Below are 52,572 nucleotides of genomic sequence, written 5' to 3'. Positions count from 1 at the left end.
CAGGTCGGTGACGACGGTGGCGTTCTCGGTGGCACCTTCGACCAGCGCGAGCGGGTGCTTGTGCCCGTCGAGGTCGATCCCGAGGGCCACGATGCCGTGATTGCGCAGATCGTATGCAAGCACGTTGTAGCCCGCATCGTGAAGCGCCTTGTACTGCGGCAGGAAACTGACCTCGAACCCGCCGAAGTTCTTCCACGGCTCCAGGTGGCCGGGGTAACCGTAGCGATTTCCCGGCATGAAGTGGTTGCAGATCACCAGCCGGTCGGAGTCGGCTGGAATGAACCAGCCCTCGAGTGGAACACCGTCGAGCGACGGGAAAAAGACGTCCTCGTAGTTCAGCCCGACCTCGTCGGGGCGCCGAAAGATCGGCGTTCGGTACGACGTGGCGAAGAAGTCGGCCAGGCCGTCGATCACTTCGTTCGATTTGGTGTCCTCGGTCACGGAAATTCACTCCTATGTTGCCGGGATGGTCGCTTGTCGTGGCACCCGCTCCGGCGTCGCTGATTCAGGTGTTTTGTATGTCTCGCGGAGCGCGAGACGCCAGGCATCGGTTGACTGCCTGACCGTTTCTCATTTCTCCATCGAGCCGGCGTCGACCGGCAGCGCCACCCCGGTGATGTACCGCGACTCGTCCGAAGCCAGAAAGAGCAGCGCATTCGAGACGTCGTCGAGTTCCACCCACGGCACGGGGATTAGGTTCTGGAGGGCGAACCCGGCCCGCGCATCCTCCACCGTCGGCCGGGGGAGGTCGGGTCGGAACAGTTCCAAGACAGCATCGCTCAATCCCATTCCCGTCGGGACGACGGTGGTGTGGATGGTGTTCACCCGGATGAAATCAGGGGCAAGTTCTCTTGCGAGGGTGCGCATCAATCCCACGACGCCGTGCTTGGCCGCCGAATAGTGGGCCAAATTGGGGGTGCCACGTAGACCGGAGCACGAACTGGTGAGCACGATGGACCCGCCCTTGCCGGCGATCAGATGGGGTACCGCGGCGGCGCAGGTGTTGTAGACACCGACCAGATTGACATCGAGCAGGTCCTGCCACATTTCCGAGGTCAACTCGAGCGTTTTGGCCGGTGACATGACACCCGCGTTGGCGCTCACGATGTCCAGGGCACCGAACCGTGCCACGCCTGCATCCACGACGGCCGTGATCTCCTCGCGATCCCGCACATCCGCGGCTCGTGCAAAGATTTGGCCACCTCGCTCTTCCACCAATGAGATGGTCTCGTCGAGGTCAGTCGCGGAGCCGAGCGAGTACGGGATCGTGTCGATGTCCCGGCAAATGTCGAGCGCGATGATGCGCGCGCCCTCATCCGCCAACCGAAGGCAATGGTTACGGCCTTGCCCCCGCGCCGCTCCGGTCACGAGGGCTACTTTGTCGGCAACTCGGCCGTGCTCAGAAATCACTCGTCGTCCTCTCTTCGGAAGCTATCGTCAGCAAGTGCTGTATGGGAGGGTTCGTTCCTCATTCAGGTCCCACACCACGGCCTTCGATCGCGTATAGAGATCGATCGCGTCGAATCCGTTCTCGCGGCCGTATCCGCTTTCCTTCATCCCACCGAATGGAATGGTCGGATGGATGGCTCGATAGGTGTTCACCCACACGGTGCCAGCTTCCAGATTCCGGGCAAGATACTGGATGGCGCGCGCATTATTGCCCCAGATCTGGGCCGTCAGACCCATCCGTGCACCGTTTGCCCGGGCAAGGACCTCATCGATGTCGGAGTACCGCAACACACTGGCGACCGGACCGAAAACCTCTGTGCTGGCGACGATGTTGTCATCGGCGACGTCGATGAGGACCGTGGGCCGATAGAAGTAGCCCTCACCCAGAGCGCCCTCGTCCGCTCGGTAGCCGCCCGCAAGCCGGGTCGCGCCCTGGCCGACAGCGGACGTGACAATCGAGTCCACCCGCTCGAGTTGCCGATGGCTGATCAAGGCACCCATCTCCGACGCCGGATCGCGTGGATGACCTACCCGGATCGACCGGGCAAGCGACTCGATCCGACCCGCCACCTCGTCATACAACGTGTCGGGCACGAAAATGCGCGATCCCGCGGCGCAACTCTGTCCGCTCTTGACGAAGTTCGAATGCAGGATCGACGGAATCGCCGTGTCGAGATCGGCATCCTCGAGCAGGATCACGGCACTCTTACCGCCGAGTTCGAGGCTCAGCGGCGTGATGGTCGCGGCAGATTGCGCGATGACCGCCCGGGATGCCTCTGGGCTACCGGTGAACACGAGCATTCCGATCTCCGGATGCTCGGTCAGCGCGCGACCGGTCACCTCCCCCCGCCCGGTGACCACATTGACCACGCCCGGCGGAATCCCTGCCTCGAGCGCGAGTTCCGCCATCCGGAATGACGACAGCGGCGCAACTTCCGGCGCCTTGAGTACGAAGCAGTTTCCTGCAATCAACGCCGGTCCGGCCTTCCAGCCGAACATCATCGGGTTGCCGTTGAACGGGTTCACCCCGGCCACGACGCCGTACGGTTCCCGCGCCTGGTACGCGACCCGGTCCGGATACTGCGCGAACGATCGTCCCTCGATCTTGTCGGCCATTCCCGCGTAGTACGTCAGCCAGCGGGCTCCGCCGTCGACGTCGCCGAGTGCCTCTCGTCGCAGGTGTCCGACATCATCGCACTCGAGGTCTGCGAGTTCGTCACGCCGTTCGGCGATCAGCTCGGCCCAGCGGCGGACGAGCCGGCCCCGCTCGTCGGGGGCCATGTCCCGCCACGTTTCGCGAAAGACCTGCCCGGCGGCCGTGACGACCTCGTCGACGTGGCCGGCCGATGACTCGAACGCCTCCGCCCAGACCTGACCTGTTGCCGGGTTCTCGATCGGGAGGTACTCGCCTGACTCCGGAGCGACGGAACCTCGGGCCCCGACAATTCCCACTCGCGGCATGTGCGCGACCGTGGCCATCTCTACCTTCTCTCTGTGGATGTCAATACGTATTGGCCGCGCGTTCCCGGTCTCGCGGCGGCGCGGTGTGCCTCTGCCGCTTCCTCGAACGGAATCGCCCCCGCGACGCGTAGAGCGATTTCGTCGCGCTCGGCCATCCGGACCAGCTCCGCTGTCTGATCGGTATTCGGTATTCGGGTGGGCGTTCAGGAACCGCCAGTCGAGCTCGCTGTTGGCCGGACGGTCCCCGACCGCGCTCACAGCCGCACCTCCGGGCTCGATACCACCGAGACTTCCTGCAGCGCCCAGGATTGCAAGTGTGTCGTCTCGCTGTAGCCCCAGCAGTTCCAGAGCCTGGAATGCTGTGTTCCCGTTGAGCGGCAGGGTCGTCCACTCGGTGAGTGATAGCGATGACGGGCAGGATGTTGCCGATTCGATCGGTACGACGATGAAGTTCGCCTGCGTTCCCTCGCGTGTGTCGAACCAGCACCGCCAGCCGGTTACGGTGGTGCCGACGAGACTCGAATCGACGTGGCGTCCTACTGCATCGATGCGACCGGCATAGTCCCAGCCCAACACCAATCGTCTACCCGGCTCCGGATTCTCGCTGTAGTGTCCGGCCCTGGTCTCGAGATCGACCGGGTGCACGCTGGCCGCCTCCACCCTGACCCGCGCCTCGCCGGGTCCGGGCTCGGGTATCGGAATTTCCACTACTTCGATGACTTCCGGCCCACCGAAACGGCTGACCGTCACTGCTCGGTTCATGACTACCTCGCTGCCCAGCTCCGCCGTCCATGATTCTGTATCGGTTGTCGGGTGTCGAGGGCCCTGGACGCAGCCATGCTCAGTCCGACACAAGCGCCGAGTCCACCCGCTCCGCGGCGCCTGGACGGTCCGCACGGGGAGACGGTCCGACGGAGATCATCAGGATCGCCGCCATCCCGATTACTGCGAAGACCGAGAACGCGTAGAAGTTCCATTGGTAGCCGAGCGTGGACGCCGCGATCCACCCGCCGATGATCGGACCGACGACTGCGCCCGCGCGACCGATTCCGATAGTAAGTCCGATTGCGGGAGCCCTCAGGGTTCCCCTGAAAACCGTGCCCACGGATCCCATGATCAGGATCTGGGTGCCGATCGTCCCCAGGCCGGCGATTGCCACGAAGACGTACAGCATCGGTAGCGGCATCCGGAAGCTGAGCATCAAGATCGATACCGCCGCGAGCAGAAGCACCGTTGCCGTGACCTTTCGCGAGCCCAGTCGATCGGCGAGGGTCGAGGCGATGAGGACCCCGATCATTGCGCCCGCGTTGAGCACGAGGAGGAACATCAGTGAGCTTCCGAGCGAGTAGCCGGCTTGCTTCATGATTTGGGGCAGCCATGTGCTGATGCCGTAGGTCATGAGCAGACCGCAGAAGGCTGCGACCGTGAACAGGGTGGCTGCACGCCGGTGCGTCGGCTTCAGGAGATCGCGCATCGACGCGGAGTCGGACCCGGATGACTCGCTCGACGCCGGACCGGTCCGCTCGACACCGAAGTCGTGGGCGACCGCAATGGCGTCCTTCACCCGTCCTCGGCTCTCGAGATACGACGGCGACTCCGGCAGATAACGCAAAGCCAGAGGCAAGACCGTGACCAGCGGGAGGAGGCATAGTGCGTACATCCACCGGAACCCGAGGTCCGGCAGTAGGACGATCCCCGCGACCGCGGCGGCGATCCCGCCGAGGCAGTATCCGCAACAGGACAGCGCGTTGTTGAGCTGGCGCCGGCTAGGAGGTGAGAACTCAATGATCAGCGCGACGGACACCGGGACGAATCCGCCCAGACCGAGGCCCCCGATGAATCGGAAGATCCCGAACACCTCGGGGCTGGGCGCGAGGGCGCACAATCCCATCGCAGTCGCGAACCAGACCATCGATCCGAGAAAGAGCCGTCGCGGTCCGAACCGTCCTGAGGCCGCCCCAGACGCGAGCGCGCCGATGAGCATTCCCACGAGGGTGAAACTGCCGATGGCACCGGCCTCCATCGCGGTGAGACCCCACCGTTCGTACCCCAGCAACGATGGCACCGTTGCGCCGTAGACGACCAAGTCGTACCCGTCGCAGATCAGCGCGGCGAAGCAGAGGGCCACGATGACATTCGGACTTCGGCGGGTACCTGTAGAGCTGATTCCGAGTGCGCCGGTCGCGCCCTCGCCGTCACGCGATACCGTCATGATCTTCCTTTATCGTGTCGATTTTTCGCTGTCTTGAGTGCTGGCGTGCGGCCGGGCGGGACGAGACCGTCCCACCCGGCGGCACATGTCAATCGCGAGTCGCGGGAATCATGGTGGCGACGAATGTGACGGAGCGGTCGGTCCGATTGCTCCATGTGTGTTTGGTCCCGCGCTGGACAAACGTGTCCCCGGGTCGCAGGAGCGTTTCCGAGTCCTCGAGCACGGCATACACCTCGCCGGACACGATGGTGACGATGTCGATGGTCTCGGTGACGTGCAGTCCGCTGATGGCGTCGTCGGCGGTGTAGGCGTCGCCAGCTTTCAGGTCACCGAGGGCGCTCTCGTAACCCGCAGCGGCATCCCACTCGCTGTCCGGCGGGAACGTTGCGAGGCGCACGACGACACCGGCGGCCGGAGGTGCCAGAGCGACGGTGCCGTCGAGGGTGTCCTTCGCATCTACCGGCGCCGGAATGGTGTCGGCCTGCCAGACGTCGGCGACGGTGAATCCGTCTGTGACGGCACGGGTGGCGGTGTTCTCGTCCAGCACGATCGTGGACTTTCCGTCGCCGTTGACGCCGGACACGACGCGCCGCGCCTGGAACTGCTTGTGGTCGGAAGGCATGGGTGTTCCTTTTCTCGAATTGTGGTTGTGAGGAAATCTCCGGTAGGGCAATAACGTTCGGTTCTATTGGTCGTGGAGGATGACGCCGCGTATCAGCTTGCCGTCCTTCAGGTCCCGGAATCCCTGGTTGATGTCTTCGAGGCGGTAGTTCTTGGTGGCGAGTTCGTCGAGTTTCAGGTCGCCCTTGTCGTAGAGGCGGAGTAGCCGGACGATGTCATAGTGCGGGTTACCGGAGCCGAACATGGTCCCCTTGATGGTCTTTTCGAACTTCGTCAGCACGGCACCCGACACGTGAACGGTGAGCTTTTCCGGTGCCGCCAGGCCGGTGACCACGACGACGCCGCCCCTGCCGACGGCGTCGAACGCGTTCTGCACGACCTCTTCGTCGACGACACCCACGGTGACCAGAGCCTGATCGGCGCCCTGACCCCAGGTGATCTCGTTGATCTTCTCGGCGGCGTCGGCCGCCGACGCGAACGCGTGGGTGGCGCCGAACTTCAGGGCGGTCTCGCGCTTGAACGCCACGGGATCGACGGCGACCACGTACTTCGCGCCGGCACTGACCGCGCCCTGGACGGCGTTGATGCCGATCCCACCGATTCCGTAGATGACCGTGGTGTCCCCGGCGCGCACGCCACCTGCGTAGACCGCGGTGCCCCAGCCGGTCGGCACACCACACCCGACGAGGACTGCTGTCTCGAGCGGCAGCCAGTCGTCGACTTTGACGACGGAGTGCTGTGAGAGCGTTGCACGTTCGGAGAAGGTGCCGAGCATGCAGAGGCTGCCGAAGTCGAGGCCATCTCCGTGGTAGCGGGTCCCGCCATCAGGGAAGGTGCCGAGGACGGCGTTGGCACCGAGGTCGCACAGGCTCTGTCGGCCGGTGGAGCAGTAGCGACATGTTCCGCAGGACGGGATGAAACTACATACGACGTGATCACCGGGGACGACCTTCGTCACGCCCGGCCCCACCTTTTCGATGATGCCGGAACCCTCGTGACCTGGAACGATCGGATATCTGGGGGTGAGATCGCCGTCGAGCAGGTGCAAGTCGGAGTGGCAGAGTCCGGAAGCGACAAATTTGATCTGCACCTCGCCGACTCCGGGTTCGTCGATGTCGAGTTCGCGGATCTCGAATTCGGTGCTGTTTTCGAGCAGCACCGCGGCCTTGGTCTTCATGGCTATCTCCGTATCGAAAGGGTGAGTGGTGGAGTGAGTTTCAGAGCTTCATCAGGACGGTTCGTTCTTCGGTGTGTTCGGCGACGGCTTGGAATCCGTACTTGGCGCCGTATCCGCTCTGCTTCTGTCCAGAATGTGGGAGCGAGGTGGCCCAAGCGCCGTAGCAGTTGACCCACAACATCCCAGCTCGGACATGGCGCGTGAATCGGTGTGCGCGGCTGAGATTCTGCGTCCAGAGCCCGCCGGCCAGGCCGAATTCAGTACCGTTGGCCAGCGCGAGCGCCTCCTCCTCGTCGCCGAACCGGACTACGTTCACTACGGGCCCGAATACCTCTTCGCGCGCAATGCGCATCTCCGGCGTGACGTCGGCGATGATCGTCGGCTGATAGAAGTTCTCGTTGACGTTCCAGTCCGCATCCGCCGGCCTGCCTCCGAGGACAACAGTGGCACCGTCCTCGATGGCTCCGTCGACGTGTCCCTGGACGCGCAGGCGCTGGCTCGTCGAGATCAGGGGTCCGATGTCGCTGGCCGACTCGAACCCCGGCCCGACGGTGAACCGAAGCGCCTCCTGCTGCAACCGATCTACCACCTCGTCGTAGCATCCGGCCTGAACAAACAAGCGTGAACCGGCGACACAGACCTGACCGGCGTTCATGAAAATGCCGGCCGCCGCACCCGGGACCGCGGCCGACAGGTCCGCATCGTCGAAGATGATGTGGGGGGACTTTCCGCCCAGCTCCAACGTCATCCGCTTCATGTTGGTGGCCGAGGCTTCGACGATGCGGCGCCCGGTGGCGGTGGAACCGGTGAAATTGATGCGCGCGATCCCGTCGTGGCGGGCGAGATGCTCGCCGGCCACCGAGCCGACACCGGGAACGACATTCAGGACCCCGGGCGGCAAACCGGCCTCTGCGGCCAGTTCCGCAACGCGCAAGGCGGTGAACGGGGTCAGTTCCGAGGGTTTCCCGACAACCGTGCAACCGGCAGTGAGGGCCGGTGTGATCTGGCGCAGGAAACCGGCGGCGGGGGCGTTCCACGGGCAGATGGTGCCGACCACCCCGACGGGAACCCGCAGTGTATGCGCAAAGAGGCCGGGGCCCTGATCGCTGGTCAGACCGGTGAGTTTGGTTGCCCACCCCGATGTTTCACGAATGGTGTCTGCGGCCCAGCGCACGTAGGCAAGCGATTGTCGCGCCGGCATCCCATTCTCGAGCACGTCGAGTGCCGCGAGTTCGTACGCGTGCCGCTCGATCAGCACGGCCCACGCCCACAGCAGACGCGCACGTTCACGGCCAGGGGTCTCGCTCCAGGATTCGAACGCCCGTGCCGCGGCGGCCACGGCAACATCGACGTCCTCCTCGTCCGCGAGATGGACGATGCCCAGTTCCCGGTCAGTGGCGGGATCCAGGACGGGCAGTAGTTTCCGACCAGCGCGGGCAGTGACACGCCCATCGATCCACGGCAACCATTCTCCGCGGACCAACGCGGAGTCGGCGTCACCGGGCCGAACAGGACAGGGAGTTTGTGGCGTCAAGGAGGTACCTCCGACCGGACGGGGGCTCATGCGTTCGCAGTACACCCACCGCATCATGGATAAAATATGATGCGGCAAAACTAACAAGCCGCCGACGGTGTGTCAACCGTCACAACGAACAGGCGGGACCGGGCACGGCGTAGCCGTTGAGCACGGCGTTCGAGCTGCACAGGCAAAATTCTTGGCGGATATGACGAGGCTTCGCGCGGCGCCGAGCGCCCCAGGCTGTAGCGCCCTGCCCAATGCCCTGCCCAATACCGGGACCGAAGTTGAGAAGAATGCAGAAACGAGGGTTGCCGTTCGCACGCGCAAAATGGCAGCGCGATCGCGCGGATAACTTAACTCCCACAGTGGGATTACGGCCGCGCTCGCTGAACGGCGCGACCGGGGATCGACCGTCATCTCTGCGGCGGCACCATCACGGCGTTGGGGTGACGAATGTACGGAGATTCCCGGTTATTCTTCGCTATCTACGGACGCGGCGTGTGCCTCCTCGCCCGACGCCCGTCGGCCGTCGGCGATCGCGACACCGAGTACCACGGCCAGGGCGGCACACCCCGCCAGATAGGGCGGTGCGGGCAGGGTCGCCACTGCCAGCACGACCAGTGCGACCAGGGCTGTCGGACGCGACATCGGCACCTCGCGCATCACCGACCGCATGTACCAGGTCTGCGCGGCGAAGAAGAGGAAGGGGCCGCCGAAGAGAAACACATTGGTCACGGCATCGGTGTGCCCAGTCGGATGCGCGATCACCAATTCATCCCCGACCGCGATCGCGAGCAGTCCGGCGACCATCACCAAGAGAGTGTTGATCGCGTAGCGGCTGGTCCTCACCGGGTCCCGGCCGGCAATGACCTGACTCACCGCGCGGGGTTCGGAACGGCGAAAGTACACCCACCACACGGCGATGGTGCCGATCACTGCGACCGCACCGGTGAACAGAGTCATCGGTTCCAGCGGTGCACTGGCAACGGCGGATCCGGTCGTCAGCACCGTCTCCCCGAGCGCGATGATGAAGAAGAGCCGGGCTCGCTCGAATTGATGTTCGGCCGCGAAGTCGATGCGTTCGGAGTGGAATCGCTTTCCCGGCAGCGGGTGTGCGGACAGGAGGCCGAGGAGGTCGATCACCGTCGCGATACCCCACAGAATCAATCGTGCGGGACCGTCGACCACCGCACCTGTGATCCACAGCGGTGCGGTGGCCACGAGCCACACCAATGCACGCTGGAAGTGCCGGCGCATGACGTCGTCGAGCCCGATGGTCAGCAGCCAGAGCGTTCGTCCGATCTGGATCGTGAGGTACGTCGCGACGAACAACCACCCGGCCTCGCCGAATGCCTCCGGCACCGCGACGTTCATGAACAGTCCGAGCACCATGATCACCAGCAGCATCATGCGAACCGGTGACTGATCGGGGTCGGTCAGGGAACCGGCCCACGACGTGTAGGACCACGCGAGGAACACCGCAACGTACAGCACCAGCGTCTGCGCCAGTCCCGTCCAGGTGAGATGCTCGACCAGGTGGTGCACCAGCTGCCCGATCCCGAAAACGTAGACGACGTCGAAGAACAATTCGAGGGGACTGACGTGCCGATCGTGCGGATCACGTTGCAGGGGTCGCGGCTTCGATGTCCTCATCGTTTGCACCCTCCCTTGAATCCGGTCGCAACCGTCAGGTCTCTAGGGTTATCATCTTCGCCTGCGAACTGTCCGGCCGACGCGATCAACCAAGATCGGTGGTCGCCGCGACGGTGATTGTCACCGCGTAGTCCGTTCTAACCCACCGACTGTGCCCCGCGCCGCATCCCGTCTGTGGAGATACGGACGCGTCCTGGTTCACCAACCACCGAAGGACAGTCCCCCGTTCACGGAGAGTGTCTGTCCCGTGATCTGGCCGGCCGCGTCGGAAGCGAGGAATGTGACTGCGTCGGCAACTTCCTCGACCGCCGGCGGGCGACCTGCCGGGAATCGCTTCAATGCCTTGTCGAAGAGCTTCTGCTGGAAGCTCTCGGTGGCGAAGATCCGGTCCCAGGACGGCGTACCCGAGGTAATCGTCATGGCAACGCCGTTGACTCGAATCTGCCAGCGCGAGAATTCCTTCGCGAGTGTCTTCGTCAGGAGGATCACCCCAGCGCCCGCGGCGCCCATGATGGATTCACCGGAGGTCGGGGTCCGTGCCGCATCTGTCGTCAACATGACCACGGCGCCACCACGGACGCGCAGGCCTGGCACCGCAGCGTGTACGGGGTAGATCCGCGGGAAGAAGCGCGACGCGAAGGCCCGCTGGAGCTGGTCGCCGGTCATCTCGGCGAACGGCGTAGGCCCGAACTCCCCCTGCGCCCCGGCGCTGACCACGATGTCGATGGCCCCGAAGTCACGCACCACCCGGCCGGCTACCTCGGCGATGCTGTCGTAGTCACTGCAGTCACCCGCCTCGAATCGCACCTGATCGGAGACCTCGCGCAACCGATCCATCGCATCCTTGCCACGCTCAGCCGACCGACCATTCACCACCACTGTCGCACCGCGCTTGGCCAGCCGCACGGCGGTCTCGAGCCCCACGCCGCTGGTGGCTCCGGTGATCAGCGCAACCTTGCCATCCATATCGGCCTCTGAACCGGCAACCATCTCACTACCTCCAGTGCTCTTGTCGCGGATTGCGAACCGCAACCACCCTAACATGGATGATATATGATGCGTAGTCTGGGCCGAGTTTCCGCGCTACTTCATGCGCCATCGATACCGGCCTATCGTGAGCAACTATCCAGACAAGGACGACCCATTCATGCCCGATTTTTCGATCTCCGAGTTCCTCCGTCCCGGCGACCTCGTCGCCATCGGAGAGGCCACTGCCGAGCCACGCACCCTCGTCGCGCACTTCCTCGATGCCGCCCGCGACATCGACGACGTCACGGCGCTGTGCGGATACACTCTCGACGACATCTGGCACAGCGTGCCTGACGGGCACCCCACGGTGATGTCCTACGCCGCACACGGGTCCCTGCGGAAGCTGGCGGCCACCGGCCAACTCCAGATCCTGCCGTGCCATCTCTCGAGCGTGGTCCGGTTCATCCGCAACGGCACCCTTCCGGTCGACGTGGTCCTCATCCAGTTGCCGCCCGCGGACGCGGACGGCTTCCACAGCCCGGGAGGGACTGTGGGCTACCTCGTCGACGCACTCGACTCGGCACGCGTGGTTCTCGCCGAGATCAACCCGAACATGCCCCGAACCAACAGTTCCCGACGCATCCACCAGTCACAGATCACCGCGACCGTCACGTCCGACAACCCGCTGCCCGGTTCCCCGACCAGACCGGCCACCGACGTCGACCGGACCATCGCGGCAAATGTGGCAACCCTGATTCCTGACGGTGCCAGTCTGCAGCTGGGCGTCGGTGCGATCCCCGCCGAGATCACCAAGGTGATTCGCACCCGTTCGGGACTGCGGGTCCGGTCCAACCTGATCGGCGACTGGATTTTCGATCTGGTGGACTCCGGTGCCGTCGACATCAGCGTCGCCGGGTCGTGCACCACCGGCATGGCACTCGGGAGCCGGCGACTGTATGACTTCGTCGACGGCAACACCGGCATCGACTTCGTACACCTGGACGAACTTCTGGCGCCCGCCACACTCGCAACCTGCGACCCGTTCATCGTCGTCAACTCCGCTCTGCAGGTCGACCTACTCGGGCAGGTGAACGCGGAATCGCTCGGTGGACTCTATGTCGGCGCAGTCGGCGGGCAGGTCGACTCCTTCCGCGCCACCCGGATGGCGAAATCCGGTCTGTCGGTCATCGCGCTACCGGCCACCAATCCGGCCGGTGACAAGAGCTCCATCGTCGCGCAGCTCAATGGGCCGACGACGTCACTGCAAAGCGACGTCGACATCATCGCCACGGAGTACGGGGTCGCGGATCTGCGCGCGACCACGGCAGCCCAGCGCGCGGAGCGACTCATCGCCGTCGCAGCACCGGCGCACCGCGACAAGCTGCGTACCGAACTGACCGGCGGACACCGAACCGAGCGGTGACCCCGACACGATACGAACCACAGACGCAGGAGCGGTCGCGTCGGCGGCGAGTCCTTACCGCGTTGATGCTCGGTAATGCTCTCGTCGCCTTGGACACGACGGTCATCGCGACCGCGGTCTCCGCGATAATCGAGGACCTCGGAGGTTTCGAGCACTTTCCCTGGTTGTTCTCCGCGTACCTGCTGTCCCACGCCGTCACGACACCGATCTTCGGCAAACTGTCCGACACCGTGGGCCGCAAGCCGGTCATGCTGCTCGGGATCGGTGTCTTCTTCCTCGGTTCGATGCTGTGCGGGTTCGCCCAGTCCATGACCGGGCTGATCGCGTTCCGTGCCCTCCAGGGCCTCGGTGCGGGGGCAGTCCAGCCCACGGTCCTGACGATCGCCGGCGACATCTACACCTTGCGCGAGCGGCCACGAGCGCAGGGATACATCGCCAGTGTGTGGGCCGCCGCATCCGTCCTGGGTCCGGCCGTCGGGGGATTGTTCGCAGAGTACGGCTCCTGGCGTGGGATCTTCTTCGTCAACGTTCCGATCTGCGCGGCGGCGGCGCTGCTGCTCATCCGGAACTTCCACGAGGAGGATACGGACCCACGGAAGAGGCACGGGCGACCCGACGTGCTGGGTGCAGTGCTGTTGACCCTCGGTGCCGGGCTTCTGGTGCTGGGACTCCTGGAGGGCGGCCGGAGCTGGGCGTGGGGGTCTACGACGTGGATCGCGATCGTCACGATCGGAGCGGTCTGCCTTCTGCTGTTCGGGGTCGTCGAGTGGCGGGTATGCAACCCGATCATGCCGCCCTGGATTCTCGGCCGGCGGACCCTTCTGGGCACGGTTCTCACCTCGGCGATCATCGGTGCGGTCGTCACAGGGCTCACTTCCTACGTCCCGCTGTTCTCACAGAGTGTTCTCGCAACGACCGCCGTCACCGGCGGCTTCCTCCTCACCCCGCTGACGTTGGCGTGGCCGCTGGCCTCGAGCCAGTCCGGGCGGCTCTATCTGCGAATCGGATTCCGCCGCACAGCGTTGGCGGGAACGGCGATCACAATCGTCGGCGCCGGTCTGACGGTCCTGTTCGGTGAGAGCACGGCCGAATGGCAGATCGCCGCAGCGTGCTTCGTCATCGGCGCCGGACTCGGATTCATCACCAGCCCCACCATCATCGCCGCGCAAGCGAGCGTCGAACGGCACGAACGTGGAGTTGTCACGTCCTGCACCACTTTCGCCCGCTCGATCGGTGGAGCTGTCGGCGCAGCCGGGTTCGGCGCCCTTGTCGCAGCACACGGCGGTAACCCGCAATCACCGGCCCAGCTGGACGCCGCCCTGCACCCGGTGTTCATCTGCATCGCACTTGCCGCATCCGGATTGATCGTCACCGTATCGATACTGCCGCGGCACGTGCAGCTCACACCTCAACCGCACGAGGCCGCCGACGAAGAATGCGATCGCACCGGGCGAAAGGTGTCAGGCAAATAGGTCGTTCGTGCCGCGGGGCCGCCCGAGATCCGATGTCTAGGACGCAGCTCATCGCCCGACGGCGAAACCACGGATCGGACGGTGCAAGCTGCGACGCGGCCAGAATCACCCGTGATTCACTTGCGACAGCCCGGCCTCGCACCGAGCAAGTTCCCACCAATCTCGAGAACCGAATTCCGGGTGCCACGTCGCCGTCTGCGGGACACCGACAACCGTTCGATTGCGATCGCCGCTGTCCCGGTCGACGAGATTCATACACCCTCGACACATTCGTGTGCAGCGTCATTGCCCGCTGCTGACCGGGTCGGGTCCGCAGCGGACAATGGGGGCGTAGCGCCCGGTTTGCTTGTTACGGCTACTGCCTGGGCTCTGCCTTGCAAGCAGCGCGGGCGTCGCCTCAGGGGGTGGTCGCGTGCTGTCGTTGCTGTGGATCGTCGATGCTGTCACCGTGGGTGGCGACATTGCGGTACTGGTCACCGAGAGCAGAGCCGGCAATGAAGAGGGCGCCCGCGACGAAGATGATGGAAACTCCCCACGTGGAATGGGTAGGCGAGAGGGTGACCATTGTCAGCGCCGCAAGCGGAGCGAGGCCGCCGGCGAAGGCGCCGCTGACTTCCCGCCCGGCGCCTAGACCAGACGTGCGGACATCAGCCGGGAACTGCTGGGCAAGAAAGGAACCGGACGCTGCCAGCAGCGTGGGTTGGACGATGCCGACAGTCAAGATCAGCGCCGCCCAGATGTAGATCGGGCGATCGGTGTCGAGGAGCCAGAAGAACGGGAACGCGAGGACTGCGATGCCACCGGCGCCGATCAACATGACCCGGCGGGCACCAGCGGCGTCACAGAACCGTCCCGCCAACGGGACGGTGACGATCGCGACGGCGCTGGCCAGACTGATGCCGAACGCTCCGACATTGGCGGCGACATCGCGGAACTCGGCGAGATACGACAGCGAGAACGTCTTGAAGATGTAGCTGATGCTGTTGAGCCCGATGGTGGAAACCGCGACGACAGTCAGCCCGCGCCAATGATTTTTGAGCAGGTTGCGGAGTGGTTGCACCTTCTTCCGCGTCTGGGCCTCGGCTGCAAGCTGTTCGAACTCGGGGGTCTCGGGCAGGTTTCGACGCATCCAGTAGCCCAGGCCGACCAGGATGAAGCTGAACAGGAACGGCACTCGCCACCCCCAACTGTGCAGAGCCTCGTCGCTGAGGCTCGTCACGGCCGTCACTGCCAGGGAGGAAGCCAACAGCCCGATGTTGACCCCCAGCGCCGGCCATGCTCCCTGCCGACCGCGCGACTTGCTGTCGGCGTGCTCGTAGGACATGGCGACTGCACTACCGAACTCGGCACCTGCACCGAATCCCTGAAGGAGACGGAACACGATCAGGAGGATGGGTGCAGCGATTCCGATCGTTTCGTACGACGGGATCAGCCCAATGAGGCCGGTCGCCACGCCCATGAGCAGAAGGGTGAAGGTCAGCACCGCCTTCCGCCCGATCTTGTCGCCGAGGATTCCGAACACGATGCCACCGAGGGGGCGAACCAGGAATCCCACCGCGAACGTGGAGAACGCGGCGAGGGTGCTCACCGCTGAACTCTCCGAGGGGAAGAAGATCGGCCCGAACACCAATGCGGCCATCGACGCGTAGAGGTAGAAGTCGAAAAATTCGAGAGCGGTGCCGACCACCACGGCGGGGCCGACGGACTTCGGCTTCCGGCCTGGCGGAGTACCGGCAGCGGTGGGTGGTTTTGGTGACTGGGTCACGTCGAGCCTCTTCTCTTCCATGCAACGTGTGAGTCACAGCACTATGCGTTATATATGATGCGGTGTCAATGGTCGTTAGCCTGCCTTCGCATCACTTGACCGGACAGCGATATGGAGTCGAAAGAAGTTGGCTTGCACTATTTTTGACTTGCTCACCAAAGGCGTCAATGTTGGCTACACCGACCTCCCGCCATGGCAATGAAGAGCCTCGCAGGATCCAAGTTCGAGATCTCGCCGCCCAAAGCCAAGGACCGCTGACGCCCGTCAGGGCGACGACTTCCAGGGCCCCCGCAGCATGCGGAGGCCCTCGAAGCAGAGGTATTGGAAAACGCCACGATTGCCCCAAGATGGGAAACTTCCTGGCTCAAATATCACACGACTCAGGTCAGTCGGTCACGCGGCTCAGGCTGTGTGCGTAGGCGAGTATCTCGTGGGCGGTTTTGATGTGGGCGTAGTCGACGTGCATGTCCTCGTACCGGACGGCGGCCAGCCCTTGGGCTTCGGCGTCCTCGAAGGCTTCGATCATGCCCGAGTAGAAAGCGATTTCGGTGTCGGACGGGCTGAACACCTCGTTGGCGAGGGCGATGTGCGAGGGATGGATCAACACCTGACCGCGGAAACCGAGTTCGCGGTTGCGTTCGGAGAAATTCCGGGCCCCGTCGTGGTCGGTGAGGTCCTGCCACACCCCGACCAACGGGAACTCGAGACCGTTCGCGCGGGCCGCGAGCAGCGCCCGGCTGCGCAGATACAGCGTCTCCTGACCGGACGGGGTGAACTGGAACCCCACCGACCGGGACACGTCCGCGTCGCGCGCGGTCCCGGCGAACAGGGTCGCCACCCGAGGGGACGCGACGGCGATCTTCTCACAGCTCGCATACGCCTCGGCGGTCTCGAGGCAGCAGATGAACTCCAACTTCCCGGCGTCGACGCCGTTGGCCCGCTCGAAATGGGTCACCAGGGCATCGAACCGCACGATGTCATCGGGACCGAAGGTTTTCGGCAACACGAACCCGTCCAGGCCCGGCACGGCGACCGCGGCGATGTCGTCACCCGAGATCCCGGTGTCCAGTGCGTTCAGCCGCACATAGAGTCCGACATCCGCCCCGGCCGCCCGCAGCCGCACGATGGTCCGCGCGGCCGTGGCACGTCCCTGGTCCTTCAGGTGCTCCGGCACGGAGTCCTCGAGGTCGAGAATCAGGCCGTCGGCGCCGGCGGCGATGGCCTTCTCGGCCCACCCCTCCCGATGCCCGGGCACGAACAACAACGAACGAAGCGGTCTCATGGTTTTCTCCCAACGTGTGTGAAATCGTGTGTCAAACCGTGCGATTACGGCCGCACACTGCCGGCGGCGGTCGGTGCAGTACTCGCGAACTCCGTCCGGATGGCGTCGGTGTCTGCGCCCAACGCCGGGACGCTGCCCGACGCCGTGGTCCAGCCCTGTGCGAGGCCGGGCGGCACCAGGGCGGGCACCGGGCCGGCCGGGGTGTCGATATCGCGCCACCGTCCGCGGGCGGCCAGTTGCGGGTGCTCGGCGAGGCCCTGGACCCCGTTGAGCCGGGCGTTGCCGATCCCGGCCGCATCGGCGGCCTGCTGGATCTCGGCGAGGGTGCGTTGCGCGCACCAGAGGCCGACGATCGCGTCGAGTTCGGTGCGCAGCCGGACCCGGTCCGCGTTGCGGGCGTACCGCGGGTCGTCGGCGAGATCCGGACGGCCCAGGAGGTCGGCCGCCAGGCGCCGCCATTCCCGGTCGCTGGTGGTGCCGAGCACGGCGGTCAGGTGGTCGGCGGTCGGGTAGGCGCCGTAGGGGGCGACCATCGGCGAGCCCATGCCGACGGGCTCGGGTTCGACACCGCTGTGGATCACCTGGTTGAGGGCGAAGCCCATCATCTCGGCGACCACGTCGAGCATCGCGATCGGGATGACCGCGCCGCGCCCGGTCCGCTCCCGCTCGAACAGCGCGGCGAGCACCGCCGAGTACGCATACAGTGCGGTGCCGATGTCGGCGATCGGGATACCCGGTTTCGCGGGCTGTCCGGGTAGGCCGGTGATGGTGCAGGACCCGGCCTCGGCCTGGATGAGCAGGTCGTAGGCCCGTTTGTGATCGAGTGGTCCGCCGCGCCCGTACCCGGAGATGTCGACGATGATCAGGCGCGGATACCGCTCGGCGAGTGCGTCCACCCCGAGACCGAGCCGGTCCAGCGCACCGGGTGCGAGGTTGCTGACGATCACATCGGCCCGTTCGAGCAGGTCGTGCAGCAGGTCGTGGTCGGCGGGTGCCGTGAGGTCGAGTGCCGCCGATTCCTTGCCGTGGTTGAGCCAGACGAAGTGGGCGGCCAGACCGCGCACGGCCTCGTCGTAGTGGCGGGTCGAGTCCCCGAACCCGGGTTGTTCGACCTTGATCACCCGGGCGCCCAGGTCGGCCAGGTGCCGGGTGCACAGCGGTGCGGCGATGGCCTGTTCGAGGCCCAGCACGGTGATCCCGTCCAACGGCCCGCTCATGTGAACCTCGGCTGACGCTTGTCGCGGTGCGAGGCAATACCTTCGGCGACGTCCGGGCCGCCGAAGCCGTAGAACTCGAAACCGAGGGAGGCGTCGAAGATCGGCATCGCCTGCCGGTACCAGCCGTTCAGGGCGTGCTTGGTGAACCGCAACGCGCTGCGCGACCCACGGGCCAGGTTCTCGGCGATGCCCAGGGCACGGGCCTGCACGGCGTCGTCGTCCACACACACCGAGACCATCCCGATCCGTTCCGCCTCCTCGCCGGTGAGGACCTCGTTGGTGAGCAGGTGATACTTGGCCTTGGCCATCCCACACAGCAGCGGCCAGCAGATGGCGGCGTGATCGCCGGCGGCCACCCCGATCCGCACGTGGCCGTCGACGATCTTTGCGCGCCGACCGGCCACGGACACATCCGCCAGGAGGGCGGCGACCAGTCCGGCTCCGACGGCGGGGCCGTTGATGGCGGAGACGATCGGGGCCGGGCATTCGATGATGTTGCGGACCAGGTCGCGGGCCTCGTGCATGACGCGGGTGCGGGTGTCCCAGTCCTTGACCATCGCCTCGATCAGGTCGAAGCTGCCGCCGGCGGAGAACGCGCGGTCGCCGGCGCCGCGGATCAGCACCGCCCGTACCGACTCGTCCCGGCCGATCGCCGCCCACACATCCGCCAACTCACGGTGCATCTCCGCACCCACCGCATGCAGATCCGGCCCGTCCAGCACGATCCGCAACAACCCCTCCGACGGACGATCGATCGCCAGCGTCGGGAACTCGTCGTACGTCTTCATTGCTGTACCTCTAGTTTCTCGAGGAAATTGTTCGAATGGAGGTCGGGAGCCGCCCAGGCATCGATCAGATCGGCGGCCGCGACCTGTTCGGTTCGCGGCACCGATGGTCGGCGGGCGGGCGTGCGGGCCAATCGGGGCGCCGGCGCCGGCTGCAGCACCCCGCCGACCCGCTGGTACAGCCCGCGTTCGGCGTTGTGCGGGGCCGTGGCAGCCTCGTCGAAGTTCAGCACCGGGCTCACGCAGGCGTCGGTGCCGGCATAGATGGACTCCCACTCGTCGCGGGTCCGCCCGGCGATCGCCACCGCGATGAACTCCCGCAGGTGTGGCCACCGAGCGCGGTCGTTCTGGTCGGGCCAGTCGGTGGTCTCGACACCGAGGCCGGCGAGGAACTCCCGGTAGAAGTCGGGTTCGAGCGCACCGACCGCGAGGTAGCGGCCGTCCGCGCACCGGTAGGTGTCGTAGAACGGTGCTCCGGAGTCGATCCAGTTCGTGCCCGGCTCATCCGAGAACAGTCCCGCCGCCCGCAGTCCCTGCAGCTTCGCGGTCAGCAGGGCAACACCATCGACCATGGCGACGTCGACGACCTGCCCGTGCCCGGATTTCGTTGCCTCCAGTAGGGCGCATACGATTCCGAACGCACCGATGGCTCCGCCACCCGCGTAGTCGCCGAGCAGGTTGATCGGGGGACGAGGGCGTTCCCCACTCCGCGCCAACGCGTGCAAGGCACCTGATTGGGCGACATAGTTGATGTCGTGCCCCGCTTCCTGAGCACGTGGGCCGGACTGCCCATAGCCGGTCAACCGCGCGTAGACGATCGCCGGATTGTGACCGAGCACCACCTCGGGCGCCAGACCCAGCCTCTCGGCCACGCCCGGGCGGTAGCCTTCGATGAAGACATCGGCGGCCGCTGCCAACCGCAGGGTCGTCTCCACGCCGCGCGGGTCCTTCAGGTCCAGAGCTGTCGTCTCGACGCCGCGGTTGGCCACGTCGTACTCGTCGCGCAGCCCATCGGTCTGGGCAAGCGCCCGCGTCGCCCGATGAGTAGGCCGTACCACGCGCACCACCTGTGCACCCATGTCGGCCAACAACATCGACACATATGGCACTGGGCCCATGCCGGACAACACCAGAACTCGGACGCCGCCGAGTGGTCCGCTCATATCGCAACTCTTTCGCTCGAGGGGAAATACCGCCGATCGCATCGCTGTCACGATGCTGCGGCACATCGGCCGAGGACCAGCGGGGTTCCCGGCAATTGAACGTTCCATTTACGCATATTACACAATATATTGTGCGGCGTGAAGACGGTCTTGGATTTCGGGCCGCATACCGTGGAGGTGTGTTCCGACATGCCGGAAGGGCTGCAACGGAAGCGATCACGTCGTCAAGAAGGCGTCGACCACCCATCCGCGCCGACCGATGACATCGCGTGGGCCATCCCGGAGAACCCACAGCCGTTGCCGTTCCAGATTGCTGGCGGGGCGCCGAACCTCGGGATGGGCGATGGTATATTATGTCGAGTTTCAGAATCCGAAAGGTGCGACCCACGATGCCCCTGAATGACAGGTCAAGACGACAGCAACTTCCCGAAGAAGTGGCCTCGTACGTTCGCGAGATGATCATCTCCGGAGAGGTGCGGGCGGGCGATTTCCTCCGCATCGAGCGCATTGCCGAAGCCGTCGGGGTCAGCACTACGCCCGTCCGCGAGGGGCTCCTCGCGCTGCGCAGCGAGGGATTCGTCGAGATGGTCCCACGACGCGGGTTTGTAGTCGCCCCGTTCACCAAGCAAGACGTACAGGACCTCTTTTGGGCACAGGCCCAGCTGGCCGGTGAACTGGCCACACGGGCCGCGAAGAACATCACCCCCCAGCAGATCGCCGAGCTCGAGGCAATCCTCGAAGCCCACCAGGACGCGATCGCTCAGGGCGACACAGAACGTATCGCCTCATTGGGCCACGCGTTCCACCGCAAGATCAACCTGGCCGCGGACTCTCCGCGCCTCGCCCGCCTCCTCGGCTCGATCGTCACGAACCTTCCGAACCGTTTCTACGCCACCATCGAGGGCCACCTCACGACAACGCAAAAGGAACACCCGCTCCTGCTCGAGGCCTTACGGAAGCACAGCGGCAAGAAGGCCAAGACCCTCATGGAATCGCACATCTTGGACGGTGCGGATCATCTGATCGAGGGACTCGAGCAGCGCGGGCTTTGGAAGACCGACTCCGAGGCGAACGCGGGCTGAGACACCGGACGGATCACCGTGTCGGGCAGTCGATCCGGCACGGAGAATCCCGGCGCGAAAGAAAGCGGCCGAGTCCCGCTACGGCGCGTCGAGGCGACTCGCGCGGCGTAACCTAGTCGCACCATGCGGGCACCCAGTCGGCAAATCAGCATCGCAACTTGCGGCATGGACTCATTTCGGACAGCGCCAGCACCCGGGTGCCGCGGAGTGTCCGCTCATTCCGCTCACCTCCTGTGGTTCTCGTGGATGGCGCCGGCCGCGGTTCCGTTCGCCGCGACCGGCGGCCGGGCCCGCGGTCCCCTGTCGGATCAGCAGGACCTCGGGAGTCGGATATCAGTAGGAGCGGGGAAGCCCCAGCACCTGCTGCGAGATGTAATTGCGGACCATTTCCTGCGAGAACGGGGCGTTGCGCAGCAGCCGCACCTCCCGCCACAGGCGCTCGATGTGGTACTCCTTCGCGTACGCGTACCCGCCGAAGGTGGAGAAGGCCCGGTCGCACGCCTCGAATCCGGCCTCGGCTCCGAGGTACTTGGCCGCCGCCGCCTCGGCGCCGCAGGGTTGCTTGGCGTCGAACAGGTCGGCCGCCTTCATGGCCATGCCTTCGGCAGCCTCGAGCCGGATCCACGAATCGGCCAAGGGATGTGCGACGGCCTGGTTCTTGCCGATCGGCCGGTCGAAGACGATGCGTTCATTGGCGTAGTTCGTCGCCAGGTCGAGGGCGGCGCGGCCCAGGCCGATGCCTTCCATCGCGACGCAGATGCGTTCCGGATTCAAGCCGTCGAGCAGGTAGTAGAAGCCCTTGTCGACTTCTCCGACCACCTCGTTGTCCGCCACCTCGAGGTTGTCGATGAACAGCTCGTTGGTGTCGATCGCCGCGCGGCCGAGTTTGTCGATCTCGCGGATCGTGATCCGCTCGGGGTCCATGTTGGCGAAGAACAGGGTCATGCCGTGCAACGGCTTGTCGTCGCGTCGCGGTGAGGTGCGCGCGAGCAGGAGGATGCGCTGCGCGTTCTTGGCGTTGGTGATGAACACCTTCTGGCCGTTGATCACCCAGCCGCCAGTGATCTTGGTGGCCTTGGTCTTGATGCGGGAGGTGTCGACGCCGGCAGTGGGCTCGGTGACACCGAACGCCATGAGCATCTCACCACTCGCGAGCTTCGGCAGGTACTCGCGCTTCATCTCCTCCGAGCCGTAGCGCACGATCGGCGCCGGCGGGAAGACGTAGAAGTGGACCGCCGAACCACCGCTCATGCCGGCGCCCGACGCCGAGATCTCGCCCATCATCACGGCGGCCTCCTTGAGACCCAGGCCGATGCCGCCGTACTCTTCCGGGATCATCGCGCCCAGCCAGCCGCCGGCGGCGAAGGCCTTCACGAAGTCCCATGGGTACTCGTGCTTGTTGTCCTTGTCGAGCCAGTAGTTGTTGTCGAACTTGCGGGCCAGCGCGCGGGTCGCCTCGCGAACGACTTCGACGTTGCTCTGGTCGGTCTCACTCATCGGTTGTCCTTTTCTATGAACCCGTGGATACGGGGATGTCTTCGAGTGGTGTCGCCGGGTCGAGTGACGACATATCCCCGACCGGGTCCCCGAGGAACCGCGCCCGGATGGCGCGGCGCATGATCTTGCCGTTCTTCGTCTTCGGGAGGGTCGCGACCGTGTGGACGGTCGGCGCGAAGGATTTACCAGCATTGCGCAGGGCCGTCGCCTGCAGATCGTCGGAATCGACGCCGCCCTCGCGCACCACGGCGAACGCGACGGCGCGCTGCCCACGAAGCTCGTCGGGTACCCCGATGACGGCGACCTCCGCGATCCGCGGATCCCTCAGCAGCGCCGCCTCGATCTCCGCCGGGCCCACCCGACGACCCGACAGTTTGATCGTGTCATCGGACCGGCCGTGAATCCGCCACACCCCGTCCGCGTCGACGCTGGCGAGGTCACCATGCACCCACACCTCGTCCCAACGCCTCCAATAGGTTTCGAGATACCGGTCACGGTCGTGCCAGAACGCGTGGGTCATGCCCGGGAACGTGTTCCGGACGGCGAGTTCCCCCACCTCGTCGACGAGGGGTGCACCGTCCTCGCCGAGGACGACAGCGTCGACGCCGGGCAGTGCGCCGTTGAACGCCGCGGCGGCAGTGGGCAGGAACGGGTACCCGATGAGGATGCCGCCGCCGACCTCGGTTCCGCCGCTGTAATTGATGATCGGCCGGCGTGACCGCCCGACCTCCTGGAACAGCCACCACCAGGTGGGCTCGTCCCACGCCTCGCCGGTGGAGACGAACGAGCGCAGCGTGGGCATCTCGCGCACCGCCACGTCGCCGCCCGCCATCAGCGCGCGGGCCGCGGTCGGGGCGATGCCCTGAACGGTGACACCGTTGCGCTCGACAATCTCCCACATCCGATCCGCGGTCGGGTAGGTGGGCAGGCCCTCGATCATCACGATGGTGGCACCGAGCTGCAGCGGCCCGGTCATCAACAGCGGTCCGACCAGCCAGCCGAGGTCGGTGATCCAGGAGACCACATCATCGGCATGAACATCGAAACCGTACGCGAAGTCCACCGCCGCCTTCACCCCGAAACCGGCGTGCGAGTGCACGATCCCCTTCGGGCGGCCCGTCGTCCCGGACGTGTAGACGATGGTGAGCGGGTCGTTCGCCTCCGTCGGCGCCGTCTCCACCGGTGTCGGATCCGGGTCCAGATCGTCGAAATAGACGTCGCGGCCCGCGGTCATCGCCACATCGGTGCCGAGGTGGCGGAGCACGACGACGGTGCGCACCGACGGGGCCGAGTCGAGTGCCTGATCCGCGGTCTCCTTCATCGGCACCGGCTTGCCGCGGCGGGTCGTGCCGTCCGCGGTGATCAGCATGACCGCCTCCGAGTCCTGGAGCCGGGTGGCCAGCGCGTCCGGCGCGTATCCGGTAAAGGTGGGCACCGAGATGGCTCCGATCATCGCGATCGCCAGGAACGCGACGACAGCTTCGGGGACCGCGGGGACGAACAGCACCACCCGATCCCCGCGCCGGACGCCGAGCTGGGTCAGGTTCGCCGCGAACCGGCGCACCTGACGATCGAGTTCGGCGTAGGTCAATGTGCGCCGTTGCCCACCATCCCCCTCGTAGACCACCGCCGTCTTGCCGGCGAGTTGGCCGACCGCGTGCCGGTGCGCGCACAGGTTCGCGACATTGAGCCGCCCGCCGGGAAACCACCGCGGGAACGGTTTGCCGTCGGTCTCGTCACGAACTTGTTCGAACGGTGCGTCGAACGTGATCTGCAGATCGTCGACGACATTGCGCCAGAACCGCTCCGGATCGGTGACCGCGGACCGGTTCAACTCGTCGATGTTCTCGTGTCCCCAGCGCCGCATCGCCGTCAGCAACCGGCTGCGCTCGACTACCGTCTCGTTCGGTATCCAGGCGTACCGCTGGTCGGTGTCCTCGTGGCTTGTGGTCATGGCGTTTTCTCCTCGACGTGTGCGACCGGTTACGCGTGGACCGATTCCGTCGCCGTGCGTTTGAGCATCAGCCCGGCGCGGCGGCACTCGCACACCACCTCGTCGCGCTGGTTGATGCCGTAGTGACGGAACGCAACGATGCCGGAGTCGTTACGGCTCTTCGATTCCCGCTTGTCGAGGATCTCGGTGCGCACCCGGATGGTGTCACCGTGGAAGACCGGCTTCGGGAATTTGACGTCCTCGTAGCCGAGGTTGCCCAAGGTGGTGCCCTGGGTGGTCTCGGGGACCGAGATACCCGAGACCAGGCCGAGGATGAACAGGCTGTTGACCAGGCGCTGCCCGTAGATCGAGTCCTTGCTGTACTCCGCATCCAGATGCAGCGGCGCCAGGTTCAACGTCATCGTGCTGAACAAGATGTTGTCCGTCTCCGTCACCGTGCGACGGGTCGGGTGGTCGATGACGGCACCCGGCTCGAATTCTTCAAAGTACAGACCGGGCATGGGAAGTCCTTTCGATTCGGCGGTATTTCCGCCAGTGCAAGTTCACCTGATATCGCATGTTACACAATATATGATGCGTGTCAATGACGGCTGGGGGCAGATATGCAGCGCGGAAACGTGGTGGGGGAGGCCGGCCTACTGGCTCAGCGGATTATGGTCGGCTTCAGTCACCCGACGACGCGAGCCGCGGATACGCGGGACGTGATCCGATCGGGTGACACCTTCCGGCCCCGAGGCCAGGCGCCTTGGCGCACTCAGCCGTCGCCCACCGAAGGACTGCTCAAAGGACCGCTCATAAGAAGAATGGAAACTGGGTGCATCGAGGAAACCCCGCCGCACACGCGTCAGCGAGGAGCCTGCGTGAGCTCCGAGAAATATCGTGAGCCGCACCGGCCCGGGCGGCACGTTGACTCAACTTACAGCGATGCGACGGCTTACGTGCTCTGCAGAGCCTCGTTGAAACCAGCGGTCATCGCTGGTAAACGGTGTCGCCCCCATCAGACATGGCGACGAAGCAGAGAAAAATGACGCGCCAGGTCACGCCGAGACCGGATTGGGAAGTGCGTCATTGCACAGATTCGGCGCTGTCGCCCATTTCGCCGCTATTTAGCGGTTTCGTCGCTCCACATGCCTTGTTCCTCGAGCTTCGCGATCAGATGATCCGCGGTGGTGGCGATGTGTTTCTTCATCATCGACCTGGCCGCGCGGGTGTTCCTGGTCCGTAGGGCCTCCACCAGCTGCGGATGTTCATTCACCGTGGCGTCGACCTGCTGCTCGATCGTGGCGTAGAAACGGTTCGGTAGATGCTTGACCACCGACCCCAGCAGCAGTGCCAGTCGGTGCGAATCTGCGGCAAGGTTGATCTGACGATGAAATTCATGACCCAGATCGGTGATCCGCTGGTTGTCACCGGCCGCGACGGCCTCCTTGTTCTCCGCCATGATCTGATCGAGCCTTGCCAACTGCGCTGGGCTGATGTTCGAGGCCGCCCGTGCCGCGAGCTCACCGGCGAGCTGGGCCTGGGCCCAAAACAGATCGCGAATGTCTCGCCGGGTGAACGACGCGACGATGAACCCACGCCGAGGCACCATCTGAACAAAGCCCTCGCTTCGCAACAGCTGCATACCCTCCCGGACGGGGGTGTTGCTGACGCCAACCGCTTCGCAAATCGGCTCCATGCGCAGAAACTCACCGGGCTTGACCTCGCCCGAGAAGATCCGTTCACGCACGTAGCTGGCCACCTGCTCAGGCAGACCCTGCTGCCGATTGGCGTTGCGCGCACCGTGCGCCCGTGCGTCCACCGTCATCTTGAGCTCCCAACCAGGTCGTTTCGTCCACCCGCACAATACTCCACTTCCCGCATGATATGCGATATCGACGCGCCCTCTTGCGGGCCTCAAAGCACCGCGAGTTCGGCATCCGAGCGACATTGAGCTCTCGACCCACGTCCGAAGCCGTAACAGCCACTCGCAGGCCTAGCCAAGAAGCACCATGATGCGTAATATATGATCTGGCTTCCACTCTCACCGGCTAGCCGATGCAGCGGCCCCAGGATGGCGCATCCTTTCCAGAACGAGGTACTCGATGAGTCCGAAACCTTTGCAACACATCCGAATCCTTGAGATCGGTGGTTACATTTCCGCCCCGTACAGCACTTCGATCCTGTGTGCATTGGGCGCCGAGGTCGTGAAGGTCGAGAAGCCGCAGGGCGGTGACGACTTCCGGCGCGACCTCGATCATCGCAGCCCCTACTTCGTCCAGTACAACGCCGGGAAGAAGAGCATCGCGGTAGACGTCAAACGGCCCGAGGGCGTGGATCTGGTTCGTGCCCTCCTGCCGAAGTTCGATGTCCTGATCGAAAACATCCGGCCAGGCAAACTCGCTGCACTCGGTTTGGGCCCCGGGCCATGCCGTGAGGCCAACCCCGACCTCGTCTACACCTCCGTCACGGGATTCGGCAACGGTGGCCCTCTGGTTGATCGCGCCGCCTACGACACGATCGGACAAGCCCTCGGAGGGATGTACACCGTAATGGGCGACGCCGGTGAACCCCAACTATCGGGTACCTGTATCGCCGATCTGATCACCGGATTCGTCGGCGCAACCGGCATCCTCGCCGCGCTCGTCACCCGGGCGGAGACCGGGTCGGCGCCGCGAATCGAAACTTCGATGCTCGAGGCGGTCAGTGCACTGACCGTCGACGCCCTTACTCAGATGTACGACGACGACGGCGCCGATCCTTACCGGCAATCGCGCCATCCCCAGGCCCAGAATTTCTGCCTTCACACCGCATCGGACGGTGTGATCGCCATCCATCTGTCGTCCTCGCAGAAGTTCTGGCGCTCCCTCACCGACGCCATAGAACGACCGGACCTACGCGATGACCCACGATTCTCGCTGTACCCGGCTCGGGTACAGCACTATGCGGAACTGGTTCACGTCGTGCAGGCAGCGTTCCTCACCCGGACCGCGGACCAGTGGGAAAAAATTCTCACCGACGCCGATGTCCCATTCGCGCCCGTACTCGGCATGTCCGAGTTTGCCACGCACCCGCAAACCGAGTTCCTCGAACTTCTCGAACCGCAGGACGAGGGACCGGCGCTGCTCCGCGCTCCATGGCTATTTGACGGTGCACGCCCGAGCCGCACCGGCTCCACACCTCGCGTGGGCGAACACACGCGCGCGGTCGCCACCGAGGTGTATGACGAATCGACGATCGACAAGTTGCTTCGCGATGGTGTGCTGTTCGCACCCTGAGTCCATCCCACGATGCCCCAATGGTCCAAGACTCCGGAAGGCGCCACCGACGATGCTGCAGACCCCCACCTCCACAAGACAGCAACTCCCCGAGGAAGTCGCCACACACGTGCGCGAGATGATTATTTCCGGGCAAGTACGAGCCGGTGAATTCCTCCGAATCGAACCACTGGCCGCCACCTTCGGAGTAAGCGCCACGCCCGTCCGAGAAGGACTCCTCACACTCCGCAGCGAAGGATTCGTCGAGACGGTCCCGCGACGTGGATTCCTCGTGCTTCCCTTCACCCGGCAAGACGTCCGCGATCTCTTCTGGGCACAGGCCCAGTTAGCCGGCGAACTGGCGTCGCGAGCCGCCATGCGCATTACCCGTCACCAGATTGATGAGCTGAGGATGAGTCTCGAAGAACATCAGGCCGCCATAGCACGGAGCGACGGCAACGAAATCGCCACACGAGGCCATTCCTTTCACCGCAAGATCAACATCGCCGCGGACTCACCGCGGCTCGCCCGCCTGTTGGATTCCGTGGTCACGAACCTGCCAAACCGCCTATACGCCGCCGTCGACGGCCACATTTCGACCACGCAGGTCGATCATCCTCTGCTACTCGACGCCTTGAACAAGCGCGCACCCAAAAAAGCCCGAGCTCTCATGGAAGCGCACATCCTCGACGGAGCCGATCACTTGATCTCCGAACTCGAGTTGCGTGGCCTATGGGCTGGACCAAGCTGAAGTGAGCTGTAGAACTCGGTCTGGCTCATCGACTCGGCGCCGCCCGTGATCACCAGATCGCTCATCCCGGTCTGCACCTGCATGGCCGCGTAGATCACCGCCTGCAGCCCGGAGCCGCAGCGGCGGTCGAGCTGGATGCCGGGCACGGTGACGTCGAGGCCTGCATCGAGCGCAGCGATCCGGCCGATGGCCGCCGCCTCGCCGTTGGCGTAGCCCTGACCGAAGGTGACGTCGTCGATGTCCTCGGACGTGATCGACGTCCGCTCGATCAGGCCCTTCAACACCGTCGAGGCGAGGGTGGTGACGGGGACGTCACGGTATACGCCGCCGAATCCCCCGACGGGGGTGCGGACCACCGAGTCAGTACCTGTCGCTGCGAACTGGAGCTGAACGGTGATTACCGCCGGAGGGGAAGGGTTGAAGGTTGACGTTCTCGAACACGGCCGCGATGCCCTGCCCACCGCCGATGCACATCGTCTCGATGCCGTAGCGGGCCTGGCGGCGGTCGAGTTCGCGGAGCAGGTTGGCCAGGATACGACCGCCGGTGGCGCCGACGGGGTGAACGAGGGAGATGCCGGATCCGTTGACGTTGAACCGGTCTCGCATGTCCGACACGTCGAACTTCCACTCCCGCGCGCACGCCAGCACCTGCGCTGCGAACGCCTCGTTGATCTCGAGGAGATCGATGTCGTTCAGGATGAGCCTCGCCCGGGTGAGCCTTGTCCACGGCGGGGACCGGGCCGATGCCCATCCGGTTCGGCTCCACTCCGGCGACGCCCCAGCTTACGAGCCGGGCGAACGGGCGCAGGCCCAGACGTTCCGCGTTCTCGGGGGTGGTCACGATCTCGGCGGCGGCCGCGTCATTCTGACCGCAGGCGTTGCCCGCGGTCACGGTCGCCTCCGGGTCGACGCGCGACCGGATGGGCCGCAACGCCGACAACGACTCTGCCGTGACATCACGGCGCGGGTGCTCGTCGGTGGAGGTCGGCGGGGACGCACCCTGTACCGCCGTACTTCATACGCTGTCCCGCCCCGCCTACAGGCATTTCCGGACCTGCCTCCCGCACTTCCACTCGATCGGCGCCGTCCCTCGAACACAAACATCACACGGTGGATCCGAATAGTCAGTGTCATATCGGTCTCGACGTCAACGCGGTTTTGCTCCGCAGGATGTCGGGGCACCCGGATATCCTGCGCCGGTGACGATCGAGCCGGTGAACGAGGCCCTCAGCGGCCCGGTAACAGCATCCGCCGCCGTGCTGGCAATCGTCTTTTTCGCCAATAGGGGCGACGACGAAACAACTCACACGAGCAGGCTCGCGCGCTGGCCTGTCGTCCGTTCCGCCACCGGCACCGGCAGAGCCGGTGGCACCTTCTGCGTCGGCTAATGACGTCGGGAGACCGGTACGAGATGGGCAGTTCGAATTCGTGGTTGTCGCCTTCGACGGCAGCACGGCGCAGCTCAGGGTCAGCCTTGCCCACGCGGAAGGTCACGGTCGGCTGAACGATCATCCGAGGACGAGAGGGAGGTTCGTGACCAGCGCGCCGAGTTCGGCCTTCTCCGCGTCGGTCGGGGCCCGCCGTCCGGTGCCGACCAGCAGCGCGTCTGTGTCGGAGAACGACGCGGGGAACGCGGCCCCTGCGATCTTCTCCAGCATGTCGCGGGACCGGGCCAGCCCCTCTGCGGGCGGTTCCGCCGCGCCCGGGAGGTGGGCGATCAGGTCGAGGTGGTGCAGCGTCGACTCCAGGACGTACGCGGAGAGGTAGTCGTCGACGGTGAGGACCTCGTCGCGGGTGCTGACCCACAGGTCCGGGTCGGCGAGTTCGGCGGCGCGGCCGGCGGTTGAGCCGACGTCGTCGAAGTGGAACTTCAGCAGCCGAGGCTCCTGGTACGCGGCGGCCAGCCGGACGATCAGCGCGTCGAGCGGGTCGTCGCCGGTCGGCGGCGTGTCGGCGAGGTCCCAGTAGGTCACGGCGTCGCGGGTCGGTTCCGTGTCCGCGGGGGTCACGAGGGTGATCAGGACGTCCTGCGCATCGATAATGAGGTGGCACACCAGATCCCGTACAAGCCAGCCGGTGCAGCCGGACGGCTGTGCGAAGTCCTCGTCCGGGAATTCGGCGACCGCGGTGCGCAACGCCGACCACGAGCGGAAGAAAAGATCCACATCGTCACGGTAGTGCCGGCGTACCGTCGATGTCATGACCGAGGAGAACCAGGTTGCGCCGTGGGACGAGATCTACCGAGGCAAAGCGGAGGAATTTTCGGGACAGGTGCCGTGGAACATCGGTGAGCCGCAGCCCGAGATCGCCGCGCTGATCGCGGAGGGCAAATTCCGCAGCGACGTGTTGGACGCGGGCTGTGGACATGCCGAGACGTCGCTCCATCTGGCGGCGCAGGGGTACACAGTGGTCGGCCTGGACCTGTCGCCGACGGCCATCGCGGTGGCCCGGGCCGCCGTCGCCGATCGTGGACTGACGACGGCCACCTATCAGGTGGCGGACATCAGCTCGTTCACGGGTTTCGACGGCCGGTTCTCCACGATCGTCGACAGCACCCTGTTCCATTCCCTCCCCGTCGACCGGCGGCGCGACTACCTGCACGCCGTCGCCCGGGCGGCCGCGCCCGGCGCGTCCTACTACATCCTGGTGTTCGCAAAGGGCGCCTTCCCCGAGGGGGAAGGACCGAACCCGGTGACCGACGACGAGCTGCGCGAGGCCGTCGCCGAGTTCTGGACCATCGACGACATTCGCCCGGCCTTCATCCACGCACTACTAGGCCCGGAGCAGGCCGCGAACTGGGAGCACGACGAGAAGGGCCGGACCATGCTGCCGGCGTGGCTACTGTCGGCTCACCGCGACTGAGCCGGTCGGCAGAAACCCTTACTCGGCAGGACAGTTCGTACCTTACGGGCGCAAGAGGAATTCTCCGGCAAGCTGGATGGCTTCGCGTTTGGTGTACCCGGGGTGGTCCGCGACGATGAAGTGGCGGCCGATCGCGAGCCCGAACATGAGCGTGCTGCGTGCCTCGATCTCGTCGGGGTCGGTGACGAAGGTGCCGAACATCTTCCGCAGGAAATCCATCCGCTCGTTGTCGATGCGCTGCAGGCGCGTCGCGACGGACCGGTCGTGGTGGGCCCAGGCCCGGATCGCGAGATCGATCCGTTGAAAGTCCTCCGAGTAGGTCAGTTGCCCCACGCGCCGGATTCTGTCGGCAGGGGTGCCGCCTTCGGCATCGGCTTGGGCGATAACGGCTTTGGTGCAGCGGCGTTCCCACTCGTCGAGCATCTCGGTGAGCAGTGCGGGACGGCCGTCGAAGTAGCCGTAGAACCCGCCCTTCGTCACGCCGAGTTCGGCGGCGAGTGTCTCGACGCGGACGGCGTCGGGTCCTCCTCGTGCGAGGGCGTCCAGGCCCGCCTCTATCCAACGGGCTCGTGTCGTGCGGGCGACGGCGGGAATCGGGCCACCTCCATTGATCGCGTTCAATTTGTACGGTACCGTATAGATGAAATATACGGTGCCGTATAGATCGGGGACGACAGTGCCACGAATAGCAGAGGCCACCTACATCGAGCAGCCCTGGCGCATCCACGAATTCACGAGTGACTTCGACGTCGAGGACGTGTGGTCGTTCCGCACTCCCGGAGCCGGGCCCGACGACTTCCCGACGATGCTCGCGGCGATGCGAACCGCGGGGGGACCCGCGAAGCAGCCCCGGCCGGTGAGGTTGTTGTTCGCCGTTCGGTGGAAGCTCGGGGCGCTCTTCGGTTGGGACAATCCGTCAACCGGTGTCGGTGAGCGGGTTGCCTCGCTCCGCGACCGCCTGCCCGGCGATCTCCGCGCCGCTCCGCGCGGCCCGGACGACGACGGCATGCCCCTCACCGCGGTGTACGAGCTCGACACGGAGTCCGCCCGCGAGCTGGCGAACAAGACCGTGCACACCGTGATGCATCTCGGCTGGGCGAGAGGAGCGAACGGCGATTACGAGCTGCAGATGACCGTTCTCGTCAAGCCCAACGGTTGGTTCGGGCGGCTCTACATGACCGCCATCGCGCCCTTCCGGTACCTCATCGTCTACCCGGCCCTGACCCGGCAATGGGAGCGAGCGTGGCGCGACCGCCACCAAGCAGCGACGAGGTAGGGCGGCTTTTCGGATCAGCGGCTCACCGCGGTTTCCCGCTCGACGCGCGACAGCTTCTCGGGGTTGCGCACGATGTAGAGACCGGTGATCATGCCGTCGTCCATCCGCACCGCCACGACGTCGTCGATCTCCCCGTCGAGCCGGACGATCAGAGCCGGGGAGCCGTTCATCTGCACCGGCTCGACCGACACCTCGCCGTCGATCCGGGGCAGGCCGGCCGCTAGCAGGCGACCCACCTTGTCGGCCCCCACGATGGGCCGCAGCACAGCCTGCTTCACTCCGCCACCGTCACCCAACAGGACGACGTCCGGTGCGAGCAGGTCGAGCAGGCTCTGCAGATCGCCCGTCTCGAGCGCCCGTTGGAACGCCTCGAGTGCGTCCCGGGACTCGGCCGGGGAAACGGCGCCGCGCGGCCTGCGCGCCGCGACATGTGCCCGCGCCCGGTGCGCGATCTGGCGGACGGCGTCCGGGCTCTTGCCGACGGCAGCCGCGATCTCGCCGTACTCCAGAGCGAACACCTCACGCAGCACGAACACCGCCCGCTCGGTCGGCGCGAGCGTCTCCAGCACCAGCAGCATCGCCATCGAGACGCTGTCGGCTAACTCGACGTCCTCGGCCACATCGGGCGCGGTCAGCAGCGGCTCGGGCAACCAGGGGCCGACGTAGGACTCTTTGCGCCTGCTGAGTGTGCGCAGCCGGACGAGCGCCTGGCGGGTAGTGATCCGGACCAGATACGCACGCTGATTGCGCACCGTGTCGAGATCGACGCCCGCCCACCGCAGCCAGGTCTCCTGGAGGATGTCTTCCGCGTCGGCGGCCGAGCCGAGCATCTCGTAGGCGACGGTGAACAGCAGGTTGCGGTGGGCGACGAACGCCTCGGTAGCGGGGTCCGAACGATCGTCCTGGCTCCCACCGCGATCTGCGGGCGTGGTCTGCGACGTGCCGGCCATGGTGGCTCCTCTTCACTCTCGACTGTGTCACACACCAGACACCGGACCCCGCCGTTTTGTGACACCAGACGGCTGCCGACCCGTGTTGCCCGCTGCCAAATTACGTGACCGCGAGGCCGCGGCGTGAGCGATTGTCACAAGGATCGGGTGGCCGGCATCTCATGTTCGTACAGACCATCACACGACGCCACGAGTGAGGACGAAGTCATGGACGCCCGATTCAACCTGTTCGACAACGAGATCGCCCTGAAATTCGGCAAGCGGTTCGCCAACGCCGCCCTGGTGATCGACCAATCGCCGCTGCCGAAGGCCACCCAGCACCTGGTCGAGATCCGGGCCAGCCAGATCAACGGCTGCGGCTTCTGCACCGACATGCACACCAAGGACGCCACGGCCGCCGGCGAGACCCCGGTCCGGCTCAACCTCGTCGCCGCCTGGCGCGAGGCCACCGTGTTCACCGAGGCCGAGCGGGCCGCGCTGGCACTCAGCGAGGAAGGTACCCGGCTCGCCGACGCCCACCACGGCGTGTCCGACGAGACCTGGGCCCAGGTGCGCAAGCACTACGACGACGGCCAGATCGCCGCGCTGGTCTCCCTGGTCGCCCTCATCAACGCCGCCAACCGGATCAACGTGATCGTGCGCAACCCGGCGGGTTCCTACGAGCCCGGCATGTTCGCCAGTATGACGAGCTGACCGGCAGACGACGGCCCCCTGACAACGAGTCCTTGACCCTGACACAGTGACAAGGACTCGAATGGTCGACGAAGGAGGTGGTTGTCGTGAACACAACCAACCACGGTGGGCCGCATGCTCACCTCGTCGACGCTCTGGCCGCAGCCGACCCGTCGGGTCGGCTGCGGGCGGCGCTCTCTGCAGGCACACGCCCCGATCCGAATCTCACGGACACTCTCGTCGATCGGAGTGCCATCGAACCGGACTTCTTCGTCCGGGACATGCTGACCTGGGCATTGTGCCGCCAGCCGACCGAGCTCACGGTGCCGAGACTGGTCCGAGAGCTCGGTTCCGGCACCGCGCAGGCCCGCAGTCAGTCGCTGCACACCCTGTCCAAGATCGGGGACCGGCTCGCCTGGCCCGCGGTGTCGGCACTGCTGCACGACGAGCACGACGAGGTCGCGCGCAGTGCGTGGCGGGCGGCCGTGGCACTCGTGCCGCCCGGCGACGAGGCTGCGCTCGCGGTCGATCTGGCGACCGAACTCGGACGGGGCGACCAGCACATGCAGCTCAGTCTGAGCCGTGCGCTGGTGGGACTCGGCGACGCTGTCCTACCGGTCCTCGACGCAGCCGGGACGAGTCCCGATCCGCGCATTCGTGCGCATGCGGATGCGACGAGGCGGCTCTGCCACGACCCCGACAGTGGGTTCACCCTCGCGGTCGAGACGGCGAAGCGCGTCGCGGTCGCCGGTCCGGACACGTAGTAGGAGGAGATGGGATGTTGATCGGTGAGGTCTCGCGGCGTTGCGGTGTCAGCACGCGGATGTTGCGTCACTACGACACGTTGGGACTGGTAAAACCCACGGGCCGCACGTCCGGCGGCTACCGCGAGTACTCCGCCGACGACATCCGACGGCTCTTCCACGTCGAGAGCCTGAGGACCTTGGGGCTGTCGTTGAACGAAGCCAAGCGGGCACTGGACGAGCCCGATTTCGCACCGGCCGATCTGGTGGGAGACCTCATCCGCCACACCCGCCAGCGGATCGCCGCCGAGGAGGAACTGCTCGGCAAGCTCGAACGAGTCGACGCCGCCTCGCCGGCGGAGTGGGACGATGTCCTGCGCATCGTCAGTCTGTTGCGTGCGCTCGAATCGGAGTCCGCGGCCCGCCGTCAACAAGCGATCCTGTCTCAGAGCGGGACTGCGGCGCTGCCCGTCGAATCGCTGGTCGAAGCCATCCTGTCGGAGGACGACCTCAATGTGGCCGGAGCGCTGCAGTGGTCGTTGGCACGGGTCGCCGGTCGGGGACTCGCGGATCTGGCCCACGGTCTCGACGCGGAGGAGGTCGACGTCCGGCGTCGCGCCACTGCCGCGATAGCGGCAATCCACACCGCCGAGGCAACGGTCCAACTGAGACGAGCTCTCGAGGATTCGGACGCCACGGTCCGCGGGTACGCGGCCCTCGCTCTCGGCTCTCGCGGAAACATCGACTCGATGCCCACCCTGATCGAGATGGTCGTCGAGGGGCGGCGCGATGTCGAGGCCGCTGAAGTGCTGGGCCTGCTGACCACGGTCTCGCCCTCGGCCGACGACATCGTCGAGGTCATGCAGGACAAGCTCGACAACGCCGATGACCCGCCCACGCGGTTGCGGATCACGCAGGCGCTCGCCGAGATTCCCGGCACGGCGGCGCGGCGGGCACTCGACCGGCTGACCCACGACGGCGACCGGACGATCGCGTCGACCGCGGCAGCGATCGTGAACACGCTGGACCGTGGACGAATCGTCCGAACGTCGAGCCTCCGACCCGTCCGAAGGCTGTCCTAGCCGGAATCCCGCGGAGAAGCGACCGGGTCGGACCGTTACTACCGCCCGTCACACGTACCGAATTTCCCAGCCAATTGCGGTCTTTGACCGATTGACGGCGATCCGTTGCGGGTAGTCGGGTTCGGGGTGGTACACACCGACTTGACGATTTCGGGTACGCCGGGCGGCCAGCTCCGGGTCGACCAGCGTCGACCAGCGATCGCCGATCCGGGTGAAGGGAGTCGACGATGATAGCTCGCTTGCAGGTCGCTGCAGCGGTGGTCGTGGGCTATTGGCTGGGCCGGGCGCATCGGAAGAAACTGGGACTACTGCTCGCGGCGGCGAGTGCCGGCCGCCTCGCCGGGGGACCTCAGGAGATGGTGGACCGGGCCGCCACACTGCTCCAATCCTCACCCGAGTTCGCCGAGCTCAGTGAATCGGTGCGTGGCCAACTCCTCGACGCCGTGAAAGTGGCGGCGATGACCGCCGTCACCGCCCGAGTCGACGCACTCGACAATCGGCTGCTCCGCAGCAGCGATGCGGTCCTCGAGACCGCCGAACACCTGCTCGAGGGAACCGCGGACACGGCCGGAGGCGCCACCGTGGGCGCGGTAGGGAAAGTCGACGACGACGCGACGGCAGAGCCAGCTGAGGAACGACCGCCCGGCAAGCGCGGCGATTAGGCGAGAACCTCTGGTAATCGAGAGCGAGGAGTGCAGCGATGACCACAGCAGGAGGTGGCCCGAGTTCGAGCAGCGCGAACCCAAGGGCCTGACCGACCTCGTCTCCGACATATTGCTGTTCCTGATAGGAGACGGCCACAGCCGAGTACGTTCGTGGCATGGGTGACGAGGCAATCGACCCCGAAGCGGCATATGAAGCCCTTTCCGCCGGCGCGCGCCTCGCTCTGCTCCGAAACCCCGAGGGCATAATGCCGCCGCACTTCATCGGGCAGGTGATGGCCGTATGCGGGGACTCGTGCGTCGCAGGTATCAGTGGTGGAGCTGATTCGGTACCGCAGGTGGCGGTTCTCCAAGGGCCACTCTCCGATTACCTCTCCCAGTGCAGGTATGTGCTGGATGCGTGGTGGAACTCCTTGACGCCGCGACTCCGGGCAGATATCAGGTGTCGCGAAGCGGCACCAGAATCATTGGCACTGCAACTACCCCAACACACGCCCTGGACTGCGGTGTCCACGCCGTGTTCTCACCTGTTGGTGCGCGACTATCTCGAATTGCAGGCAACGGGACTCGAACTGATGTAGCTCAGTCGGGCAGATGGAGCGGTCAGTCGGGGATCTTCTCTCCTGAAATCTCGTCTGGTTCGTATTCGTCGTGGCGGCGCAGCCAACTCATGAAGGGGTCGTCGCCGCGGCGGGGTTCTGGTTCCCAGCCTTCCTGGCGGCCGCGGGCGGTGAGGTCGAGCCAGTGGTAGGTGCCGAGGAGAATCTCGGTGGAGCGGGCATAGCCGGAGTAAGTGTGAAAGATGCGCTCACCCTGGCGGAGGAAAGCACTGACACCGTGTTCTTCACCGCACCAGCCTTTCCACGCGGGGTTCAACCGCTCGAGCTCGGCCTCGTCCTTGTAGTTGTATTCGACCGGTGCGACCGACGCGTCGAGGGTGACGTGGAAGTCGTAGTTGAAATCGCTGCCGTGCGAGGAGTACCAGGGAAAAGTCCAGCCCATGCGCTGGCGGTACTGCTCGAGTTTGTCCAGCGGTGCGCGCGACACGGCCGCGAACGACGTGTCCCGGGCATAGAGGTGCTGGAGGTAACCGAGGTTGTCCATCGTGAACGAGCACGACGGGCATCCTTCATCGGCGTCGGGTTCGAACATGAAGTGGTAGATCAGGAGTTGGCTGCGGCCGTCGAACAGGTCCCCGAGTCTGGTCCTGCCGTCGGGGCCGTCGAATACGTAGTTCTCGGTGATCTCGACCATCGGTAGCGCGCGCCTGGCGGCGTTGACCCGGTCGCGGTGGCGGGTCAGCTCCTTCTCCTGTGCGAGGAGATCGCGTCGCGCGACGAGCCACTGCTCGCGGGTGGTGACCTGTGGATCGGACGCAGTCATCTCTCGTCTCCTCTCGAAGGGCACCTGCAATCCTCGCAGGCGACTCTGGGCGACGGCACCCCGACCGCGCAGATTGTCTCGCTTCGCGCAGAATTCGCGTCGGCACGAACTCGAGTGGATCCTATTCGAAGTGGGCCGGCCTACATCCATAACTTTGCGGCATCCGATACCAAGGACTGTGCCGGGCGATTTCACCACACGCCGAGCACCTGATGCGCCGCGGCTCGTTCACAACCAGTTTGTTTCCGACAAACGTGTGCACGATAAGCGACTTCGAGTGGCTCGCGTCTACCAGGCCGGTGAATACGAAGTCGTACATGGTCAGCAGCCGTCCACAACATTGACAGGACAATCTTTCGAGGTAGTACTCGTCACCGGCCAGCATGCCCGGCCGCAGGTCCAGGAGGCGCTCCATCTTCGCTATGTCGACTGCGTCGGATTTCGTCGACTTGGTTTCATCGTCGAGTTCCGCCTGGCTCGGCGCCGATCGCTCGAATTCCTCACGGGACAACGAAACAACGCTGTTGTAGTCAGCCATTTCTCCACTCCCACTTCCCAGACATCGACCCAGCTTCGAACAAGACCGGTTGGTTCCGATCCTTCTCGGAGGCCTCGGGATTGTCACTGGTGGTTCGCTTCTCTAAACGAAACCACCGCGGCGACGTCAGGTACTCGTGAGGATGACGAGTCGCTGGGTCGCCCGGGTCATGGCGACGTAGCGGTCGACCGCTCCTTCGATCCCTTTGCCGAAGGTGTCGGGGTCGACGAGGACGACGAGGTCGAACTCGAGCCCCTTCGACAGCTCCGGGGTCAGCGAACGGACGCGGGACGTTGCGCGGAACGTCGGATCGCCGATGACGCAGGCGATCCCGTCGGAGTTCGATTCGAGCCAGGTGTCGAGGATCGAGCCCAGATCGGGAACAGATCCGTGTACGACGGGGATGTCGTTGCTGCGGATGGAGGTCGGTACGTTGGCGTCCGGGAGCACGGCACGGATGACCGGCTCGGCTTCCGCCATGACCTCTTTCGGCGTCCGGTAGTTGACGGTCAGAGAGGCCAGCTCGATCCGGTCGAGCCCGACCCTCTCGAGCCGTTCCTTCCACGACTCCGTGAACCCGTGCCGGGCCTGGGCCCGGTCACCGACGATGGTGAAGCTCCGGGATGGGCAGCGCAGCAACAACATCTGCCACTCGGCGTCGGTCAGTTCCTGCGCTTCGTCCACGACGATGTGCGCGAACGTGCGGGTGAGCAGGTCGGGGTCGGTGCTGGACAGCGCGGCTTCGTCGACCAGCATCTCCTGCAGGTCCTTCTGCCGCAGCTGCGTCATCAAGCTTTCACCGTCGTCGTAGGCATCGGCCGCGATCAGGTCGTCGATGACCTTGGACCTCTCCTCGCGTTCGGCGGCGACGGCGGCGTTGTGTCGACGCCGCCGTCGTGATTCCTCGGGGTCGCCGAGCCGCTGCCGTGCTGCGTCCAGGAGTGGCAGGTCGGACACCGTCCAACGCTGGGCGTCCGGGCGTTGCAGCTTCCGAACGTCGTCGGGGCCGAGCCAGGGAGCACACTTGCGCAGGTAGGCGGGCACCGACCACAGGTCTGCGACGAGGTCGGCCGCCTCGATCAGGGTCCACGCGTTGTCGAGGGTTGTGCGCAATTCGTCGTTCTGCTGCAACGACTTCCGGAGCTGTGCCGTCGGAACGTCACCGTCGTACTTGTCGATCAGGATCGTGAGCAGCAGCTCCCAGATCTGCTCGCGCGCCTCGTTGTGCGGAGTGCCGGGTTCCGGCGCTTCGAACGCCTCGGCCCAGTCGTCGGTGCTCAGCCAGATGTCGGACCACTCGGTCGCGACCGTCATGCCGTCGGTGGGCGGCTCCTCGTAGAACTCCACGGCCGCGTCGATGGCCTTCACCAAATCCGCGGACGACTTCAGGCGGGCCACGTCCGGGTCGGTTTCGATCTTCGCGGTGGCACCCTCGGCGACGAGGTCCCGCAGGGTGCAGAGCTGCACACCCTCCTCTCCGAGGCTGGGCAGGACATCGGCGACATAGGCGAGGTAGGGCTCGTGAGGACCGACGAACAGCACGCCGTGACGGAGCCGGGGATCGGAGTAGAGCAGGTACGCGGCGCGGTGCAGCGCGACGACGGTCTTGCCCGTACCCGGGCCGCCGTCGACGACGAGGGCGCCACGGGATCCCGCGCGGATGATGGCATCCTGGTCGGCCTGGATGGTGCCGAGCACGTCCCGCATCCGGGCCGACCGGTTGCTGCCCAGGCTGGCGATGAACGCGGACTGGTCGTCGAGCGCGGCATTCCCTGCGAACCCGTCCGGGGCGAACACCTCGTCCCAGTAGTCGCTGACCCGGCCGCGGGTCCAGCGATACCTGCGGCGTCGTGCCAGACCCATCGGATTGCCGTGGGTCGCACCGAAGAACGGCTCGGCCACGGGGGAGCGCCAATCGACGAGCAGCTGATCGCCCGCACGGTCCATCAGGCCGAGTCGTCCGATGTACACGGGCTCGGGGTTGTCAGCGCCGACGAAGTGCCCGAGGCACAGGTCCAAACCGAACCGGCGCAGGGCGCGCAGCTCAGCGGTCAGCCGGTGGACCATCATGTCCCGCTCCATCGCCTCCTGGCCCAGCCGGCGGGGTGCCTTGCGCTCGGCATCGATGCGGTGGGACAGGTCGGCGATCGACTGCTCGAGGCTTTCCGCGAGGGCCGCGAAGTGCCGCTCGTCGTCGGCGATCAGCGTCGGGTCCGCCTTGGGTGCGAGGTGGTCGGGAAGATCGAACGCACTGGCAGTCAGGTTTTTCATGTCATCAGCTCCGATCTGAGGTTCGGCCGATCGTGTCGAGCAGCAACGTCGCGGCGACCGCTGCTCCGTCGGTGCGGATCGTGCCCGCCACGGCGGCCGCTCGTGCTCCGGTCTCGGGGGTCAGGGCCGCCGTGAGCGCAGCCGACAAGGACTCGAAGGTCGGAACCGGACCGTCGTGCGCCGCGCCGATGCCCAAGTCGGCCACCCGGCCGGCCCAGTACGGCTGGTCCGTCGCCTGCGGCACCGCCACCTGAGGCGCGCCGGCCAGGGTGGCCGTCGTCGTAGTCCCGGCGCCGCCGTGGTGCACGACAGCGGCCACGCGCCGGAACAGTGCCTGCTGGTTGACCTCGCCGACGGCGAAGCAGTCGTCCAGGTCGTCGATCAGGGCCAGGTCGGCCCAGCCGCGCCCGACGAGTGCGCGACGGCCCTGCGCGCCGATCGCCTCGATGGCCACCTGGGCGGCGTCCGTCGCCGCATGCAAGGGCATGCTGCCGAAGCCCACGTACACCGGTGGTGTGCCGGCGTCCAGGAACGCCACCACGTCGGCCGGGAGTGGGCGGTCGTCGGGAGGGACCCACGCGCCGGTCTGTACGACGTCGAGGTCCGGCGTCTGCTGCCACGGATCCAGGATGGGGTCCGTCGCCAGCCACGGCCGGTCGCCGATGACGTAGTCGCGAACGTTGCCCACCGGGCGCAGGCCGATCGACGCCCGGTTGGTGTCGAGCGCCTCCCCGAACAGCGCATCGATGCTCTGAGCGTCCAGGTCCCACAGCACCCGGTTGTCCGTCACGTCCGGCGGGAACGCCCGGCCCGGATACGCCAGCGGCGGGCGATGCGGCGACGGCAGGGTGAGCTGCTGGAAGGTCACGGACACAGAAAGGATGCCCAGTTTCTCGGCCACCGACAGCGCGCCGGCCGCGGCCGGCATCACGCCGGTCGCCACCAACGCGTCGCATCCCTCGGCCGCCGCGGTGACCGCGTCGAACTGGCCGGCGATCAACTCGGCCGCTCGCCGGGGCAGGTCCGCCGACGACGGCGCCGCAGTCGTCAGCGCGCGCGCCGACCGGCCGACGGGCACCATCGACACACCGACCCCGGCCAGCCGCTGCGCGAAATCCTCGTCCGGCGGCGCGCACACCCGCACCTCCGCGCCGAGCGCCTTCAACTGCACGACGAGTCCCACCAACGGTTCGACGTCCCCACGCGACCCATACGTCGACAACAACACACGCACTCGCGACTCCCCTTTCCGCAGGTTCTGGCTACGGCCGGTAATTCTGCGACACCACCCGGGCCTTGCCGCAAGCCCCCCGGTGCGCTATAAATTGAAAGTGGAAGAGAGTTGTTTCTCGTCATTCCCTCATCGTCCGATTGGACGGACATCCTTCGCGAGCGTGACATCGTCGCTCTAGCAGAGCTTTCTGCGACCCGCGCTGCGGGCCTTCGGTCACGACGTCGCGAACCCCGACATTGCGAGCGCCGATCAGACGAATTCGACTGTGCTGGTATGCAGTTCATAGACAGCGCAGGAGCTGGTCCTGGATGAAGGACAACCCTTGCACATTTCGCCGACGCCGCGAATCGCAGCGTGCACGAAGGTGACTCCGCCAACCGGCCGCACTCGAGAGAACCGCGCATCCCACTTGTTCCCCGGTGTTAATGTTGATCTACTCGGCCACACCGAAAGGTGCACCTCGATGAGAAGATTCACTCGAAGAGTCGGTGGAACCATCGTGGCGCTGTCGCTTACCGCTGCCGCCTTCGTCGTGTCACCGCCACCGGTGTACGGATTCGCCGAGGATATTTGCTACACCGAGGACGGTGCCCCACCGCACAATTGCGCCCCGCTGCCACCGGAATGCCTACTCGACGATCCCAACTCGCCGATCTGCGGCGCCGAGGCGTTCGTCCGCTACGGGTTCACGTTGCGCCGCCCGCTCGGCGGACGGAGTCTCGTGCATTCGGACTCGACGTACATCATCGCCCGCACCGTCGGCTTCTCGGAGCTGGATGCGTACTGGATCGCGGCGTACGACGAAGCGACCGACCTCGGCACGTTCGCCCCCCGCGACATCTTCGGCCGGCTCGTCCCGGATGCCGGCGCACTGACCACCAAGGACATCAGCGGACTGGTGCGCACCCACTTCGACACCGGCGGGTTCCTCTTCCACTTCCTGCCCACGATGCGCGGACCGATGGATCCCCTGCCCATCGGGTTGCACCCCGATGTCGACGATCCACGGCACGAGGTCATGCTCACGCACCTACGGAATTGGGCCCTGTCCGGTCCGGGAAGCGGCGCTCCGTTGTGCACGGGAGGTTTCACGAACCTCTCGGAGAACGGCGACTATGCCACGGGCGCAACATGTTACGGGGATGCGAATCCCGTGCAGATCAACGGCACGTACAGCCTGGAGACTCCGGCCGCCATCCCGTTCACCAACATGACCGGGCAGCAGGTCATCTCCGACACGGTCCTGTCGTCACAATTCGACTCCTGGATCGGCGAGAACTCCTGGAATGCGCGGACCGGCATCTACATTCACGCACTCGGCGATCGCATCTCACACCACGTCTGCACCGACGCCGGCACGATCACGCCGCCGGGCCCGGGCGGGCCGGACTTTCGGATCGATCTGAACCAGCCCACCTGCGACCAGGGTCCGCATGCCGTCCGCCACGAATACGAGACGGGCGTGGACTTCGCCGGGCTGCACCCGGAAGACCGGACCACCGAGGCGGCCCTGTCGATGGTGTACGACGAACTCGTCAACTTCGCACGGGTGCGGGGAACCCTCGACGAGCGCGCCACGGCGCCGGCGACCAAGAATGCACTCCTGACCGACGGCCTCGTGCCGGCGCTCGAGATCCGGGAGCCGGTCGAGCGGTTGACCGCCGTCACCGACGTCGGCTGCCGAGTCGGCGTCCCGGCGTTCCCCGGAAATCCGGCGTGCCGGGATTGATCCGACTGTCAGCTGCCGAAGGGGGATGCGCTGTTGGAGTACCGCGCGAAGTCGCCCTGCGCCCCGCTGTAGACGTTGAGGTCGACGTCGCCGTTGACGCCGGCGATGCGACCGGTGCTGGTGTACTGCCAGAACGTCCAGTTGCTCCAGCCGCCGGGGAGGGGGCCGGGCGTGTTCTGACCGTTGTAGTCGGCGATCCACAGCGGGTAGCCGGCGAACTCGTTGGTGTTCGCCATCGCCGTCCGCCAGAAGTTCGGGTACGTGTAGATGATCGGCTGACGTCCGGTGAGCGATTGGACGGTGTCGAGGTAGCGGTGCGTCCAGTCGATCAACGCCGCGGGCGGCAGCCCACCGGATTGCTCGAGGTCGAGGACCGGGGGCATGTCACCCGGACCGTTGATGCCCAGCACCACCGTCGAGTAGAACGCAGCCTGCGCTTCCGGCGACTGGGTGGGATCGGCGTAGTGGTACGCGCCGCGGGCAACGCCGGCCACCCGCATGGCGAGACAGTCCTGGACGAAGAACGGATTGACGTAATTGAGACTCTCGGTGGCCTTGACCATCGAAAAGTCGTGGCCGGCGTTGCGGACGGCGAACCAGTCGATCGGTGACCCGCCCGGGTGCTGCCACGAGGCCACGTCCGGACCTCTGACGGGTTCGGCGGCAGCATGCCCCGGCACTGCCGCCGCGAGCGCACCGGCGAGCAGTAGTGGTGCGATCTTGGAGAACCTTCGGACCTTCACCCCGATAGCCATGCGCCCGAGGGTAACGTCTTCCCGCTATCCGCACGTGGCAACGGACGTCACTTCGTCACGTACGCCGCCTGCCGGAGCGTCTCGCCGCGCGCAGCCCGGCCCGGGGCCGCCGATGCGTTGATCGCGAGAACCGACAGCAACTCGTACGCGACGTGCGCTGCCGCGATGCCGGTGATTTCGGCGTGGTCGTATGCGGGCGCGACCTCCACGATGTCGGCGCCGACCACGTTCAGGCCGACGAGTCCGCGCAGCGTGTTCAGCAACTCGCGGGACGTCATGCCGCCGGCCTCGGGTGTTCCGGTGCCCGGCGCGTGCGCGGGATCGAGGACGTCGATGTCCACGGACACGTAGACCGGTCCGCCGTCGAGCCGTCGACGCATCCGTTCGACGATGCTGGCGACGCCGTCCACCTCGTAGTCGTCGGAGCGGATGACCTGGAAACCGAGAACCGCGTCGTCCTCGAGGTCCTTCTTGCTGTACAGCGGGCCGCGGATGCCGATGTGCTGCGACCGCTCGAGGTCGATCAGCCCCTCCTCGCTGGCCCGCCGGAACGGGGTGCCGTGCGTGTAGGGGGCGCCGAAGTAGGTGTCCCACGTGTCGAGGTGCGCGTCGAAGTGCAGGACGGCGATGGGGCCGTGGTCGCGGGCGAGGGAACGCAGGATCGGCAGGGCGATGGTGTGGTCGCCGCCGAGCGTCAGCACGGTCGAGCCGTCCTTGCGCAGGTCGGTGACGGCGCCGTCGACGGTGGCCAGGGCTTCCTGGATGTCGAACGGGTTGACGCCGATGTCGCCGAAGTCGGCGACCTGCTGCGCCGCGAAGGGGTGCACGTCGAGTGCGGGGTTGTACGGACGCAGGAGCTTCGACGAGGCGCGGATGTGGCCGGGGCCGAAGCGTGCGCCGGGACGGTAGCTGACGCCGGAGTCGAACGGGACGCCCATCACCGTGACGTCGGCGCGGGACACCTCGTCGAGCCGGGGGAGGCGGGCGAACGTGCTGGGTTCGGCGTAGCGCGGCGTGCGGGTGGCGTCGACGGGGCCCTGGATGCGGGTCGCGTCGTGGGCCCTGCTGTCGTCTGTACTCATCGGAATCCTTCGGTGTGTGCCGGAGACGTGGCGTCGTCGTATCGTTTCCCTGGAACGCATTATTGTCAACACCTGTTTCCTATACGAGACACGACGAAGGATCGATGCATGGCGAACGAGCTCGCAACCGAAGGTGCGTCGGGCGTCGACGCGCCCAGGATCGGCCCCCGGCTCAAGGCGGCCCGGCAGGCCCAGCGCCTCACCCTCGACGATCTGGCGGCGAGCTGCGGCATCACCAAGGGCTACCTGTCGAAGATCGAGCGGGACCACGCGAGCGCATCCGTCGCCACGCTGGTGCGGATCTGCGCCGCCCTGAACATTCCCGTCGGGTCCCTGTTCGAAAGCTCCGCCGCAGGAGAGGTCGTGCGTGCCGACAACTACCCGCCGATCAGCTTCGGCGGGGAGCGCATGGCCGAGTTCCTGCTGACACCGTTCGGCGAGCGCCGCATCCAGTCGCTCCTGAGCCGGATCGAACCCGGCGGCGGGAGCGGCTCGGAAACGTACGAACTGCCGGTCGACGTCGCATTCGTCTACGTCGTCTCCGGTCGGATCTGCATTTCCTTCAACGGCCCGGGGGCTGGGGAGGACGTGTCGCTCGCGGCCGGGGACGCGTTCACCTTCTCTCCCCAGTTGCCGCACAGCTTCCGCGCGCTCGGCGACGACACCGCGACCGTTCTGTGGATTCTGGCCCCCGCACTACCGGACGACGTCCGGCCCACCTCCCGCTAGGAAACCGTCAAGCGGTTTAGGAAACATGTGTTGACAGCCACGGCTCGCCCGTTCATTGTTGTCCACATCACTCCACCGCTCAGGAGCTCAACGTTGGACATCACCAAGATTTCTCCGCGCCCGCCGGGACTGGCCGGCGCACTCCGCGCCCGTAAATCGGTCGACGCGATCGTGGCGCGCAACGACCAGGAACCCGGTCACGGACTCAAGCGGTCGATGGGCCTGGTGCACCTCACCGCGCTGAGCATCGGTGCGTCGCTGGGCACGGGCATCTTCGTCATCCTCGGCGAGGCGACACCCAAGGCCGGCCCCGCCGTCGTCCTCGCCTTCGTGCTCGCGGCGTTTACCGCGCTCTTCTCCGCCCTCTCCTACGCGGAACTCGCCGGCAGCATCCCCGTCTCCGGCAGCTCGTACTCGTACACCTACGCGACGATGGGCGAACTCTTCGCGTGGATCTGCGGCTGGTGCCTGATGCTCGAGTACGGCGTCTCGGTCGCGGCCGTCGCCGTCGGCTGGGGCGAGTACATCAACGAACTACTCCACGGCATGTTCGGCATCGCGCTACCCGCCGCGATCAGCGAATCACCGGGAGCGGGCGGCATCGTCAACGTGCCCGCCATCGTCATCGTGCTCGTCGCGGTGGCACTGTTGACCCGGGGAGCCTCCGAGAGCGCCCTGGTGAACACGGTCATGGTCGCACTGAAGATCCTCGTGCTCGTGTTCTTCTGTGCTGTCGCGTTCACCGCGTTCCGTGCCGGAAACTTCACGCCGTTCATCCCCCTCGGCGCGGCAGGCGTGACGGCCGCGGCCTCCCAGGTGTTCTTCGCCTACATCGGGTTCGACGCCGCCTCGACCGCCGGCGACGAGGCGAAGAACGCGAAACGCGACCTTCCCCGCGCCATCATCCTCTCGCTCCTGATCGTCACGATCCTCTACTGTCTGGTCGCGATCGCGGCTGTCGGCGCGATGCCCTGGCAGGACATCGCGGGGGAGGGCGCCGCACTCGCGACCATCCTGAATGCCGCGACCACCAGCACCTGGCCCGCCATCCTCCTGTCGGCGGGCGCGGTGATCGCCATCGCCAGCGTCGTCCTCGCCGTGATGTACGGGCAGACCCGCATCCTGTACGCGATGTCGCTCGACGGTCTCGTTCCGCGGGTCTTCTCCCGCGTCAACCCGCGCACCCGGGTGCCCGTCGTCAACATCGTGGTCGTCGGCGGTGTCGTCTCCGCGCTCGCGGGGTTCGTGCCGCTGGGCGAACTGGCCGACGCGACGAGCATCGGCTCGCTGTTCGCGTTCATGCTCGTCAACATCGCCGTCATCATCCTGCGCCGCCGCCACCCCGACCTGCACCGCAGCTTCCGGACCCCGCTGTTCCCACTGATGCCGGTCCTCGGCGTCGTGTTCTGCGCGCTGCTGCTGTTCGGCCTGGGCGTCTCGACGTGGGTGGCGTTCGCTCTGTGGATGGCAGTCGGGCTCGCGATCTACTTCGCCTACGGCGTCCGCAAGTCCGAACTCCGCAGCAACCCGGAAGAGGTGACGGCACGATGAGGGCAGCACTGTTCCAAGGTCCCGAACTCTCCTTCGACGTCGCGGCGAACCTCTCCGCCATCGCCTCCGCCGCGCAGACGGCGGCAGCATCCGGGGCGTCCATCCTGGTCTGCCCGGAGATGGCGGCCACCGGCTACAACATCGGATCGCTGATCGCGGAGCGGGCCGAACCCGCCGACGGACCGATTGCGACGCGAATCGCGGAGATCGCCCGCGAGTCCGGGATCGCCGTCGTCTACGGATACCCCGAGGCGGACGCGGGCATCGTCTACAACAGCGTGCAGGTTGTCGACCCGTCGGGTACGTCGCTCGCGAACTACCGCAAGACGCACCTGTTCGGTGAGCTCGACCGGTCGCACTTCGCCGCCGGCGACGAACTGGTGGTCCAGTTCGACCACGCCGGAATCCGGTGCGGAATCCTGATCTGCTACGACGTCGAGTTTCCGGAAGCCGTTCGCGCACATGCCGACCGGGGAACCCAGTGGCTCGTCGTCCCCACCGGCCTGATGAGCCCGTACGAATTCATCGCGGAGAGCGTCGTCCCGACCCGGGCCTACGAGAGTCAGCTGTTCGTCACGTACGTCAACCGGTGCGGCACCGAAGCCGACCTCGACTACTGCGGGTCCAGTTGCGCGATCGCGCCCGACGGCACCGAACTCGCCCGCGCAGGCCGCCACGAGGAGCTGGCGATCGTCGACCTCGAACTCGACGTCCTCCACCGATCCCGCCGCGACAACACCCATCTCGACGACCGACGCCTCGACCTCTACCCCTTCATGCAGGAGAAGACTTCATGACGATCCCCGTCACTCCGGACAGCACCGCCGCGGACACCGATCCCCGGCCGCTCACCATGTTCGGCCCCGACTTCCCGTTCGCCTACGACGACTACATCACGCACCGGTCGGGTCTCGGCGCGGTGCCCGCCGATCGCCACGGCACCGAGGTGGCAGTCATCGGCGGCGGACTGTCGGGAATGGTCACTGCGTACGAGCTGACGAAGCTGGGCCTGAAACCGATTGTCTACGAAGCCGATCAGATCGGTGGCCGGATGCGGTCGCAGCCGTTCGACGGGCACCCGGACGTGGTGGCCGAGATGGGTGCGATGCGGTTCCCACCGTCGTCGACCACCCTGTTCCACTACCTCGACGCCATGGGACTGCGGACCGAGGCGTTCCCGAACCCGCTCGCCGACAGCACCCCCAGCACGGTCATCGACCTCAAGGGCGAAAGCTACTACGCGCAGCACCTCGACGACCTGCCGCCCGTCTTCCGGGAGGTCTCGGATGCGTGGCAGCGCACGCTCGAGGATCACGCCGAGCTGATTCCGCTCCAGCAAGCGATCCGCGACCGTGACACCGCCGAACTCAAGCGGATCTGGAACGACCTGGTGGTCCGGCTGGACGATCAGACGTTCTACGGTTTCCTCGCCGGATCCAAGCACTTCGCGTCGTTCCGGCATCGGGAAGTGTTCGGCCAGGTCGGTTTCGGAACGGGCGGCTGGGACACCGACTTCCCCAATTCGATCCTCGAGATCCTGCGCGTCGTCATCACCGCCGCCGACGACCACCACCGCGGCATCGTCGGCGGGTCGCAGCAACTGCCCCTGCGCCTGTGGACCGACACCCCGTCGGGGATCGCGCACTGGCCGGACGGCACGTCGGTGCGTGCGCTGAACGGCGGAGCCACCCGTCCCCGCGTCACCGAGGTCCGGCGAACCGCACCGCACCAGGTAACGGTCACCGACTCGTCCGGTGAGATCCGCACCTACCCCGCCGCGGTCTTCACGGCGCAGAGCTGGATGCTGCTCAACAACATTCACTGCGACGACGACCTGTTCCCGATCGACCACTGGACCGCCATCGAGCGCACCCACTACATGGGGTCGACGAAGGTGTTCGCCCTCGTGGATCGTCCGTTCTGGAAGGACAAGGATCCGGTGACCGGCCGCGACCTCGTCAGCATGACCCTGACGGACCGGATGAGCCGCGGCACCTACCTCCTCGACCACGGCGACGACAAGCCCGGCCTGATCTGCCTGTCCTACACGTGGTCCGACGATTCGCTCAAGCTCCTGCCGCTCGACGCGACGGAGCGGATGAACCTCATGATCAAGTCGCTCGAGGAGATCTACCCGGGTGTCGACTTCCGCAGTCACATCATCTCGACGCCGGTCACGCTGTCCTGGGAGACCGAACGCGACTTCATGGGGGCGTTCAAGGCGAACCTCCCCGGTCACTACCGGTACCAGGAACGGCTGTTCAGCCATTTCGTGCAGGACGAACTCGACCCGCGACATCGCGGCATCTTCCTGGCCGGCGACGACATCTCCTGGACCGCAGGCTGGGCGGAGGGCGCCGTGCAGACCGCGCTCAACGCCGTCTGGGGCGTGATGCACCATCTGGGCGGCGCCACCCCGGCCGACAACCCCGGCCCCGGCGACCGGTACGCCGAACTCGGCCCGATCCGCTTGTGCGACTAGCGCCCGTGAGTACTTATTAACGTCCCGCGGTTAATAAGTACTCACGGGGGCTCAGCCCAACCAGTCCAGAACTGCGGCGGCCGTCCACGACTGCTGCATGCTGCCGAGGGGCTGACCGGTGAACGGTTCGTAGTATTCGGCGAAACTGCCGTCGCTGGCCTGCCGGAGCCCCTCGGACCGCAGCAGGTGGGCGCGCTCGGCCCACCCGCGCCGGGCGAACGCCCAGGAGAACAGCCACGTCATCACCGGCCACACCGGACCGCGCCAGTACTCGCGCGGGCGGAAGTCGCCCGACACCGGCGACGTCGACGGCGGCACGGCGTACCGGAGGTCGGGGTGGCCGCAGAATTTCGGCCCCTCGAACGTGCGGAGCAGAGCGCGTTCGGCGTCACGGCTCAGGCCGCCGCACAGCAAGGGGGAGAACATGGCCAGGGTCTCGGTGGAAATCCACCGGCCGCTGCGCAGATCGAAATCGCGTGCCGCCCCGGACCGTTCGTCGGTGGTGGTGAGGACGCCCTGCCGGAACCGGGCGGCCCACCCGTGCAGTTCCCGGACATCGGAGTTCGGCATCGAGTGTTCCTCGCCGATGGTCGCGAGCACCTCGCACGCCATCGAGAACACGGCACTGACGAACACGTCCTCCACCGCGAAGCTCATGGCGGTGGCCAGTTCCTCGTCGTCGTAGCGGACCGTCTTCATCTCCTCGAGCAGCCACAGGTAGCGGTCGTACTCGCCGTTCGACGGCCGCTGTCCCGTGTCGGTGACGTGGGACAGGTCCTCGCGCAGATACGTGGGCATCACCCCGGCCACGACGTTGGCGTACGAGTGGTCCCAGCGCGGCGAGTTGTCCATGCCGGACTCCCAGCCGTGGTACAGCGCGATCCGGCCGTTGCCGTCGAGGTCGCGGGCGTTGGCCAGCCAGCGGTGCCAGCGCACGAGGTCGGGCCAGCGCCGGTCGAGGAACTCCTCGGCGACGGCACGGGTGCTGCGACCGTGCCTGCGTGAGTGATCGAGGATGCGCTGCACCGCGATGGCGTGGACGGGCGGCTGGGTGATCCCCGACGTCTGCGTGCCGCTCGGCGCGTGGGCGGCGAGGGTCCCGCACTCCCACCGCCCGGGACCGGGGAAGTATCCGTCGACGCCGTTCGCGAACACGATGTGCGGGATCATCCCGTTCTTCCACTGCGCCGACAGCAGGGTGTCGAGTTCGACGACGGCCCGCTCCACGCTCAGGGGCGCCAATCCGACCGCGACGAACGCCGCGTCCCAACTCCACATGTGCGGGTACAGGCGCGGCGCGGCACTCGTCATCGTGCCGAGGTCGTTGCCGCGAAGCAGGTACGCGGCACGTGCCGCGAGCTGTGTCGGGGTGAATCCGCGGTCCGCCATTGCACCATTCTGCTGCTGGTCGGCCCACATCGCTCGTCGGACGGGGTTCAGCCCGCGAATCCGCACAGGGTCAGCGTCGGACGCGAGTCGCGCAGCGGCCGCAGTTCCGACAGTCTGCGGAGCAGGGTCGACCCCCACAGACCCCGGCCGAGGGGCAGCGTCACCTCGCGGGTGAACGCGAGGTCCGGCACCTGTCCGGGCAGGTCCGCCGCGTCGCCGGCGGAGAGGTGGAACGGCATCGGCGGGACGGTGTAGTCGCCGTGGATCCGCATTCCCTTCTGCGTCTTGCGGCTGAACCATTTCGGCACCGAATCGAACATCATCCGACCGCCTGGGAAACGCCGGGCGCATTCGCCGATCAGGGACAGCGACTCGTCGGCGGGCAGATACATCAGCAGGCCCTCGGCCGAGACGAACACGCCCCGACCGGTGTCGACGTGGTCCATCCACGAGCGGTCCAGCGCGGACACCGCGAGTGTGGTGACGTTCGGCTC

The 52,572-nt window shown here is 66.1% G+C and carries 45 protein-coding genes and 4 pseudogenes (1 of these 49 only partly in view); 17 read left to right on the top strand and 32 right to left on the bottom strand.

The features are described 5' to 3' along the window. From ACFVJ3_RS18795 to ACFVJ3_RS18750, 10 genes and pseudogenes are all read right to left on the bottom strand, one after another. Window positions 1-441, bottom strand: a pseudogene (locus ACFVJ3_RS18795) (hypothetical protein); the annotation flags it as partial. A gap of 129 nt (window positions 442-570) precedes the next feature. Then, entirely contained in the window at window positions 571-1,410 is an 840-nt protein-coding gene (locus ACFVJ3_RS18790) for a mycofactocin-coupled SDR family oxidoreductase (RefSeq protein WP_378453448.1), read from the bottom strand. 27 nt (window positions 1,411-1,437) lie between these two features. Continuing rightward, on the bottom strand, window positions 1,438-2,928 hold the full coding sequence (locus ACFVJ3_RS18785; protein ID WP_378453455.1) for an aldehyde dehydrogenase family protein: 1,491 nt from the start codon (window positions 2,926-2,928) through the stop codon (window positions 1,438-1,440). A gap of 477 nt (window positions 2,929-3,405) precedes the next feature. Then, window positions 3,406-3,672: pseudogene (locus ACFVJ3_RS18780) on the bottom strand (alcohol dehydrogenase catalytic domain-containing protein); the annotation flags it as partial. A gap of 79 nt (window positions 3,673-3,751) precedes the next feature. After that, window positions 3,752-5,122, bottom strand: a complete 1,371-nt coding sequence (locus ACFVJ3_RS18775; RefSeq protein WP_378453447.1) for an MFS transporter — start codon at window positions 5,120-5,122, stop codon at window positions 3,752-3,754. Window positions 5,123-5,210: 88 nt separating this feature from the next. Next, window positions 5,211-5,744, bottom strand: a complete 534-nt coding sequence (locus ACFVJ3_RS18770) for a cupin domain-containing protein (protein ID WP_378453446.1) — start codon at window positions 5,742-5,744, stop codon at window positions 5,211-5,213. A gap of 63 nt (window positions 5,745-5,807) precedes the next feature. Continuing rightward, window positions 5,808-6,920 carry an NDMA-dependent alcohol dehydrogenase gene (locus tag ACFVJ3_RS18765; RefSeq protein WP_378453445.1) on the bottom strand — a complete coding sequence of 371 codons (1,113 nt, stop codon included), beginning with the start codon at window positions 6,918-6,920 and terminating at the stop codon, window positions 5,808-5,810. 40 nt (window positions 6,921-6,960) lie between these two features. Beyond that, entirely contained in the window at window positions 6,961-8,385 is a 1,425-nt protein-coding gene (locus ACFVJ3_RS18760) for an aldehyde dehydrogenase family protein (RefSeq protein ID WP_378453444.1), read from the bottom strand. A gap of 525 nt (window positions 8,386-8,910) precedes the next feature. Continuing rightward, entirely contained in the window at window positions 8,911-10,092 is a 1,182-nt protein-coding gene (locus tag ACFVJ3_RS18755) for a low temperature requirement protein A (RefSeq protein WP_378453443.1), read from the bottom strand. Window positions 10,093-10,290: 198 nt separating this feature from the next. Beyond that, window positions 10,291-11,082, bottom strand: a complete 792-nt coding sequence (locus tag ACFVJ3_RS18750) for an SDR family NAD(P)-dependent oxidoreductase (RefSeq protein ID WP_378453442.1) — start codon at window positions 11,080-11,082, stop codon at window positions 10,291-10,293. A 124-nt stretch (window positions 11,083-11,206) separates the two neighbouring features. On the opposite strand from ACFVJ3_RS18750, the gene ACFVJ3_RS18745 reads away from it, so the two are divergent. Next, window positions 11,207-12,484 carry an acetyl-CoA hydrolase/transferase family protein gene (locus ACFVJ3_RS18745; protein ID WP_378453441.1) on the top strand — a complete coding sequence of 426 codons (1,278 nt, stop codon included), beginning with the start codon at window positions 11,207-11,209 and terminating at the stop codon, window positions 12,482-12,484. Then, a complete protein-coding gene (locus tag ACFVJ3_RS18740; RefSeq protein WP_378453440.1) occupies window positions 12,481-13,956 on the top strand; it encodes an MDR family MFS transporter in 1,476 nt (491 codons plus the stop codon). The genes ACFVJ3_RS18745 and ACFVJ3_RS18740 overlap by 4 nt, the downstream gene beginning before the upstream one ends. 397 nt (window positions 13,957-14,353) lie before the next feature. Here the strand turns inward: ACFVJ3_RS18740 and ACFVJ3_RS18735 are convergent, their stop codons facing one another. The 5 genes from ACFVJ3_RS18735 to ACFVJ3_RS18715 form a co-directional block, all read right to left on the bottom strand. Next, a complete protein-coding gene (locus tag ACFVJ3_RS18735; protein ID WP_378453439.1) occupies window positions 14,354-15,742 on the bottom strand; it encodes an MFS transporter in 1,389 nt (462 codons plus the stop codon). Window positions 15,743-16,106: 364 nt separating this feature from the next. Continuing rightward, a complete protein-coding gene (locus ACFVJ3_RS18730) occupies window positions 16,107-17,003 on the bottom strand; it encodes an HpcH/HpaI aldolase/citrate lyase family protein (RefSeq protein ID WP_378453438.1) in 897 nt (298 codons plus the stop codon). 44 nt (window positions 17,004-17,047) lie between these two features. Further along, window positions 17,048-18,220 carry a CaiB/BaiF CoA transferase family protein gene (locus ACFVJ3_RS18725; protein ID WP_378453437.1) on the bottom strand — a complete coding sequence of 391 codons (1,173 nt, stop codon included), beginning with the start codon at window positions 18,218-18,220 and terminating at the stop codon, window positions 17,048-17,050. Then, complete coding sequence (locus ACFVJ3_RS18720) at window positions 18,217-19,008, bottom strand: enoyl-CoA hydratase/isomerase family protein (RefSeq protein ID WP_378453436.1); 792 nt, start codon at window positions 19,006-19,008, stop codon at window positions 18,217-18,219. The genes ACFVJ3_RS18725 and ACFVJ3_RS18720 overlap by 4 nt, the downstream gene beginning before the upstream one ends. Beyond that, window positions 19,005-20,168, bottom strand: a complete 1,164-nt coding sequence (locus ACFVJ3_RS18715) for a CaiB/BaiF CoA transferase family protein (protein WP_378453435.1) — start codon at window positions 20,166-20,168, stop codon at window positions 19,005-19,007. Before ACFVJ3_RS18715 ends, ACFVJ3_RS18720 begins: the two co-directional genes overlap by 4 nt. 389 nt (window positions 20,169-20,557) lie before the next feature. Between ACFVJ3_RS18715 and ACFVJ3_RS18710 the strand changes: the two genes are divergently transcribed. After that, a complete protein-coding gene (locus ACFVJ3_RS18710) occupies window positions 20,558-21,250 on the top strand; it encodes a GntR family transcriptional regulator (RefSeq protein WP_378453434.1) in 693 nt (230 codons plus the stop codon). Window positions 21,251-21,583: 333 nt separating this feature from the next. On the opposite strand, the gene ACFVJ3_RS18705 is transcribed toward ACFVJ3_RS18710, so the two are convergent. The 4 genes from ACFVJ3_RS18705 to ACFVJ3_RS18690 form a co-directional block, all read right to left on the bottom strand. Then, window positions 21,584-22,747, bottom strand: coding sequence for an acyl-CoA dehydrogenase family protein (locus tag ACFVJ3_RS18705; protein WP_378453433.1), 1,164 nt, complete (start codon window positions 22,745-22,747; stop codon window positions 21,584-21,586). Window positions 22,748-22,760: 13 nt separating this feature from the next. After that, entirely contained in the window at window positions 22,761-24,701 is a 1,941-nt protein-coding gene (locus ACFVJ3_RS18700) for an AMP-binding protein (RefSeq protein ID WP_378453432.1), read from the bottom strand. A 29-nt stretch (window positions 24,702-24,730) separates the two neighbouring features. Next, on the bottom strand, window positions 24,731-25,201 hold the full coding sequence (locus tag ACFVJ3_RS18695; protein WP_378453431.1) for a MaoC family dehydratase: 471 nt from the start codon (window positions 25,199-25,201) through the stop codon (window positions 24,731-24,733). Between the two features lie 602 nt (window positions 25,202-25,803). Next, on the bottom strand, window positions 25,804-26,508 hold the full coding sequence (locus ACFVJ3_RS18690) for a GntR family transcriptional regulator (RefSeq protein WP_378453430.1): 705 nt from the start codon (window positions 26,506-26,508) through the stop codon (window positions 25,804-25,806). A gap of 277 nt (window positions 26,509-26,785) precedes the next feature. Between ACFVJ3_RS18690 and ACFVJ3_RS18685 the strand changes: the two genes are divergently transcribed. Both ACFVJ3_RS18685 and ACFVJ3_RS18680 read left to right on the top strand, forming a co-directional pair. Then, window positions 26,786-27,958, top strand: a complete 1,173-nt coding sequence (locus tag ACFVJ3_RS18685; protein ID WP_378453429.1) for a CaiB/BaiF CoA transferase family protein — start codon at window positions 26,786-26,788, stop codon at window positions 27,956-27,958. A 52-nt stretch (window positions 27,959-28,010) separates the two neighbouring features. Beyond that, window positions 28,011-28,688 (top strand): GntR family transcriptional regulator, encoded by a 678-nt coding sequence (locus tag ACFVJ3_RS18680; RefSeq protein ID WP_378453428.1) that lies wholly within the window; start codon window positions 28,011-28,013, stop codon window positions 28,686-28,688. Between the two features lie 2 nt (window positions 28,689-28,690). Here the strand turns inward: ACFVJ3_RS18680 and ACFVJ3_RS18675 are convergent. Both ACFVJ3_RS18675 and ACFVJ3_RS18670 read right to left on the bottom strand, forming a co-directional pair. Beyond that, window positions 28,691-29,044: pseudogene (locus tag ACFVJ3_RS18675) on the bottom strand (beta-ketoacyl synthase N-terminal-like domain-containing protein); the annotation flags it as partial. Window positions 29,045-29,048: 4 nt separating this feature from the next. Then, a pseudogene (locus tag ACFVJ3_RS18670) lies at window positions 29,049-29,667 on the bottom strand (acetyl-CoA C-acyltransferase); the annotation flags it as partial. A 220-nt stretch (window positions 29,668-29,887) separates the two neighbouring features. Between ACFVJ3_RS18670 and ACFVJ3_RS18665 the strand changes: the two are divergent. After that, window positions 29,888-30,076, top strand: coding sequence for a hypothetical protein (locus ACFVJ3_RS18665; protein WP_378453427.1), 189 nt, complete (start codon window positions 29,888-29,890; stop codon window positions 30,074-30,076). A gap of 120 nt (window positions 30,077-30,196) precedes the next feature. Here ACFVJ3_RS18665 and ACFVJ3_RS18660 read toward each other — a convergent pair whose 3' ends face one another. Continuing rightward, window positions 30,197-30,853 (bottom strand): maleylpyruvate isomerase N-terminal domain-containing protein, encoded by a 657-nt coding sequence (locus ACFVJ3_RS18660; protein WP_378453426.1) that lies wholly within the window; start codon window positions 30,851-30,853, stop codon window positions 30,197-30,199. Window positions 30,854-30,887: 34 nt separating this feature from the next. On the opposite strand from ACFVJ3_RS18660, the gene ACFVJ3_RS18655 reads away from it, so the two are divergent. After that, window positions 30,888-31,550 (top strand): class I SAM-dependent methyltransferase, encoded by a 663-nt coding sequence (locus tag ACFVJ3_RS18655; RefSeq protein ID WP_378453425.1) that lies wholly within the window; start codon window positions 30,888-30,890, stop codon window positions 31,548-31,550. 42 nt (window positions 31,551-31,592) lie between these two features. On the opposite strand, the gene ACFVJ3_RS18650 is transcribed toward ACFVJ3_RS18655, so the two are convergent. Beyond that, entirely contained in the window at window positions 31,593-32,249 is a 657-nt protein-coding gene (locus ACFVJ3_RS18650) for a TetR/AcrR family transcriptional regulator (RefSeq protein WP_378453424.1), read from the bottom strand. Here ACFVJ3_RS18650 and ACFVJ3_RS18645 point away from each other — a divergent pair. Then, a complete protein-coding gene (locus ACFVJ3_RS18645; protein WP_378453423.1) occupies window positions 32,227-32,826 on the top strand; it encodes a DUF2867 domain-containing protein in 600 nt (199 codons plus the stop codon). The genes ACFVJ3_RS18650 and ACFVJ3_RS18645 overlap by 23 nt on opposite strands. 14 nt (window positions 32,827-32,840) lie before the next feature. Here ACFVJ3_RS18645 and ACFVJ3_RS18640 read toward each other — a convergent pair whose 3' ends face one another. Next, window positions 32,841-33,776, bottom strand: coding sequence for an RNA polymerase sigma-70 factor (locus ACFVJ3_RS18640; RefSeq protein WP_378453422.1), 936 nt, complete (start codon window positions 33,774-33,776; stop codon window positions 32,841-32,843). Window positions 33,777-33,983: 207 nt separating this feature from the next. Here ACFVJ3_RS18640 and ACFVJ3_RS18635 point away from each other — a divergent pair, with 207 nt between their 5' ends. From ACFVJ3_RS18635 to ACFVJ3_RS18620, 4 genes are all read left to right on the top strand, one after another. Further along, on the top strand, window positions 33,984-34,469 hold the full coding sequence (locus ACFVJ3_RS18635; protein WP_378453421.1) for a carboxymuconolactone decarboxylase family protein: 486 nt from the start codon (window positions 33,984-33,986) through the stop codon (window positions 34,467-34,469). Window positions 34,470-34,546: 77 nt separating this feature from the next. Then, window positions 34,547-35,212 (top strand): HEAT repeat domain-containing protein, encoded by a 666-nt coding sequence (locus ACFVJ3_RS18630; protein ID WP_378453420.1) that lies wholly within the window; start codon window positions 34,547-34,549, stop codon window positions 35,210-35,212. A 14-nt stretch (window positions 35,213-35,226) separates the two neighbouring features. Next, window positions 35,227-36,273: a MerR family transcriptional regulator gene (locus ACFVJ3_RS18625; RefSeq protein WP_378453419.1), complete on the top strand. Its 1,047-nt coding sequence runs from the start codon at window positions 35,227-35,229 to the stop codon at window positions 36,271-36,273. 227 nt (window positions 36,274-36,500) lie between these two features. Continuing rightward, on the top strand, window positions 36,501-36,935 hold the full coding sequence (locus tag ACFVJ3_RS18620; protein ID WP_378453418.1) for a hypothetical protein: 435 nt from the start codon (window positions 36,501-36,503) through the stop codon (window positions 36,933-36,935). Between the two features lie 603 nt (window positions 36,936-37,538). On the opposite strand, the gene ACFVJ3_RS18615 is transcribed toward ACFVJ3_RS18620, so the two are convergent. From ACFVJ3_RS18615 to ACFVJ3_RS18600, 4 genes are all read right to left on the bottom strand, one after another. Further along, window positions 37,539-38,318, bottom strand: coding sequence for a DUF899 domain-containing protein (locus ACFVJ3_RS18615; protein ID WP_378453417.1), 780 nt, complete (start codon window positions 38,316-38,318; stop codon window positions 37,539-37,541). Between the two features lie 121 nt (window positions 38,319-38,439). Continuing rightward, window positions 38,440-38,856: a hypothetical protein gene (locus ACFVJ3_RS18610; protein WP_378453416.1), complete on the bottom strand. Its 417-nt coding sequence runs from the start codon at window positions 38,854-38,856 to the stop codon at window positions 38,440-38,442. Between the two features lie 126 nt (window positions 38,857-38,982). Continuing rightward, window positions 38,983-41,127 (bottom strand): RNA polymerase recycling motor ATPase HelR, encoded by a 2,145-nt coding sequence (helR, locus tag ACFVJ3_RS18605; protein WP_378453415.1) that lies wholly within the window; start codon window positions 41,125-41,127, stop codon window positions 38,983-38,985. A gap of 4 nt (window positions 41,128-41,131) precedes the next feature. After that, window positions 41,132-42,361: a glycosyltransferase gene (locus ACFVJ3_RS18600; protein ID WP_378453414.1), complete on the bottom strand. Its 1,230-nt coding sequence runs from the start codon at window positions 42,359-42,361 to the stop codon at window positions 41,132-41,134. A gap of 463 nt (window positions 42,362-42,824) precedes the next feature. On the opposite strand from ACFVJ3_RS18600, the gene ACFVJ3_RS18595 reads away from it, so the two are divergent. Continuing rightward, window positions 42,825-44,090 (top strand): hypothetical protein, encoded by a 1,266-nt coding sequence (locus ACFVJ3_RS18595; protein ID WP_378453413.1) that lies wholly within the window; start codon window positions 42,825-42,827, stop codon window positions 44,088-44,090. Between the two features lie 8 nt (window positions 44,091-44,098). Here ACFVJ3_RS18595 and ACFVJ3_RS18590 read toward each other — a convergent pair whose 3' ends face one another. Continuing rightward, window positions 44,099-44,845, bottom strand: coding sequence for a glycoside hydrolase family 25 protein (locus ACFVJ3_RS18590; protein WP_378453412.1), 747 nt, complete (start codon window positions 44,843-44,845; stop codon window positions 44,099-44,101). Window positions 44,846-44,892: 47 nt separating this feature from the next. Then, window positions 44,893-45,927, bottom strand: coding sequence for an agmatinase (speB, locus tag ACFVJ3_RS18585; RefSeq protein ID WP_378453411.1), 1,035 nt, complete (start codon window positions 45,925-45,927; stop codon window positions 44,893-44,895). Between the two features lie 108 nt (window positions 45,928-46,035). On the opposite strand from speB, the gene ACFVJ3_RS18580 reads away from it, so the two are divergent. The 4 genes from ACFVJ3_RS18580 (at window position 46,036) to ACFVJ3_RS18565 (ending at window position 50,689) form a co-directional block, all read left to right on the top strand. After that, entirely contained in the window at window positions 46,036-46,656 is a 621-nt protein-coding gene (locus tag ACFVJ3_RS18580; protein ID WP_378453410.1) for a helix-turn-helix domain-containing protein, read from the top strand. Between the two features lie 93 nt (window positions 46,657-46,749). Beyond that, window positions 46,750-48,207 carry an amino acid permease gene (locus ACFVJ3_RS18575; protein ID WP_378453409.1) on the top strand — a complete coding sequence of 486 codons (1,458 nt, stop codon included), beginning with the start codon at window positions 46,750-46,752 and terminating at the stop codon, window positions 48,205-48,207. After that, a complete protein-coding gene (locus tag ACFVJ3_RS18570; RefSeq protein WP_378453408.1) occupies window positions 48,204-49,004 on the top strand; it encodes a carbon-nitrogen hydrolase family protein in 801 nt (266 codons plus the stop codon). Before ACFVJ3_RS18575 ends, ACFVJ3_RS18570 begins: the two co-directional genes overlap by 4 nt. Continuing rightward, a complete protein-coding gene (locus ACFVJ3_RS18565; protein WP_378453407.1) occupies window positions 49,001-50,689 on the top strand; it encodes a flavin monoamine oxidase family protein in 1,689 nt (562 codons plus the stop codon). Before ACFVJ3_RS18570 ends, ACFVJ3_RS18565 begins: the two co-directional genes overlap by 4 nt. Before the next feature lie 51 nt (window positions 50,690-50,740). Here the strand turns inward: ACFVJ3_RS18565 and ACFVJ3_RS18560 are convergent, their stop codons facing one another. Together ACFVJ3_RS18560 and ACFVJ3_RS18555 are read right to left on the bottom strand one after the other, a co-directional pair. Continuing rightward, window positions 50,741-52,078, bottom strand: coding sequence for an amylo-alpha-1,6-glucosidase (locus ACFVJ3_RS18560; protein WP_378453406.1), 1,338 nt, complete (start codon window positions 52,076-52,078; stop codon window positions 50,741-50,743). 47 nt (window positions 52,079-52,125) lie between these two features. Next, on the bottom strand, window positions 52,126-52,572 hold the 3' portion of the coding sequence (locus ACFVJ3_RS18555) for a class I SAM-dependent methyltransferase (RefSeq protein WP_378453405.1). 381 nt of this gene lie beyond the right edge of the window; 447 of the gene's 828 nt are visible here — the last part of the coding sequence; its start codon lies off the right edge, out of view — the gene reads right to left on this strand; it ends in the stop codon at window positions 52,126-52,128.

The sequence above is a fragment of the Rhodococcus sp. NPDC127593 genome (genome assembly GCF_042671975.1).
Taxonomy (GTDB): Bacteria; Actinomycetota; Actinomycetes; order Mycobacteriales; family Mycobacteriaceae; genus Rhodococcus_F.
The sequence above is the reverse complement of the archived record's forward strand: the minus strand, read 5'-3'. Positions and strand labels throughout refer to the sequence as shown.

Bases quoted from the DNA above. Each gene is read 5' to 3' on its own strand.
- helR (WP_378453415.1), bottom strand. From the start codon at position 41,127: ATGAAAAACCTGACTGCCAGTGCGTTCGATCTTCCCGACCACCTCGCA.
- ACFVJ3_RS18570 (WP_378453408.1), top strand. From the start codon at position 48,204: ATGAGGGCAGCACTGTTCCAAGGTCCCGAACTCTCCTTCGACGTCGCG.
- ACFVJ3_RS18730 (WP_378453438.1), bottom strand. From the start codon at position 17,003: ATGAGACCGCTTCGTTCGTTGTTGTTCGTGCCCGGGCATCGGGAGGGG.
- ACFVJ3_RS18610 (WP_378453416.1), bottom strand. From the start codon at position 38,856: ATGGCTGACTACAACAGCGTTGTTTCGTTGTCCCGTGAGGAATTCGAG.
- ACFVJ3_RS18785 (WP_378453455.1), bottom strand. From the start codon at position 2,928: ATGGCCACGGTCGCGCACATGCCGCGAGTGGGAATTGTCGGGGCCCGA.
- ACFVJ3_RS18765 (WP_378453445.1), bottom strand. From the start codon at position 6,920: ATGAAGACCAAGGCCGCGGTGCTGCTCGAAAACAGCACCGAATTCGAG.
- ACFVJ3_RS18715 (WP_378453435.1), bottom strand. From the start codon at position 20,168: ATGAGCGGACCACTCGGCGGCGTCCGAGTTCTGGTGTTGTCCGGCATG.
- ACFVJ3_RS18655 (WP_378453425.1), top strand. From the start codon at position 30,888: ATGACCGAGGAGAACCAGGTTGCGCCGTGGGACGAGATCTACCGAGGC.
- ACFVJ3_RS18560 (WP_378453406.1), bottom strand. From the start codon at position 52,078: ATGGCGGACCGCGGATTCACCCCGACACAGCTCGCGGCACGTGCCGCG.
- ACFVJ3_RS18720 (WP_378453436.1), bottom strand. From the start codon at position 19,008: ATGAAGACGTACGACGAGTTCCCGACGCTGGCGATCGATCGTCCGTCG.
- speB (WP_378453411.1), bottom strand. From the start codon at position 45,927: ATGAGTACAGACGACAGCAGGGCCCACGACGCGACCCGCATCCAGGGC.
- ACFVJ3_RS18725 (WP_378453437.1), bottom strand. From the start codon at position 18,220: ATGAGCGGGCCGTTGGACGGGATCACCGTGCTGGGCCTCGAACAGGCC.
- ACFVJ3_RS18685 (WP_378453429.1), top strand. From the start codon at position 26,786: ATGAGTCCGAAACCTTTGCAACACATCCGAATCCTTGAGATCGGTGGT.
- ACFVJ3_RS18710 (WP_378453434.1), top strand. From the start codon at position 20,558: ATGCCCCTGAATGACAGGTCAAGACGACAGCAACTTCCCGAAGAAGTG.
- ACFVJ3_RS18615 (WP_378453417.1), bottom strand. From the start codon at position 38,318: ATGACTGCGTCCGATCCACAGGTCACCACCCGCGAGCAGTGGCTCGTC.
- ACFVJ3_RS18755 (WP_378453443.1), bottom strand. From the start codon at position 10,092: ATGAGGACATCGAAGCCGCGACCCCTGCAACGTGATCCGCACGATCGG.
- ACFVJ3_RS18705 (WP_378453433.1), bottom strand. From the start codon at position 22,747: ATGAGTGAGACCGACCAGAGCAACGTCGAAGTCGTTCGCGAGGCGACC.
- ACFVJ3_RS18735 (WP_378453439.1), bottom strand. From the start codon at position 15,742: ATGGAAGAGAAGAGGCTCGACGTGACCCAGTCACCAAAACCACCCACC.
- ACFVJ3_RS18580 (WP_378453410.1), top strand. From the start codon at position 46,036: ATGGCGAACGAGCTCGCAACCGAAGGTGCGTCGGGCGTCGACGCGCCC.
- ACFVJ3_RS18750 (WP_378453442.1), bottom strand. From the start codon at position 11,082: ATGGTTGCCGGTTCAGAGGCCGATATGGATGGCAAGGTTGCGCTGATC.
- ACFVJ3_RS18590 (WP_378453412.1), bottom strand. From the start codon at position 44,845: ATGGCTATCGGGGTGAAGGTCCGAAGGTTCTCCAAGATCGCACCACTA.
- ACFVJ3_RS18680 (WP_378453428.1), top strand. From the start codon at position 28,011: ATGCTGCAGACCCCCACCTCCACAAGACAGCAACTCCCCGAGGAAGTC.
- ACFVJ3_RS18770 (WP_378453446.1), bottom strand. From the start codon at position 5,744: ATGCCTTCCGACCACAAGCAGTTCCAGGCGCGGCGCGTCGTGTCCGGC.
- ACFVJ3_RS18695 (WP_378453431.1), bottom strand. From the start codon at position 25,201: ATGCCCGGTCTGTACTTTGAAGAATTCGAGCCGGGTGCCGTCATCGAC.
- ACFVJ3_RS18640 (WP_378453422.1), bottom strand. From the start codon at position 33,776: ATGGCCGGCACGTCGCAGACCACGCCCGCAGATCGCGGTGGGAGCCAG.
- ACFVJ3_RS18775 (WP_378453447.1), bottom strand. From the start codon at position 5,122: ATGACGGTATCGCGTGACGGCGAGGGCGCGACCGGCGCACTCGGAATC.
- ACFVJ3_RS18565 (WP_378453407.1), top strand. From the start codon at position 49,001: ATGACGATCCCCGTCACTCCGGACAGCACCGCCGCGGACACCGATCCC.
- ACFVJ3_RS18690 (WP_378453430.1), bottom strand. From the start codon at position 26,508: ATGACGGTGGACGCACGGGCGCACGGTGCGCGCAACGCCAATCGGCAG.
- ACFVJ3_RS18620 (WP_378453418.1), top strand. From the start codon at position 36,501: ATGATAGCTCGCTTGCAGGTCGCTGCAGCGGTGGTCGTGGGCTATTGG.
- ACFVJ3_RS18635 (WP_378453421.1), top strand. From the start codon at position 33,984: ATGGACGCCCGATTCAACCTGTTCGACAACGAGATCGCCCTGAAATTC.
- ACFVJ3_RS18625 (WP_378453419.1), top strand. From the start codon at position 35,227: ATGTTGATCGGTGAGGTCTCGCGGCGTTGCGGTGTCAGCACGCGGATG.
- ACFVJ3_RS18595 (WP_378453413.1), top strand. From the start codon at position 42,825: ATGAGAAGATTCACTCGAAGAGTCGGTGGAACCATCGTGGCGCTGTCG.
- ACFVJ3_RS18700 (WP_378453432.1), bottom strand. From the start codon at position 24,701: ATGACCACAAGCCACGAGGACACCGACCAGCGGTACGCCTGGATACCG.